The sequence below is a fragment of the Flavobacterium piscis genome (assembly GCF_031457575.1).
Lineage (GTDB): Bacteria > Bacteroidota > Bacteroidia > Flavobacteriales > Flavobacteriaceae > Flavobacterium > Flavobacterium piscis_A.
This window is the reverse complement of sequence record NZ_JAVDWQ010000008.1, coordinates 57672-115342: the sequence shown is the minus strand read 5'-3', so window position 1 is coordinate 115342 and position 57671 is coordinate 57672. Positions and strand designations below refer to the sequence as shown.

Genomic DNA, 57671 nt, shown 5'->3' with positions numbered 1-57671 from the left:
AAATACCTTTTACCAAGCGGATACAACTATCTCACAGTGGATATTCAATGGTATGAACCTGAATCAAAAAAACATGATTACAATCCGAAGGCGATACTTACCATGGATGAATATGGTCGTTTAACACCAGGTTTGAAAAAATTTCCTTCGGCTGCAGATGGAAAAGGTTTCAAACACCTTGCAGACTATGTGCACTCCAAAGGACTGAAATTCGGCATTCATATTATGCGCGGAATTCCCCGTCAGGCTGTCGAAAAAAATACTCCCGTACTCGGGACAAACGTAAAAGCTCAGGATATTGCCATTAAAAGCTCTACCTGTGGATGGAATCCTGATATGTACGGTGTTAATGCCAATAGCCCTGAAGGTCAGGCATACTATAATTCCATTGTGCAGATGTATGCCGACTGGGGAGTAGATTTTATCAAGTGTGACGATATTTCACGCCCTTACGATGATGTGCAAAAGGCCGAAATTGAGGCTCTTCGAAAAGCAATAGACAAAACCGGTCGGCCTATTCTGTTAAGTTTATCGCCGGGAGCAACGCCGGTTAAAATGGGTGGGCATGTCATGAATCATGCCAATATGTGGCGTATCACCGACGATTTTTGGGATCGCTGGGGATTATTGCAAGGCATGTTTGAGCGAATGGATGCGTGGACCCCTTTTCGTGGACCCGGACATTTCCCTGATGCCGATATGCTGCCTATTGGAATAGTTGAATTCAAACGCCCAACCAATTTCACTAAAAACGAACAATATACACTTATGAGCCTTTGGGCTATTGGTCGTTCGCCACTTATTTTTGGTGGAGATATGACCCAGCTCGACGATTTTACCAGGGAAATGCTCACCAATCCTGAAATGCTCAATGTAAATCAACACAGCATCAATAACCGTCAGGTGTCGCGCGAAAAGAATCTGATTGTGTGGACAGCCGATGTGCCTAATAGCAAAGACAAGTATGTAGCCCTTTTCAACGCGCAAACCAAGGGAGAAAATCTTGATTTAAACAATGCCGATTATGTCAGTCCAATAATCGCAGGCAAAGGAAGTTCGCAAAAGATAGAAGTATCGGTAAAAGAGGGTAAAAAACTTGTTCTCTTTGTGGAAGATGGCGGAAATACTAATGATTGGGATCATATCGTTTGGGTCGATCCGGTACTTCACGGTTCTAAAGGCGATTTAAAACTGACTAGCCTCAAATGGTTGGGCGCAACTTCGGGCTGGGGAGAAGTGAATGTCAATCGTACCTGCGACAATAACCCAATTATTATAAATAATGAAACACGAGAAGGAATTGGCGCTCATGCAGAGTCTGTGATAGTTTATGAATTGCCCGAAGGATATGATTCTTTTACAGCAACCGGCTACGTAACAACAGAAATAGGCTCAGTGAATTTTGGGGTTTTGGTTGATAAAGGAACATTAAATATGCCCGACAAGGCCAATGTAAAAGTAAACTTTGAAGATATTAATATAAAAGGCAAAGTAAAAGTGCGCGATTTGTGGAATCACAAAGATCTGGGAACTTTTGATGGGAGTTTTGAGCGTGAATTGCCACAACATGGGGCAGGACTGTATCGGATAACTCCTTTGCGATAAGATAATAATTCTCTGCAGAGTGTTGTAAAGCCTTTGTCATGATTACGCAATAGCAAATTGATGAATGAATACTCATATTCAATAATACAAATTATAAATATAAACACAACAAAATGAATAGCTTAAATTCATATAGGAGACAATATTTTGCAAAACGAATAGTATTCATATTTATACTATTTATAAGCTTTTTTCCAGCAATTGCACAAAATGGCATGGAAAGAAAACAGTTATTTGATTCTGACTGGAAATTCTTTTTAGGCGATGTCACTGAAGCCAAAACAAATGATTTCAATGATGCAGGCTGGCGTAAACTTGATCTGCCCCACGATTGGAGTATCGAAGGAAAAATTCATCCTAAGAATACTACTGGTGGAGGTGGAGGATATTTCCCGTCAGGAATTGGCTGGTATCGCAAAACCTTTGAGGTACCTAATGAATGGAAAACTAAAAAAACAGCTATTTATTTTGAAGGTGTTTATATGAATTCGGAAGTTTTTATCAACGGAAAATCGCTGGGTGTTTATCCTTATGGCTACTCATCATTCAGTTACGACCTTACCCCTTACTTGAATTTTGGAAAAGAAAATGTTATTGCGGTAAAAGTCGACAATTCACAACAGATGAACAGCCGCTGGTACAGTGGCTCGGGAATCTACCGTCATGTTTGGATGATGACTTCAGATCCTGTACATGTTACTGATTGGGGTGTTGGGATTTCAACTCCTGAGGTATCTTCAAAAAAAGCAACAGTACTGGTGAAAACCAAGGTTAAAAATGAAACTGCATCCGCCCAGAGCGTTGTTGTAAAAACCTTTCTTTGGAACAAGAATTCTAAAAGTGCGGGAAATAGTCAGGTAAAAATTGAGGTTCCTGCCAATAGCGAGAAAGAAATAACCCAAACCATACAAGTGTCAAAACCTATGCTTTGGACGCCAGAAACACCGCATTTATATCAGGCCCAGGTTCAGGTAGTAAAGGATAAAAAAGTGCTGGACGATACAAAAACCAATTTTGGTATCCGTTCCATAAAATTTACTGCCGAAAATGGATTCCAGCTTAATGGAAAAACAATAAAAATAAATGGCGGTTGCGTACATCACGATAACGGCTGCCTGGGTGCTGCTGCTTTTGACCGTGCTGAAGAACGTAAAGTAGAATTGCTCAAAGCCGGTGGGTTCAATGCCGTGAGGACATCCCACAACCCGCCTTCTGAAGCATTTTTGGATGCCTGCGATAGATTGGGTTTGCTGGTAATGGACGAATCATTCGATTGCTGGAAAATTGGAAAAAACAGTAACGACTACGCAAAATATTTCGACCAATGGTGGAAAAAAGATTTGCAGGCCATGATTTTGAGGGATCGTAATCATCCATCTATCATTATGTGGAGCATAGGTAATGAAATTGCAGAGCGAGGAAAACCCGAGGCTGTTGAAACAGCTAAAATGCTTTTGCAGGAAGTAAAAAAAATAGATACAACAAGGCCTGTAACTTCTGCAGTTGTGAATTTCGACAAATGGGAGAACCTGGATCCTTTGATAAACGTACATGATGTTGCAGGTTATAATTACAACCTGCATACTGCTGCGGACGATCATAAAAGAGTGCCTTCGCGTATCATCGTTCAAACCGAATCCTATCCAAAAGACGCTTTTAACAATTGGAAACTGGTACAGGAAAACAATTATGTGATCGGGGATTTTGTTTGGACAGCCATGGATTATTTGGGTGAATCAGGTATCGGACGTTATTACTATTCGGGAGAAGTTCCCGGCCAGCACTGGGAAAATGATTTCTTCCCTTATCATGGTGCTTACTGCGGTGACATAGATTTGATTGGATGGAGAAAACCCATTTCACATTACCGAAGCCTGTTGTATAATACGAACGAGAAACTCTATATGGCAGTTCGTGAACCAGCCCCGGAACCTTTGGAAATCAAAGAAACCTGGTGGTCGGTTTATCCAACGTGGGAGAGCTGGACATGGCCGGGTTTTGAAGGAAAAACGGTTCAGGTTGAAGTGTATTTCAAATACCCGAAAGTAAGATTATACCTGAACGACAAACTGGTTGGTGAACAAAAAACGAGTAAAGAAGAGCAATTCAAGGCTACTTTTCCTATTCCATATGCTGCAGGTTTGCTTAAAGCTGTTGGAGTAGAAAATGATAAGGAAATGGAATCAACCATTCTGCAAACTGCAAGCGATGCAGCAAAAATAAAATTGACTGCCGACCGAAAAGAGATACTGGCCAACGGACAGGATTTATCATTCATAACTATTGAAATAACAGATAAGGATGGGATATTCCAACCCAACGCCACCAACCGCCTGAATTTTAAAATCGAAGGACCAAGTATCATTGCCGGAGTAGATAATGCTGATTTGAAAGACTTCGAACAATACGTGGGTAATACACGCAAAGCATGGAAAGGACGAGCACTGGTTGTGATAAAAAGCAATCATCAGGCAGGTGAAATTAAATTATCGGTATCATCAGATGGATTGGAAGGGAAAAGTATAATTATTACATCAACGCAAAATAATTAATACATGAGAATAGTAATGATAAAAAGAAAAATAAGCATTTTAGTAGTATTATTTACGCTGCTGTCTGTTAACGGATGGGCACAAGAGCCTGTTTACCTGGATACAAGCAAACCTATAGAAGTTCGTATAAAAGATGCCTTGTCACGAATGACATTAGAAGAAAAAGTGGCACTTTGCCATGCGCAGTCAAAATTCAGTTCAAGAGGAGTTCCCCGGCTGGGCATTCCGGATGTATGGTCTTCTGATGGATCGCATGGCGTGAGCGATGAGAAACTATGGGATGAGTGGAGCAGTGCCCAGTGGACCAATGATTCCTGCACCGCTTTTCCTGCATTAACCTGTCTTGCGGCAACATTCAACTCAGACATATCGCTGCTTTACGGTAAATCTATAGGAGAAGAAGCCCGATACCGAAACAAAACCATGTTGTTGGGACCAGGAGTCAATATTTATCGTACACCGCTCAATGGCCGGAATTTTGAATATATGGGAGAAGATCCTTTCTTGGCTTCACGCATGGTGGTTCCCTACATTCAGGGTGTACAGTCTAATGGAGTTGCTGCGTGCGTAAAGCACTTTGCGTTGAACAACCAGGAAATTTCCCGTGGCGAAATTAATGTAAATGTAAGTGACCGTGCGCTGCACGAGATTTATCTTCCTGCCTTTAAAGCTGCGGTTCAGGAAGGAAAAGTCTGGTCCATCATGGGGGCCTATAACAAAATATGGGGCATGCATAGCTGTCACAACGACATTTTGCTGAATAAAATCCTGAAAACTGATTGGAAGTTCGATGGCGTGGTGGTCAGCGACTGGGGCGGCGTACACAATACCGATGAAGCTGTCAATGGCGGACTTGATATTGAGATGGGCACCTATACCAACGGATTGACCACACAAGGACATTTTCCTTTTTCCAGCTATTATTTGGCCGATCCGTTCCTGCAAGGAATCAAATCGGGAGAATATGAAATGTCGAAACTTGATGATAAAGCAAGCCGAATCCTGCGGATGATTTTTCGCACGACCATGAGTGCCAATCGCCCATTTGGACGTTTTGTATCGCCCGAACATAGCTTGGCAGCACGACAAATAGCGCAAGAAGGTATTGTTCTTCTTAAAAATGACAAACAGTTTTTGCCTATTCCACAAGGCAAATACACAAAGATTGCCGTGATAGGCGAAAATGCTACACGCAGCCTGATTGTTGGGGGAGGTTCCACGTCGCTGAAAGCGGCTTATGAAATTACACCATTACAGGGATTAAAGAATAAATACGGCAAAGATCATATTGTTTACAGCATGGGATATGCTTCAGGCCGGCCACTATATGGATCGGAAGAACCTTCTAAATTAAATATAGACTCCTTGCAAACTGCGGCTATTGAAGTTGCCCGTCATGCCGATGTGGTTCTTTTTGTTGGGGGGTTGAATAAGAATTATTTTCAGGATTGCGAAAGTGGTGACCGTAAATCGCTTAGTTTGCCATTCGGACAAGATAAACTCATTGAAGCGATACAGAAAGTTAATAAAAATACTGCCGTGATTTTACTAAGCGGCAATGCGGTTTTGATGCCCTGGCTGGATAAAACACCAGCAGTTGTGCAGGGATGGTATCTTGGTTCTGAAGCCGGAAATGCTTTGGCCGATATTATTTCAGGTGAAGTAAACCCTTCAGGAAAACTGCCTGTCTCATTTCCTAAAAAACTGGAAGATGTCGGGGCGCATACCTTTGACAAATCCTGTTATCCGGGTGATGGCGTCAACGTGTATTACAAAGAGGATATTTTAGTTGGATACCGTTGGTTTGATACTAAAAAAATCCCAGTCCTTTTTCCATTCGGATATGGATTGAGTTATACCACATTCCAATACGGGAAACCCACAGTTTCTTCAAAATCAATTACAACAGCCGATTCATTAGTGGTGACAATTCCAATAAAAAACACAGGCAAAGTTGCGGGTAAAGAAGTGGTTCAATTGTATGTCAATGATGAAAAGTCAAGTTTGCTCCGTCCGCTTAAAGAATTAAAAGGGTTTGAGAAGATTTCGTTAGAACCGGGAGAGGAAAAAACGGTGAGTTTCACCTTGACAAAAGAAGACTTTTCTTATTACGATGACAAAAAAAATACATGGATTGCAGAACCCGGTAAATTCAAAATTATGATTGGAGCTTCGGCTACCGATATCAAGGGTACGGTTGACTTCATTCTGAAATAGGGTTTAATAATTGATTAAAAAAAATTACATGAAAAAAATAATTATTCTTTTAGTTTGCATTTTGGGGCTTTCTCACTACTCAAATGCTCAGGGATATAAAAACCCTGTCATTTCTGGTTTTCATCCAGACCCAAGTGTGTGCAGGGTAGGTGATGATTATTATCTGGTAACCAGTAGTTTTGAATATTTTCCGGGCGTTCCGGTCTTTCATAGCAAAGACTTAATTAACTGGACAAAGATAGGGCATTGCCTGACCCGTCCTTCCCAGCTCAAATTAGACAAATGCCCGCCTTCTGCAGGAATCTATGCGCCTACAATCCGTTATCACGAAGGTCTTTTTTATATGGTGACCACAAATGTATCCAGTGGAAATTTTTATGTATACACAGATAATCCTGCCGGCGAATGGTCTGAACCCGTTTACGTGGATCAGGGCGGTATTGATCCTACGTTATATTTTGAAGACGGTAAATGCTACTTTATCTCAAACGGCAAAGGCATCACCATTTCTGAAATAGATGTTAAAACAGGAAAAAGACTTACCGAAAGTAGGATTGTATGGAATGGTACAGGAGGACGTTATCCTGAATCGCCGCATATTTATAAAAAAGATGGATTTTATTATTTACTGATTTCTGAAGGTGGTACTGAATACGGACATAAAATGACAATTGCACGCAGTAAAGATCTCTATGGACCTTATCAGTCGAATCCAGCTAATCCGATTTTTACGCACATAAATGAAAATGCACAAAACAACCCAATTCAAGGTACTGGGCATGGCGATTTTGTTCAGGCACATGATGGTTCCTGGTGGATTGTCTTTCTGGGGTTTCGTCCGCAGAGTTTATTGCATCACGTATTGGGACGTGAAACCTTTTTAGCTCCGGTAAGATGGGATGCCAATGCCTGGCCTGTAATAAATGGCAACGGTACAGTTGATATTGACATGAATGTACCTACTTTGCCTTTAAAACCTGTAAAGCAACATGACCTTTCTACCGATTTTGATGAAGCGAAGTTAGGTGTTGATTGGAACTACCTCCGAAACCCGTTTATGAATAATTATTCCCTGACTGAAAAGAAAGGTTCATTGAGGCTGAAAGCAAGCCCAGTTTCTTTGGATGATAATGATTCGCCTACTTTTGTTGGTCGCAGACAGGAGCATATTGATTTTTCGGCTACCACTGTGCTTTCTTTAAATGATGCAAAAGAAGGTGACCAGGCGGGAATGACAATTTACTACTCACCCCAGGCGCATTATGACATCTTTTTAAAAAAATCGGAAAAAGGGAAGCGTAAACTGGTAGTACGTTATAAAATGGGAGTGCTGAACCACACCGCATACGAGATGGAGATTCCCGGCGATAAAATTTATTTGAAAGTAAAAGGGGATAAAGATTTTTACTCATTTTATTATTCCCTTGATGGCAACCAGTTTAATTTTTTAAACAAGATCAACGTCTGGTATCTGAGTTCTGAAACCAATGGAGGTTTTACAGGAGTTGTTATTGGATTATATGCCGCATCCGAAAGTAAAAATACTAAAGGGTATGCCGATTTTGACAAGTTTATGTATAAGCCAGGTAATTTAGAATAATATGAATGTAGTGGTATTTCACCTAGGCGATGTGATTTAGAAAAAAAAAACAAAAGTAAGATGAATAAAAAAACAAAAAAAATAGTGTTTAAAAAAGAGATGTTGGTTGCTCTGATCATTTTTCTATGGGGTAATTATTTATATGCCCAAACAGCAATGATGAATGTTCAATCTCGAAGTTTGACAAGTTTAAATGGTGAATGGCAGGTAATTTTAGATCCATTAGGCGCAGGGGATTGGAAACAGGTCTGGCAGGAAAAAAAGCCTCAAAAAAAGACGGACTTTGTTGAGTATTCTTTTGATGGAGGCCCAATGTTAAAAGTACCTGGCGATTTTAACTCGCAACTAAGCGAACTCACTTATCTGGAAGGTATTGTTTGGTACAAAAAAGTATTCAATTATAAGTCTGACGAAGAAAAAAGATTATTTCTCCATTTTGGAGCTGTAAATTATTTGGCAGATGTGTATCTGAATGGTGAAAAAATTGGAAGCCATGAAGGAGGATTTACTCCTTTTCAATTCGAAATTACGGATAAAGTAAAAAATGGAGATAATGTTGTAATCGTTAAAGTAGATAATAAACGTTTGAATAATGGTTTACCAAGTGCAGGATATGACTGGTTTAATTTTGGAGGTATTACCCGCGATGTCAATTTGATTAAAACCAACAAAACTTTTATAGAAGATTATTTCATTCAACTAAAAAAAGGGAGCTTAAACAACGTATTGGGATGGGTAAAATTAAATGGAACAAGTGCAAAACAAAAAGTTACAATTAAAATTCCTGAACTTAATAAGGTATATAAAACAAAAGCAAACGATGATGGTTATGCCAGAGTTGAGTTTGCTTCGAATTTTAGTCTTTGGTCTCCACAAAATCCCAAGTTATATAAAGTCATCATTGAAAGTGAAACAGATGTGGTTGTTGATAGCATTGGTTTTAGGAGTATTGAAGTTCAGGGCAGCAAGATATTACTGAACAAAAAAGACGTTTTTTTAAAAGCAGTAAATATCCACGAGGAAAATCCATATAAAGGCACTAGAGCACAGTCGAAAGAAGATGCCTTGATACTATTGAATGCTGCCAAAGAATTAGGATGCAACCTTGTTCGCCTGGCTCATTATCCACATAATGAAAACATGGTCAGGGAAGCTGAAAAAATGGGACTAATGGTGTGGAGTGAACTTCCCATATACCAGTTTATTCAATTTTCGGATAGCCTTCTTCCAAAAAAAATGGAGACGATGTTGAAAGAAATGATTCGCAGGGATAAAAATCGTTCTGGAGTTGTTGTCTGGAGTCTTTCGAATGAGACTTATCCGGATATTCCAAACCGAAATGAGGCGCTTATTGAATTAACCCAAAAATGCAGGGTAATAGATTCAACACGGTTGATAACCCATGTTATAAATACGCAAGGCTATACAAACAACTCATTTAATGTTTGGGACCCACTTTATAAACATTCCGATTTGGTTGCCATTAACGAATATATAGGATGGTATGTTCCGTGGCAAGGTAAGCCATCGGATGTAAAATGGCAGTTCGCTTTTCCTGATAAACCCGTATTTATTTCAGAGTTTGGAGGAGAAGCCATATATGGAAGTAATGATCGACCAACAGATGAAGCCGCCAATTGGACCGAAGTATATCAGGAACAAATTTATAAGGACCAAATAGAACTGTTTAAAACAATTCCAAATTTATGTGGAACCTCACCCTGGCTGTTATTTGATTACAAATCATTGGGAAGGATGAATCAGGTTTATCAGAAAGGCTACAACAGAAAAGGATTGTTGTCTGAAAAAGGAGAAAAGAAGAAAGCTTGGTATATCATGAACGAATATTATAATAAAAATTAAAAGCATGAAACAAATAGTATTGACTTTTTTCTTTTTGATAGTAGTTAATGGTAATCTTTTTGGACAAAGCAAGGTAATTGAAATTTGGAATGGAAAAGTTCCCGGTTCAATTCAAAATCCTGATTATAAACAAATTGTTGATTCTACATATTACATAAAACTAAGAAATATTTCACAACCCACTATTGAAGTTTATCTTGCATCTGCCGATAATAATTCTGGAACGGCTATGGTGGTATGTCCTGGAGGAGGTTACTATGGTATTTCATTTTTAAGTGAAGGAGTTGAAATAGCAAAATGGTTAAATCAGTTGGGTATTACGGCTGTTGTTTTACATTACCGTTTGCCTGATGACGCTATTATGAAAAACAAATCCATCGCCCCGTTGCAGGACGGGCAAGAAGCCATACGTATAGTACGCCGTAACGCAAAAGAATGGGGTATTGATCCACAAAAGATCGGGATAATAGGCTTTTCGGCCGGAGGTCATTTGGCATCTACGGTTTCAACTCATTTCAATGAGAAAGTGTATGAATCTAAAGATACAACCAGTGCCCGTCCGGACTTTTCTTTACTGATCTACCCTGTAATATCAATGGAAGAAAGTATAACACACAAAGGATCACAAGTAAATTTACTGGGAAGCAATCCATCTTCAGAACAAATAAAACATTTTTCAAATGAATTACAGGTAAACGGAGAAACTCCTCCGGCTTTCTTGGTTCATTCCATAGACGATGGAGCTGTTCCGGTACAAAATAGCATTGAATATGCATTGGCTATGCAAAAATACCATGTTCCCTGTGAACTCCACATTTATCAAACAGGAGGTCATGGATATGGACTTGGAAGGTCGAAAAACACAGAATCTTCATGGCCTGAAGCCTGCCGAAAATGGCTTGAGGCAAGGGAGTATATAAGCGAGAAAAGAACGCCCAAAAATGATATTGAAAAACCGGTTAAACTTAGTTCTGACGACAGGCCTGCATTCAATGATCCTCCAACTGGGTTCAGGGAGAAGCGGGAGAATATAGCACATGGTGTTATTACGAATGTTCAGTATGACTCTAAAACGCTTTCCACACGAAGGGAGATGTTAGTTTATACGCCTCCTGGCTATTCCCCTGATAAAAAGTATCCAGTCATTTATTTACTGCACGGTCTCAATTCAGGTGCTGGACAATGGCCGTACTGGGTTCGTGCCGATTATGTGATTGACAACCTGATTGCCGAAGGCAAGATCAAACCAGCGATTATGGTTTTCCCGAATTGTAATACAAACTTAACTGTAAACAATCCCAAACCTGATGAACAGGAAGAGCGAAAAGGCGGCTATAAAGGCTATGGTGTGTCTTTCGAGAACGACTTTCTTAAGGATATCATCCCTTATGTAGAGTCACACTATTCTGTTTATACTAATCGTAAACATCGTGCACTTGTGGGCTTGTCTATGGGGGGTGGACAATCTCTGAATATTGGACTTTCTCATATCGATACCTTTGCATATATTGGTGGATTTTCATCAGCTCCGAATACCAATGAATTTGGCGGGCTATCTGATTCCAAGTTGTTGCCTAATTTGATTGCCGCCAAGAAGAAATTAAAGTTATTGTGGCTTGCTTGTGGCAACAAGGATGGACTTATAGATGTTAGTCAACGTGTACATCAGTATTTTAAAGAACAAGAGATACCACACATTTGGCATGTGGATGGCAACGGTCATGATGATACCGAATGGGCCAATAATTTGTATCATTTTGCTCAGCATATTTTCAAATAAAGGCAAAAGGGTTTACACCAAAACAAAATAGAATGACAACAAAAGATTCTTCAAGAAGAGGTTTTATTAAACTTATGTCGGTAGCGGGCTTGGTGGCAACAGGATTGCCTACCGCCTGTTCAAATGCAAAAGCAGCAATTGCAAAACCTGAAAAAGAGAACTTGGTATTCTTGTTTCAAGGCGACTCCATAACTGATGGCAACCGGGATAGAAGTGAAGATCCGAATCATATTTTGGGACATGGTTATTGTTTTTCTGTTTCCAGCAGGATTGGTGCTGATTTTCCACAATATGGATATAAATTTTTTAACCGGGGCATAAGTGGAAATTCGCTTGACGATCTTGAAAAAAGGTGGCAAGCCGATACCTTGGATTTGAAACCCGATGTATTAAGTTTATTAGTTGGTATAAACGATGTGAATGCGTTAATAGATGGGAAGAAAGAGGCATTGGATGCAAAAATGTTTGAAAGCACTTACCGTAAGCTGCTGACTTCATGTGTCAAACAAAATCCAAATCTTTTGATAGTACTGGGATTACCGTTCTTTTTTGCTTCCGGCTGGCGTAAAGACCAATATCAAAAGTGGCATCCATTGACAGTCGAAAGAGCAGATATTGTAAAACGGATTGCTGCCGATTTTAATGCTGTTTTAGTTGATTATCCAAAGGTTTTTGAAGAGGCGCAACAACTAGCTACAATTGATTATTGGATTTGGGATGGTGTGCATCCAACTGCATTTGGTCATGAACTGATGGCTCGTGAGTGGATTAAGCAAGTTAGTAAGCGTTTGAGTTTTTTAAAATTATATACCGAATAAGATGAATAAAATTCAAAAAATAATTATAATCACTAGTTCTTTTGTGTTCAAAAGCTTTGTTTGCACAGACCAGTTACTATGGTGATTTAATTAGTTATGGAAACTCATTTTATCGTTTTCCTGAAAGAGTTCAGGATTGTGTCCAGGACGTGTTTGCAGATGTTTGGTTATATCGTGAATCTTTGCAAGAACCAAATGCGGTAAAGGCTTATTTATTGTCAAGTGTACGAAAGAGAATTGCACGTTTGTATGAACGGGATCATATTTTCAGAAAAACTACAACTACAGATTCAATTGAATTTCTTTTTGATTTTTCGGTGGAGCATGAACTTGTCAAGGGCTGGGCGTAGAAGAGATTGCAGAAATGTTATATGTCAATTATCAATCGGCAAAGAATCTTTTGCATCGCGGATTACTTACTCTTCGTAAGGAATGGACAGGGAGTTTTTCGATTATTGCATTGCTGTCTTCAGGTGTTTTTAAATTTATTTAAAAGAAAATATAAAAAAATATAAATAGGTGAGTACTTAATTAATAAGTTGTCCTCTGTGTTTTTGTAACCTCATTTATTCATCCGAAAAACATGGTCAAATTATCTGCTATAAAACTATTGTTGAATAAAATTTAAACAGGCTCTAATTCTTTATTACTTGGAAAAAAAAAGAGAAAAATTTGTAAAAAAAAAATAAGCATAATATTTTAAATTTAGGCTTTCATTTTAGTGTCACTTTTAGGTCTTTAATTTGCTCAACAGCACGATTGGGAGAATAGGAAAAGTAATCGGGATGAAAAGCAAATTAACACAATTATTAATCAAATTAACTTTTATGAATTAAATTTTATCAATTAACTATTAACCATTAAACCATTTTATTATTATGAAAAAAAAAACAATTACTTTCATGCCTCAATTTAGGAGAGGTATTCGTTTGGCAATTTTTGCTATCGTACTTTTAATGTTCACGAATGGGTGGGCACAGTCAGCCACCATAACGGTGGATGCCACCAAAAACAAGCGCTTGATATCGCCGAATATCTATGGAAAAAATGACTTCTTTGACCGCACCGACCAATTTTATAAAGATGCAGGCTTGAAGTTTGCCCGTCTGAATGGAGGTAATAATGCATCATCCTATAACTGGCAGGCAAAACTTACTGTTCATCCCGACTGGTATAACAACGTTTATGCTACTGATTGGAATGTAGCAGCACAAAAAATCAATACCAGTTTTCCCGGTATGCAGGGTATGTTTGCCTTTCAGTTACTGGGTAGGGTTGCATCCAACACCAATAACAATTTCGATGACTGGGCATTCAACCAGGCAAAGCAGTGGTCTGGTACTAAGCAGGACTTAGCCGGTGGAGGAGTTGTTAACACCGCTGGCGGTCATAATGCCCTGGTTGACGGTAACCCTGAGTTATTCAGTAAGCCATGGACGGCAGACTCTTCTGTGGGAATTCTAAAGGATTGGTTTGGAGCCGGTGGTAAAGGGTTTAACAAAGACCAGTTTGTATACTGGAATATGGACAATGAGGTAGATATATGGCATAGCACACATAAATGGGCTATGCCAAAGCCGCTGTCGGCTGCCGCTTTTATGGATCGTTACATCGAGTTGGCAAAGAAAGCGAAAGCGATCTATCCCGGTATTAAGCTTTGCGGGCCTGTTAACACCTCTGAATGGTATTGGTACAACTGGCCAGAAGAAAATATACGGATAAATGGCAGATCTTATACATGGATGGAATATTTCATCAAACGTCTTGGGGATGAGTACAAGGCAACTGGTATGAAACTGGTTGATGTAGTAGATATTCACAATTATCCTGAGTATAAGACTAATAATGCTGATGCTGATGCACTGCAGGGGCATCGAATTTATTATGATGAAAATTATGATTACCCGAGTTCAAATGGTATTAGCACAATTAACGGGGGATGGGATACCTCAATTAAAAAACAATATATTTTCAAGCGCATTGATGGCTGGTTAAACGAACATTTTGGAGCAAATCATGGCATAACAACTGGTATAAGCGAATGGGGCACCGGGTCAAGCAGCAATCCAAGTCTGGAATCGGTTATATATGCTTCACATCTTGGTACGTTTGCCAACAATGGCGTTGAACTTTTTTCTCCATGGAACTGGTCTGTTGGTATGTGGGAAACCTTGCACTTGTTTAGCAAGAACGCAAAAAAATATAGTGTTTCAAGTGTTTCGACAGCAGAAAATACAGTTTCTGCCTATTCCTCTATAAGTGACGCCGCAGATCAGATGACGGTAATAATTGTGAACAAAGACATGAACTCTGCCCAAAATGTGACAGTTAATCTTAACGGATTTCAGGTAGCCAATGGAAATTATAAGACTTTGCAATTATCATCTCTGCCTGCCAACGAAACTTTTGTATCGGAGACACAAAATGCACTTAAAACAAGTCAGGTCGGAGTGAATTCAAATTCGTTAACCATATCTGTGCCAAAACTTTCGACTACTGCAATACTTTTGACAAAAACGACAACACCTTCTGTTACCTACGTTACTTTAGCCAATAGGGGTACTGGTTTGCTGATGGATGGTATGTACAGATCCGACAATGGTTCCAATGCAGGGCAATATGCTAACAGCGGCGCCACTGCACAACAATGGTCAATTGAAACGGTTGGAAACTATGTGATGCTGAAAAATCGTGCTACAAACTTATACCTTGATGGTATGTACAGATCCTCCAATGGTTCCGTTACAGGACAATATAGTTATAGTGGCAGTGATGCACAATATTGGACACGCGAAACCGCAGGAAGCTATGTTAAGTTTAAGAATAAAGCCACAGGTCTGTATATTGATGGAATAGGTAATAAGACCAATGGTGCTGATTTAGCGCAATGGAGCTCAAGTAGCCATTTTAATCAGCAATGGTCAATAAATACAGTATCCTCTGCAAAAATGAGTTCAATATCCGAACAAAATAGTACGGAAGAATCAAGTTTACCGATAGTGTTGTACCCAAATCCATTCTCGTCAGCCATCACTCTTAAAGTTGATGAACCAAATAAAATAAATGATATTTCAATTTTTGACATGACTGGTAAACTGGTTGAAAGTATACCACATTCTGAAATTACAAGTTCCATGTCTATAGGTTCTTCCCTAACACCCAATATCTATATCGTTAAGGTTTCTGCGGCAGATGGGGTAAAAACTTTTAAAATTGTTAAGAAATAATGATGATAATTAATAAACAGCGCTGGATCGCTAAATATTGATTTTTAAAGTTATTTAAAACTCTGCAAGATTTTCAAAGTCTTAGAGGTATGAGTTTCCAAAAAATATAATGCCCATAAGGACAAAAAAGACCTTGCAGAAAAACAAACAAAATAATAATTTACAAAACTATTCTGGTTTTTGAATTTTAAAAACCAGAATAGTTTAAAAAAATATAATTATATAAATAATCATTAACAACAAGTTGGTGAAAGAACAGGCAGGTCACCTTGATCTTACTATAAAACGTAACCTTTGAGGCTTTTACGAGAAAGACTTCCTTTTTTTCTGGAAAGCAAAAAAATATTCAATTTTGATTTTGATAACTTTGGCATTTTTTACAACCATAACATGCTCCATTTAATTGAAGGCAAAAATTAATCTACTAATTGATGGTATCGAAATTAATGATATAAAATGAAAGAGTTAAAATCTAAATGTTCTGTTGCGGGAATCGTCTTGTTTGCCTATTTATTGCTTCCGTTGTTTGTATTGGCTCAAAAAAAGAAGGTATCTTGTATAGGGGATAGTATTACCTATGGTTATGATTTTTCTGATCCTTATAATCAAAGTTATCCGGGACAGTTGCGTGCATTGTTGGGTACAACCGATTGGGAAACAGCAAATTTTGGAGATAGTGGACGCTCCATGCTGAAAGGCGGTGGTTATTCTTATTGGGATTCCTCTTTGTACAGGAATGCCCTTGCTTCTAATCCAAATTATGTAATACTCAAATTGGGAACCAACGATTCAAAACGCTGGCTATGGAATTCGTTAGGCGCAGATTATAAAAAAGAGTACAAGGCAATGCTGCAATCGTTTCAAAACTTGCCATCGAAGCCCGAAATATGGATTTGCATGATTATCCCTGGAGAAAATGTGAGTTGGGAGATTTTTAAATCCGATATTAAAGATAAGGTAAATCCAAAAATAAAAGAAATTGCATTGGAAATGGGTTTAAACCTGATTGACCTGTATACTGAGTTGGATATGAATAAGCCTGAATGGTATCTTGCCGACGGCGTGCATCCTTCGGTAACAGGAGCCGGAGTAATTGCCCGGAAAGTCAAGGAGATGCTTCTGATGCCAAAACCTGAGATAAGCTATGCAAACGGAATAATGATATCCCCTGCCGGAGATGACTATCAATGGTATAGAGACGGTGTGCCTATAGCTATGGGAGATGGTGGAAATTTAAAGAAATTAACTATGACTAAAACAGGTGTTTATAAGGTATCAATCAAATTAGCTGCTGGTAACGAAACGCGTATCATATCCAAGGAATTGATCGTATCTGCACTAATGTTAAACGAAAAAATAAATCATAGATAACAGTCAGAGAAACTAAGGTTTTACCCTAATTCTGTTTTTGACGTTGTGAATGTTCATCTCACACAGAATAAATTAATAATATTAAGATTATGAAGAAGTATTTAATGGTATTAATGTTAATAATGATTTCCGGAACGACCGTGAAATCGCAATCAGGAAGCAAGACAAATAGCGTTGTATTCAAATCCATCAACATCAACCTTCAATCTTAAAGTTGAGGATTCCGCCACAATTGATAAAATTTTAATTTTCAATTTATCAGGAAGGCAGGTTGAAGAGATAGAACATTCTGAAATTACAAACCTGATGGCTATTGGATCTTCTCTTAAACCCAATATGTACATTGTTCAGGTTTTTGGAAAGAAGGGGTAAAATCCTTAAAATGATGAAGAAATAAAATACGATTGAGAATTGGCGAAAGTAACATTTTGTACGAAACTTAGATGATAATGAAATAAAATTACAAAATGCAGAGAACAACATTGAAACTTTATTTTTTTTAAGTTATGTTGCCAGTTCGTAATTAGTAGTAACTATTCTAGTTTTAGATTGTTTTAAAACCAGAATAGTTTTTTGTGTTAAAAAAGTCGAAATACTCAGAGCATCAAATACTATTTATTAGTTACAAATTACACCAATTAGCACTAATTTTTGCAAAGTAAGCTAAGCTATTGTAGTGCTATTTGCGAATTATTGACGGAGATAGGAATTCAATATTGGGCTTAAATCAAAATGATGAATTTGCTGAGGAACGTTCAGAACAGGTTTGCGAATCAAAGCCTCGTTTGTTAAATAATAGTGTAAGCCATCAGTTGTGGTAATACCTTCAACCTGAAGAAAAGAAAAAGGAAGCGCAATTCGTCGCTTATTGCCTGATAAAAAAGCTTGGTTATTAAAATCATATAAAAGATATAAAAAGGGTTTTCCTTTTTTTGAATATCCACAAAGTACAATACGTCTTTTTGACTCCAGATAAGTAGCTCCTGTTACCAAACCTTTTGTATTGAATGTTTCTATGAATTTTGCTACATGATTACCGGATTGATTTGGTAAGGCATAAATAGCCGTTTTGGAAGTCTTCCATTGTTTAGTAAACAGATAAATACTGTCATGGGAAACAATAAAAGCTTCACAGTCAAAATTGGTTGTATGTTGTTTTTTTGAATTGTAATCAGTTTGATCTGAATACGAAAATGAAATAGTTTCTATAATCGGATTACCTTCTAAAAATGATTTTTTTTCAATTTTCAAAATATGCAAATCAGCCCTGTTTCCTGTAGCATTATTTCCAAAATCTCCAATATATAGATAAGAACTGTCCTGTGAAATTTCTTCCCAGTCATGATTTTTAACTTTATCCAGTATAATTTTTTTTTGAATTTTACCTAAGGTATCCAGCCCGTAAAGTGTGGTGTCATGATCGTCATTGTGCGTCCATAACAAATTTTCAAACGAAATTAATCCCGAAGTTTCCTTGACAGAATCACTTAATTTAATAGAGTATACGGGTTTTATTTTTAAGTTGTCGTATACGCAGCTTCCATCGTTTATTATGGCGTCCTGATTAAAGTTTTTTGCAAGAGCATCTGTGCAACCGGAAATTTGGCTGTAGGCTGTCGTAATAAAAAAAAACACGCACAATAAATATCCTTTCATATAAAAAATACAATAAACTAAAATTTTAAAAGTTATGTTTTAACGGAAACTTGATTGCAATTTATAAAATAATATGCAAATGAAGGTTAAAATATATTCGGGTGTGATTTTTTAAAGTCAGAATTTTAACATCAAAAAAAATGATAATAATTTTATTTGTACTACAAAAATAAATTTAATTTATTTTTTTTATAAAATTTTAACCAAGAATATAATTCGTATTAAACAGGAACAATTGGTAGTAACATTACTAATTTTTTTTATTAAATTTAGTATTGTTAATGTATTGATTTTGAGTATAATATAAAAAAACATCAAAACATTTACAAATTTTTAATTTTTCTCTACTTCTCTAAAAATTGGGAGTTAGAATAGCGAAGCTGTGTTTAAAGGTGTGAATTTATAGCATAAATTACTTATTAAGTTATTAAATAATAGTGCTTAACAATATTAAAGAAACTTTATCATTAAAAAATACTTTAAATCTTATATGCGAGTCTGTTTTAAAATAAAAACTAACATTTTAAAGTTATTAATAACAACAATCGCTAAAACTATTTACTTATGAAAAAAATGTTTTTTGTACTGTTAATCACGTCCGTGGTGCAAGCACAATATTCCCCTAAGTATGATAAGCTTTTTATGGAAGCTGGAATTGGAATAGCCATACCTTTATCAGGTTATTCGCCTTCTGGTAATAATAGGCCTTTGTCTTTGTTTCATTTTCAGGGAGGATTACGTTACATGTTTAATGAAAATATAGGCGTATTAGGAACTGTATCTTTTGATCAGTTTAATTATGGAAATCAAAAAAATGATCAAAAACTGGCAGGCATAGAGCTCTGTTATAATTTAGGAAATCTTTTAAAATTATCAAGAAATACTGGAGGACAATTTGGATTATTAGTTCATGGCGGAGGTGCGGTTGGTGTGATGTCGAGTCAATATAACAATCGTGATTATATAGCCGCTCTTATGATTGGCGCAAAGCCATATGTAGCCATAAATGATAAAGTTTCTTTTTTTGCTGACTTTACCTATAAAGCTACATTAGAACAAAATCTTTATTTTAACGGATTCCCGACCAAATATCCAGGGCCTGGAGAGATAACAGCTGGTCAGTTAGGCCTCACTTTTGGTTTGATAGTCTCGTTAGGACATAATAAATTTCATGCTGATTCATTTTATTAATTCTAAAAAAAGAAGGAGTTACTATTTATTTTTTATTCTTTGAAATTTTTAATTAAGATTCTACAAGGAAAAAAGAATTAGATAAAACTCATGAAATTTTATTTTACATCTTTAATTACAATTAATAAATATCACATAGGAATTTAAAATATTCTGATTGCCATAATACAACATTTTTACATTTTAGAAAACTTTAAAATAGAAAATCATGAAAATAGGAATTACTTTTAGTGCTTTTGATTTGCTTCATGCAGGACACATCACTATGTTAGAAGAGGCTAAACGTCAGTGTGATTATTTAATTTGTGCATTACAGACAGATCCAACATTAGACCGTCCTGAAAAGAACAGGCCCACTCAAACTGTTGTTGAACGTTATATTCAATTAAAAGGATGTAAGTTCGTAGATGAAATTATTCCCTATGCCACAGAACAGGATTTAGAAGATATTTTGCGATCTTTAAAAATCGATGTTCGTATTATTGGAGATGAATACCGGGAAAAAAACTTTACTGGTCGCGAGTACTGCGAATTGAAAGGAATTGAATTATATTTTAATACCAGAGATCATCGTTTTTCAAGCAGTGGACTTAGAAAAGTAGTAGCTGAAAAAGAAGCATTAAGGTGATCTAAAGTTAATTGATTAATCGGTTATTAATGTTACTAATTTGTTTGTTTGAATAAAGTTTAACCAGGTTAATTATTAGAATAAAGTTACCAGGTAATCAATAAAAAAACAGTTAGTCAATTAATCAAAATTAAAATGATGAAACGTAATACAAAAATATATATCGCAGGTCATCGAGGGATGGTTGGAAGTGCGATTTGGAGGGCACTCGCTGATAAAGGGTTTACCAATATGACAGGGGCTTCCAGTAAGGAAATTGATCTTCGAAATCAACAATCCGTTAGTGATTTTATAGCTAAAGAAAAACCAGACGTTATTATAGATGCAGCCGCAAGAGTGGGTGGGATTTTGGCAAACAATAATTATCCATATCAGTTTATTATGGAGAATATGCAAATCCAGAACAATCTGATCGATTCGGCTTTAAAAAATAATGTCGAGAAGTTTGTTTTTCTGGGAAGTTCTTGCATTTATCCAAAATTAGCACCACAGCCTTTAAAGGAAGAATATTTATTAACCGATACTTTAGAGCCAACTAATGAATGGTATGCAATTGCCAAAATAACCGGTGTAAAAACATGTCAGGCTATTAGAAATCAATATGGAAAAGATTATGTGAGTTTAATGCCTACCAATTTATATGGTTACAACGATAATTTTGATTTAAATACATCTCATGTTTTGCCTGCGATGATTCGAAAATTTCACGAAGCTAAAGAAAATAAAAATGCTCCTGTAACACTTTGGGGAAGCGGAACGCCAATGCGTGAGTTTTTGTTTGTAGATGATATGGCCCAGGCAGTAGTTTTTGCTTTAGAAAATAAATTACCTGAGTATTTGTACAATGTTGGAACTGGTGAAGATTTAACCATTAAACGTTTGGCAGAAACCATTCAGAAAATTACGGGCCATCAGGGAGAAATTATTTGGGACGGCACTAAGCCGGATGGTACTCCAAGAAAATTAATGGATGTTACCAAAATGCATGATTTAGGATGGAAACACAAAATAGAACTGCACGAAGGAATACAAAAAACATACAATTGGTTTTTAGAAAATAATGAAGTTTTCAAGCAGGTAAAAATGTAATAAAAAATAAACTTTTTGAGAAAGTATTAATCACTTAATTGTTTTGGTAAGAATAACTATTAAAAAGATTAATTTTTGCAAGTGACTCTAATAATAATTACCTAACCGAATAAGCAATTTAAACAATTAGCCAGTTAACAAAAAAACATATGAGTACAAAAAAAATAGCCCTTGTAACAGGAATCACTGGTCAGGACGGATCATATTTAGCCGAATTATTATTAGAAAAGGGATATGAGGTACACGGAGTTAAAAGACGTGCATCCTCTTTTAATACACAGCGAATTGATCATATTTACCAGGATCAACACGAGGTTCATGTTAATTTTAAGTTGCATTATGGAGATTTAACTGATTCAACTAATATTATAAGAATAATTCAGGAAGTACAACCTGATGAGATTTATAATTTAGGAGCAATGTCTCATGTAAAAGTGTCGTTTGATTCTCCTGAATACGTGGCGAATGTAGATGGATTAGGAACCTTGAGAGTTTTAGAAGCAGTAAGGATACTGGGTTTAGAGAAAAAAACAAAAGTGTATCAGGCTTCAACTTCAGAGCTTTATGGAGGTTTGGCAGAAAATAAAAATGAAAAAGGGTTTTATGACGAAAACTCGCCATTTTATCCCCGCTCTCCTTACGGCGTTGCCAAAATTTATGGTTTTTGGATAACAAAAAATTACCGGGAAGCATATAATATGTTTGCATGTAATGGTATTTTGTTTAATCATGAGTCTCCAAGACGGGGTGAAACTTTTGTAACGCGAAAAATTAGTATGGCAACTGCTGCTATTGCAAAAGGAAAACAAGATTGTCTTTACCTGGGTAATCTCAACTCACAAAGAGACTGGGGACATGCAAAGGATTATGTAGAAGCTATGTGGAGAATTTTACAACAAGATGAACCTGAAGATTATGTAATAGCCACAGGTGTTACGACTTATATTAGAGATTTTGTGAGGATGTCCTTTGCAGAAATAGGAGTTGAGTTAACTTTTGAAGGAGAAAATGAAAATGAAGTGGCAAAAATAGCAGCATGTAATAATCCGTTATACCAATTAGAAATTGGGAAAGTAGTAGTACGTGTAGATCCGGAATATTACCGTCCTACTGAGGTTGATCTTTTAATAGGCGATCCTACGAAATCCAAAACTAAATTGGGTTGGAAGCCTCAATATGACTTGGCTGCTCTGGTAAAAGAGATGGTAGCAAGCGATTTGAAATTGTTTTAAAAACCAGTAATTGAAAGGCGTAAGTTGTGGAGATCATAAATTTAAAAATTAAAGAAGGAAGATGTATTACAGATGGTTTTATAATGTGGAAATTATTAATTATAAACTAGATATTATTTATAATATCTAATAAAAAGTGTTTAATGAATAGTAATGACAGGATAGTATTTAATACTATAGTTACTTATATTAGTTCAATAATTTCTATTTTCATTTTATTATATGTTACTAGAACTGTCTTAGAAAATTTAGGATCAAAAGATTTTGGTTTAAATAATGTTATTGCAGGTGTTGTTTCCATGCTATCTTTTTTAGGAGCAGCAATGGCAACTTCTACACAACGTTATATATCTCATGCGATAGGAGCTAAACAACAGGACAGAGTCAAAAGTATATATACCAACAGCTTTATAATTCATATTGTTATTGCCATAGCACTTGCAATAATTTTTGAAATAATTGGGTTGTATTTAGTGAACTATAAACTCAATATTGACAGTAATCGATTTTTTGCCGCGAACTGCTTATTACAGTTTACAATAATATCGACTTTTTTTACAATTATAGCAGTTCCCAATGATGCAGCAATTAATGCTAAGGAAAACTTGTCTTTTTTAGCAATATTGGGAATTTTTGAAGTGATTTTGAGATTGATCACAGCGGTATCATTAGCTTTCATTTCATGGGATAAGCTTATTTTTTTTGGTTTCTGTATGATGCTGATATCAATAGTATTAAGGGGAGTGAAATGGTGGCATGTAAAATCACATTATCATGAATTTGAAGTCAATATTAAGAAATATTATAATAAAATCCTTATTAAGGAAATGTATTCATTTGCAGGCTGGAATTTTTTTGGCGCTTTAAGCGTTGTAGGTAAAAATGAAGGATTTGCTATAGCAATAAATATTTTTTTCGGTACGGTAGTAAATGCTGCTTTTGCGGTATCCAATCAGGTGTCAGGACAATTATTGTTTTTTTCAAGGACATTATTAAAAGCAATCAATCCTCAAATAGTAAAAAACGAGGGTGCCGGGGATAGAAGTGCAATGGTAAAACTGGCTTATTCTGCCAGTAAATTTGGTTTTCTTTTGGTGGGTTTTGTAGCAGTTCCTTTCATGTTTGAAATGGAGAACATTTTGGATGTATGGCTAATAAATGTACCAGAGTATTCGACATTATTTTGTCAATTTATGGTGTTAAGTCTATTAATAGGTCAGTTAACGATAGGACTACAGACTGCAGTCCAGGCAACTGGATTTGTAAAGATTTATCAGCTTGTGGTTGGATCTATCCAGCTGTTAAATGTGCCTGTTTACTTTATTCTTTTTTATTTTGGATATCCTCCATATTGGGCAGTTATGGCTTATTGCTTTTTTGAGTTTATGGCATGTGTGGCAAGATTTATTATCTTAAGAAATCTTATTGAAATTAAGCTAATTGATTTTATTAACGATGTTACATTGCCTCAGTTAATCCCTACAATAATAAGTACCGTAGTTTGCATGATTATGGTTAATGTTTTTGATTTTCAGTATAGGTTTATTGTAACCCTTGCAATAGCTATTTCTATATTTATGTTTATCGCTTATAAATTTAGCCTCACAGCGAATGAAAGAAATTATATTAAAAAAACAGTAGATAAGTTAAAAAACAAAATGAAAACTTCATTAAATTAAATTTATGAATTTTATTAAGCTATATTTTTTTTTCAAAGATTCCCTAAAAAAAAAATACCACAGACAAAAGTGGCTAATGTATAATTATGGAGATACCAACAGACGTATAAAAAGAAAAAGAGTTAATGTTTATTACTTTAAGAGAGCAGGTGGAGTTGATAATGTAGGCGATTTACTATCTCTTGTAGTAGTAGATTTCATAAAAAAAAGGAATGGTTTAATAGATAAACCTCTCAATAAAACAGTTCGGTTATTTGCGATAGGATCTATTATGGATTTAGCGAGTTCAGATATGGTAGTTTGGGGAAGTGGGTTAAGAAATAATAATTCATCTCCTCCCAAAGTTAATTTTGATATACGGGCAGTACGTGGACCAAAGACTAGAAATAAATTATTAAATAATGGTTTTTCATGCCCGGAAATTTTTGGAGACCCGGCTTTACTACTGCCTCTATTCTATAATCCTGATATTGAAAAAAAGAATGACTACATAATCATTCCCCATTATTCCAAAGAATTGAGAGTTCCTCAAAAATATAAGAACCACATGGTAAGCACAATTACTTCTGATTGGAAAGGTTTTGTAGATGAAATTTTGGCTTCAAATTATGTAATAACGGGTTCATTGCATGGTTTAATTATTGCCGAAGCATATGGTATACCAGCAGTTTTGTTATCGTCTGATATTGATAACGATTTATTTAAGTATGAAGATTATTATCATAGTACAAATAGAATTAATTTTAAAGTTGGAAACTCATTGGAAGAAGTACTTAGCAATCGTATTTATAATACCCCAATTGAAAATTTAAAAGAACTACAAGATAATTTAATATCATCTTTCCCTGTAGATTTATGGTAAAATGAAAATTATGACAGAAGAACCCATATTATTTATTACAAGACATGATCCTTCACAATCTGGAGGTGGGTGCTACGCTACAAGAGCCTATTTAGAAGCATTGATTGAGTTATATCCTCAAAGGGTATGCCTGTTTGTTGGATCCTCATTTAATGAATATAAGATACATGGGTATGAAAATTTGCGCGAAATTATTAGAATTCCGGGAAGAAGTCTTTTACAATTTGCCAGAGGTATGATTAAAAATAGCTATACAAAGTTTGAGGATGCATTGGAAAAATGGTTAAAGAATAATAGACCGGAATTTGCAATTTTAGATGGAGGAATAATTGGAGGTTCATATGTTAAATGTTTGAAAGGATGTCAAGCAAAGGTCTATACTATTCATCATAATCAGGAAGTAGAATACAATAGGGATAATAAAACTATGGATACTTTAAGAGGTAAGTACATGGGGTGGGTAAAAGCTGTAGAAAAAAAAGCGTACTTATTATCAGACAAAAATCTTTTTATAACTAATGCAGATCTTCAGGCGTTTGAAATGGTGTATGGAAGCTCTGAAGGTAACTATACCTTAGGTTGCTTCGAGTTTTTTTCTGAAACTCCAGTTAAACATAAAGTTAGTATTTCTGAGAATTTAGAAAGAGACCTAAAACTTGTTGTGAGTGGAAGTTTGGAGGCAATCCAATCCACAGAAGGTATTTATTGGTTCATAAATAATATATATACCAAATTAAAAACCAAAGCTCCCCACATGAAATTGACTTTAACAGGCAGGAATCCTGGAGATGAGCTCATAGCTTTATGCAAGGAAAAAGAAATTGACATTATACCTTCACCTGATGACATTTTACTGATTTTATCACAAAACCATATCTACCTATGTCCGGTTAAACTAGGAGGTGGACTAAAGTTGAGAATAATGGATGCAATGAAAGTCGGATTACCTTGTTTAATACAAGAACGATCTTTGAGAGGGTATGAAGAGATGACTAAAACAGGATTTGTATCTAGTTTTAAAGACGAAAACGACTTTATAAAGCAATTTGAAAAACTCCTGGAAAAGATGAAAAGTAATTCCAGTTTTTCTGAAATAATAATTAGTGAATATCAAAAACATTTCTCATTTGCATCAGGAATTTTAAAGTTAAAAAGCATTATCGAAAATGGATTGGCTTAGTTCAGCGTTAAAGTCAATTGTATCGTGTTAATAGCAAAATTTGACAGAAACAAAATTAGTATATGCATCATATCAAAAAGTTTAAGTTTTATTATTTACTAGGGATTATTTTCTTTTTAGCTAGTTTTCGTGGAGATCCCGGTTCTGGTGAAGCCTTAACATATAAAGTTCCTGTTTATATAGCATTTGTTCAAAAAATTTCTATTTATGTAGTAATTCTAATAATGACAGCTTCATTATTTTTTTATAACACTAAGATTAAATTTCAAAACAATTATAACGATGCACTATACTTTTTTATCTTTTTTATAATATTAATATTAAGCGGTGATAAAGAGATTGATGAATTGTTTTACAGACTTATATTTTCTACAATAACTTTTTTATACTTTTTAAAAGTTGTTTCAAGGTTAGAGTTGAGGTATGTTGTTTTATTCGTATCATTATCTTCCTTTGCATTTAGTTTCGTCAATTTTTTGTCTTATTTTTTATTTCCTGAAACCATTTGGAATGGTAGGCTTTTTGGGGTAACCAGTCATCCTAATTTTACAGGTGTTGCCGCTTGTATTTCTTCCATCTTTTCTTTTTATTTTTTAATGAATGTTAGATGGAAATTTAAATATTATTATTTGTTTATGTTATGTATAGGAATTTCTGTTTGTATATTCTCAGGTTCCAGGAATTCAATAATCTCGTTTATCCTCTCCATTTTTGTCTATTTATTTATTAAAACTAAAGGGTTTGCACCAAAGGTTTTGCTGATATTAAGTTCTATATTATTTATACTATTATTATTAAATATAAACTTTTCAATGTCTAGTATAGATTACGAAGGCAGAGGTAATACAAGAGAAGAAACATGGAAAATAATGTTTGATGCAGCTTTAGATTTACCAATATTAGGTAATGGTAAAAGCGGATCATCATCAAATAGCTACTTGTTTGCAATAATATCTTCAGGAATGATAGGTTTTTTGTTTTTGATGAGAAGTATAGTAGGATATATACAAAGGCTGGTTACAAATAGTACAAAAAATAATAGGTATGTGATATTATTTTCTATGATAAGCGCATCATTATTTTTTGCAGCCCTTTTTGAAGGTTTTTTATTAGACCAGGTGAGCCTTCCTGTATTTACATATTGGCTGCTTTTAGTTGTTAAAACAGATTATATTGTTAAAGATGAAAAAAGATTTTTTAAAATGGGGTATTAGACTCGCCCGACCATGGTTTATATTCGGTTCATTAACCAGGCCTGTAATTCCATATCATGTAAACCTTATGTTTTTTGATGAAAAATTAGGACCAGATAAGCAACCTAATGTAGGCGACCTGTTATCTAAAGTAATTTTTGATTATTTACTAAAACACAAGGGGATAAAATCTTTACGTAGTCATCAAACATATAGAGTAAGCTTTTTGGGTTCAGTAATTCAATTTCTGACTGGTGACGCGATTGTATATGGTAGTGGTTTTCTTTATGAAAGTGTAGTTTCAAAATTTGCCTTAGAAAATGTAAAACTTGACATTAGGGCTGTACGGGGACCTAATACTAAACGTATGTTAGAAAGTATAGGGCATGTTGTGCCAGAAGTTTTTGGCGATCCTGCAATCTTATTGCCAATGTTTTACCAGCCTAAAATAGCTGCTGTAAAAAAAGATTATATAGTTATACCTCATTGGAAAAAAATACAGGATTATGATTTAAATAAATATCCCGTTTTGTCAACACTAACTAGTGACTGGGAATATTTTATTGATGAAATTGTTTCTTCGAAGTTAGTTGTGAGTGCATCATTACACGGCGTCATTATAGCAGAATCGTATGGCATACCGGCAATTCTGTTAGGGGATACAGAAAAAAATGACCTGTTTAAATATGAGGATTATTATTTAAGTACAGGCAGAACAAATTTTATGATAGCTAAAGATGTTGAGGAAGCATTAAAATTAGAAACTCAGGAAGTACCTGACATTAGAAAAATGCAACAGCAGTTTCTGGATGCATTTCCTCTTGATATTTTTAAAAATAAATAATATGCCACGACACAAAATTGCTTATCTGATACAGGCTCATGCAGATCCGGAAAATTTGCAAAGATTGATAAATGCTTTGGATGATGATAATGACTTCTTTATTCATATTGACAGGAAAAGTGAAATAAATTCTTTTTACCAGCTTCTGAAAGAAAAGAAAAATGTCTTTTTTATGGAAGGAACGGATCGCATAAAAGTTTATTGGGGAGGATTTTCCCAGGTTAAGGCAACTTTGAATTTGATTGAAAAATGTTTGTTGCAGAATTGCATAAATGATTCAGATTATTTAAAAATAATGCTTATCTCCGGAGCAGACTATCCAATAAAAAGCAATGAAGAGTTGAGAGACTATTTGTTGAAATTCAAAAAGGTAAATTTTATTAGAGGAATGAATGTCACAGAAGCTAATACAAAAAAATACAACTATTGTTTATGTAATTATTTGTTTTTTGATTTCTTCTTAATAAATAAAACAGTGACCAAATTTGTTCGCAAAATTTTGAACATATTAGGAAGTGCCTTCATAAAAAAGAATAATTATGTGGTGGATAATAATGGAAATAAAATTGATGTTTTTCATGGTTCCTCATGGTGGGCTTTAAATCTTGATGTTATAGAATACATCCATGCGTACTCTAAAAAAAATGATAATTTAAAAAATTATTTCAGGTATTCTTTGGCTGCTGATGAAAAATATTTTCACACTATTTTCTTTAATTCCAGTTTTTCTACAACCAATATTTCCAAAGGAAGTGAGCCCTATATTCCTGCTACATATGCTTTTTCAAACTTGCATATTATCGACCCTTCTTTAAGTAAATGGTTTGATGAAAAAGACTTTAATACCATTAAAGTTTCAGATAGGTTTTTCGTGAGAAAAGTGTCCACGAAAAATTCAAAAAAACTATTAGACTTAATTGATGATGAACTACTATGAATATATTAATAATACAGCCGTTTATACCTCATTATAGAGAAGAATTTTTCGAAGGCTTAAGTCAAAAAGCTTCTTTGGAAGTTTTTTGCTATGAAAAAAAAGCAAAAGTGCAATCTGACATGTTTAAAGAAAGTGTATTCAGGACTGAGTATTTGAAAAACCTTACACTTGGACCATTTTTGCTGTATGATTTTTTTAAGCTTTTTGATAAAAAACATGATGTATTGGTATTGATGTTGCATTTTGGTCATCTAAGTACATGGTTTTTGCTTATTACAAAAAAAATTCATGGTAAAAAAATTATTCTTTGGGGACAAGGTATTTCTGTGAAGAGATATTTAAAGGAAGAAAAGAAACCCAGTCTTTTATTAAAATTTATGATTTATTTTTCAGATGGTGCCTGGTTTTATACTGACAAGGAATTAATGCAATGGAAAAAAATATTTCCAAAAAAGAAAATGATTTCGTTAAATAATACCATTTCAGATATAAAATCAATTTTGGAACGAAATACAAGTCATAATAAAATTGAATTAAAAGCAAAACATAATATATCCCAGCAAAGGTGTTTGATATTCTGTGCCAGATTCACTAATCCGCATAGAAGGGTTGATCTTTTGTTATCAGCTATAAATTCTTTAGACGCTGACAAGTTTGCTTTTATAATAATTGGAGATGGCCAATTTAAACCTGATTTTTCAATTTATAAAAATGTATATGATTATGGTGCTGTTTACGATACACAGCTTAAAAATGAGCTTTTTGATATAGCAGATATTTATTTTCAACCTGGGTGGGTTGGTTTATCCATTGTAGAAGCAATGGCTTATGCTAAGCCAATTTTTACTTTTAAAAGAGCAGAGGATATACTGCAATGTGTTGAATACCATTATATAGAAAATGAAGTGAACGGATATATATTCAACTCATTAACTTCCTTTACAGATACAGTCAATTCTATATCAGCAATGAAAATAATAGAATTAGGAGAGAGTGCAAAAAATTATGTGACAGAAATACTTACTATGGATAATATGGTCCAGTCAGCATTTAATAATATTGCTCAAATCAAAAGAGCAACTAATTCAATTAAATAATGAAAATTCTACATGTTATTACGTCAATGAATCCTAAATTAGGAGGAGTTTGTCAGGTTTTACGAAATTTAAATCCACACCTTGTTGAAAAAGGAATAAATGTCGAAATTGTTTGTTTGGATGAGAAGGATGATGATTTTGGTATAAAAGATGATTTTGTAATTCATAAAACAGGACCTGGTAAGACGTCTTATAAATACCAGCCTAAATTAACTAAGTGGCTTATTAATAATGTTTTAAACTTCGATTGTGTAGTAGTTCATGGACTTTGGCAATACCATAATTTTGCTGTAAATAAATCGATTAGATTACTTAAAAAACAAAACATAAAAGTACCTAAAGTTGTTATAATGCCACATGGTATGTTAGATCCTTATTTTCAAAAAAGTATGGAACGCAGATGGAAAGCACACCGCAATGAAATGGTTTGGTTTTTCATAGAAAAACAATGTATCAATGATGCAGATGTTGTTTTTTATACTTGTGAAGAAGAAATGAGGCTGGCAGCAACTACTTTTAAGGAGTATAAACCTCAAAAAGTCGCTAATGTTGGTTTAGGTATTCAATCTCCACCCAGGAATATCGATGATTTTAAGCAAGCTTTTTATAATCAATGCACAGAAATTAGGGATAAAAAATATTTTCTTTTTTTGAGTCGTATTGATGAAAAAAAAGGAATTGATTTATTAATTAATGCATACAACGAGCTTTGTCACGAAAATCCAGATTTGCCAGATTTGGTAATTGCGGGCCCCCTGGAATCTCTTTTTGCTCAGAAAATGGTTGCGTTGGCTTCTCATAATCAATTTATACATTTTTCAGGAATGCTTTCTGGTGAAGCAAAATGGGGTGCATTTTATAATTGTGAAGCTTATTTATTGCCAAGCCATCAGGAGAATTTTGGTATTGCCATTGTTGAAGCTATGGCCTGTAAAAAACCAGTTTTAATTACTGAAAATGTAAATATCTGGAGAGAAATTCACGAAGGAGGAGGAGGATGGATTGTAAGTTTGAAAGAAAAAGATGGATTAAAAAAAGCTCTTTTAGAAATAATCAATCATCCACAGGAAAAGTTAGTAGCAAAAGGATTAAAAGCTTTTAAAACATACCAGAATAATTTTGATATCGAAATTTGTGCTAATAAGTTTATTCAGGAATTAAAGAATATTTATGGAAATACCAAAATATATAGACACGATACCCAAATCAGATAAGTTATATAGACTTCTCTGGCGTATTACATCATTGTTTTTATTTAAACCTTTTTCTCTGCCTTTTTTTAATGGATGGCGTATTTTTTTGTTAAAAACTTTTGGAGCTAAAATTGGTGAAAATTGTGTAATTCATTCTTCAATTGATTTGCCATCTCCTAAAAATTTGACAATAGGTTCCTATTCCGCATTAGGTCCTGAAGTGAAGCTGCATTTTGGAAAAACTATTATTGGCAACAAGGTTACTGTTTCGCAACGCACCTATTTATGTAGTGCAACACACGAGACAACATCAATAAATACACCATTTATATCAGGAACTATTATTATAAAAGACTATGCCTGGATTGCTGCTGAAGCCTTTATAATGACAAATATTACAATTGGAGAAGGAGCAATAGTAGGCGCGAGGGCTGCTGTTTTTAAAGATGTTGACGACTGGACAATAGTAGGTGGAAATCCTGCCAAATTTATTAAAAAAAGAATAGTATATGACAATGACAAGTGATGATTTTATCCCTGTACAGACCACACCCTTTGATAAAAAGACAAAAATCAAGATTCATCTCTGGAAGTTGGTCAATAAGACCATATTTAGAATTTTTCCTAATCAAATTAAGAAACCGAGAATTGTATTGTTGCGCTTATTTGGGGCTAAACTAGCCGATACAGTCAATATAAATCGAAAATCAAATATAGAATTGCCTTGGAATTTAAGTATGGGGCATCTGTCTAGTTTGGGCGAAAACTCCTGGATCTATTGTTTAGATAAAATAGAAATTGGTCAAAAATGTTGCATAGGCAAAGACGTGTACTTGATTACCGGAAGCCATTCTATAGAATCTATAAATTTTGATATGGTTACACGACCTATAATTATAAATGATGGATGTTGGGTAGCTACAGGAAGTTATGTACTTGCAGGAGTTACATTAGGAAAGTTTTCTGTAGTGGGGGCAAAATCGGTTGTAGTTAAAAATACTGAAGAATTTGATATAGTGGTTGGAAATCCAGCCAAGTATATAAAAAAAAGAGAATTTAAAAATATAATATAAGATGATTTCAATACTTATTCTTACTAAAAACGAAGAACAAGATCTGCCCGGATGTTTAGAATCAGTATCCTGGAGTGATGATATTCATGTATTTGATTCTTTTAGTGATGATAAAACTGTTGCTATTGCTGAAAATGCAGGAGCCACAATCACGCAACGTGTTTTTGATAATTGGTCGGCGCATCAAAACTGGGGTCTGGCAAATATCAAATTCAAATATCCTTGGGTACTCTATATTGATGCAGACGAAAGAGTTTCAGAATCGTTGTTGAATGCAATAAAAACACTTAAACCCGATGTAAACTCCGGGTTCGTTGCCTATGAACTCCAAAGAAGGGATTTTGCATGGAATGGCAGATGGCTAAAACATGCACAGATGTCTCCTTTTTATTTAAGATTGTTTCGTCCTGAAAAAATGCACTATGAAAGGTTAGTGAACCCGGTTTCTGTTCCTGATGGACCAGTTGGTAAAATAGAAGGTTTTTTAGATCATTACCCTTTTAGTAAAGGATTTAAATTTTGGATACAGCGCCATTTAAGTTATGCCGATATGGAAGCCTTGACAAGAGTAAAAGATCTGGATAACGGAGCTGTATTTTCTTTTAGAAAAGCGTTGTTTGGTAAAGATTTTACAGAAAAAAGGTTTCATCAAAAAGGATTGTTTTACAAGTTACCGGGGCGTCCTATGATAAAATGGTTTTACATGGTGATAGTAAGAAGAGCTTTCCTGGATGGAAGCGCAGGTGTAACATATGCTACTTTACAGTCTATTTACGAATATTTTATTGTTTTAAAAAGCAAAGAATTACTTAGTCAAAAAAAGAAATAATCCATACCCCTAATCTAATCACAATTTATGAAAGTTTCCGTTATTACTGTTTGTTACAACCGAAGAACAACTATTGAACAATCAATAAAAAGTGTTCTGGAACAGGATTATCCATATATAGAATATATAGTCATTGATGGCAATTCATCAGACGGAACAAAGGATGTTATTAATTCCTATTCGGATAAAATTACCCAATATATTTCAGAACCTGATAAAGGGATGTATGATGCCATTAATAAGGGCTTAAGTTTGGCTACCGGAGATATAATAGGATTAATGCATTCTGATGATGTTTTCTATGACAGCACTGTAGTCTCTAAAATAGTTCATGCATTCACAACATCTCCTGCTTCGGATGCGGTTTACGGAGATGGAATCTATGTAACAAATGATTCTAAAGAAAAAATAGTTCGCAACAGGATTGGAGGGCAGTATGATTTCAAAAAACTCAAATCAGGCTGGTTGCCTTTACATCCTACAGTTTATATTAAGAAAGCCATTATTGAAAAATATGGTTACTACAATTTAGATTTTAAAATTGCATCAGATACAGAATTTTTATTACGGTATCTATTTAAATACAAAATAAACATAACCTATCTCAATAATTATGTCGTAAAAATGAGGATGGGAGGTTTAAGCACCGATCACAAGAGGTTTCTTCAAGTTTTATCTGAAGATTATAAGATTTATAAATACCATAATTTGTATCCTTTTCAGGCTGTCTTTCTTAAGAAATTTTCAGCTTTATTACAATATTTAAAATAATAAAGAATATAAGAATCTCATAAAATGAAGACTTTAAATAAATTATCAAAATACAATTTTTCCAGGTATTTCAGGCTTTTTTTTGTGATCTGGGATATTGTGCTTCTAAATATTGCTGTTATTTTATCAGGATTACTTGCGTATGGCAATATAGAAAAGCTTTTTTTAACTCAAGTGCAAACTATTTCTTTATTGAGTAACCTTATTTGGATTATTTTACTTTTATATAATAATTCATTTACAGTTTTAAGAGTAGAACCTATTGAGTCTATACTAAAAAGGACCATAAAAAAGATGATTGTTCATGCGGCAATAATTGCAATTTTTGTGGTTTTCTTAAATTATACTGAAGTTTCAAGATGGTGCTTACTCTATTTTTATTATTTCTTTTTCTTACTATTAATGATTTCGAGATACTTATCCATCTCATTTTTAAAATACATAAGGGCCAAAGGATTTAATTATAGAAACTTTGTTATAGTAGGAGCAAATGATACTGGAGAAAGATTACGTAAAATATTAGCAAGTGATCTAACCTACGGATATCGTTTTCTAGGTTTCTTTGATGAGAAAGTAGATCCATTTGCATTTATTTCTGGTCCTGTAGTAGGTGCTTTTGATGATTTTGAAACATTTCTTCTCACTCACAAAGTACATGAGCTTTACGTTGCATTGCATATAGATAATGTTTCAGTTATTAATAAATTGATAAAGATTTGTGAGCATCATATGGTTCGAATTAAATTTATTCCGGATTTTCAGCTTTATACAAGATCCAGTAAAGTCGAACTTTCATTTTATGACAACACACCAATTCTCATGTTTCGGCGAGAACCTTTAGAATTTACAGTAAACAGAATATTAAAAAGAACATTTGATATTTGTTTTTCTCTGGCCGTAATTTTATTAATATTCCCCTGGTTATTTCTTATAGTGATGCTTATAATAAAGTTAGAATCTCCCGGGCCTACTTTTTTTGAACAAGAACGTTCCGGAAGAGATAATGACAGTTTTACATGCTTAAAATTTAGAAGCATGCACATAAATGCATCATCAGATAATAAACAGGCCGAAAAAGGAGATGTACGCATCACCAAATTTGGAGCTTTTATTCGTAAAACCAGCATTGATGAACTGCCTCAGTTTTTTAATGTTCTATGGGGTGAGATGTCTGTAGTAGGACCCAGACCTCACATGGTCAATCATACTAAACAATATACAGATTTAATTAATAATTATCTCGTTCGCCACTATGCAAAACCTGGTATAACTGGCTGGGCTCAGATTAATGGCTACAGGGGAGAAACCAGAGAACTTATAGATATGCAGAACAGAGTAGAATATGATATTTGGTATATAGAAAACTGGAGTATACTATTGGATATCAAAATTATTATAAAAACAGTCGTAAATGTATTTACAGGTGAGGAAAACGCCTATTAAAAAAAGGTTAACTTGTTATGAAAAGTTAATTGATTTTGCTCTCTTGTTTTAGAATACTTAAAATCGATTAACCATTCAATCAATTGGCCAAATGTTCTGTTAATCAAATAACTAATTTATAAATATAAAGCGAAACTTTTGACGCTTAACCAATTTCCTTATATTTGTTATAAACCCACAATTCAAATGAATATCAATTTTTTAAATTTTAAACAAACAGGCATATTCCTTATGCTGCCGTTTTTGTTTCTCTCTTGTGCATCCAAAAAAGATATTTTATACTATCAAAATATTGATGGAATAAACGACTCACAAAATACTGTTTCGTATGAAGTGAAAATTCAGCCTGACGATTTATTGATGATTATTGTTTCTGCTGAAGATCCTGAAATTGCACTTCCTTTTAACTTAATGTCGGTTACAATGCCAAATACAGCTAACTTACAGGCTGCAACAGGTCAGCAAACAAATCAATCTTATTTGGTGGATAGATCTGGGAATATTGAATTTCCTGTTTTAGGAAAATTACAGGTAGGGGGTCTAACCAGAACAGAGGTATTAGAGCTATTGAAAGATAAAATAGGAGTATATATTAAAAATCCAATGATTAACCTACGGATTATGAATTTTAAGGTTTCCTTACAAGGTGAAGTCAATATGCCCGGAACTTTTACAGTTTCTTCCGAGAGAATTACATTAATCGAGGCTATAAGTATGGCTAAGGATTTAACAATTTATGGAAAAAGGCATAATATTTTGGTAATTAGAGAAGTTAATGGCGCTAAATCATATAATAGAGTTGATATTACAAAAGCCGATTTCATTAATTCCCCTTTTTATTATCTGGCACAGAATGATGTGGTGTATGTAGAACCAAATAATGTAAAAGTAAATGCATCAGCAGTAGGACCTAATACCTCTGTTATCATTTCAGCAATTTCTATTTTAATAACTATTTCGGTACTACTTTTTAAATAAACTGAATAAACAGAAGACAAATGCAAGATTATAAGGAGAATGTAGAAGGGGAAATTAAAGAAGTAAATATTCGTGAACAGCTGGATAAATATATAATACACTGGAAATGGTTTGTTCTAAGTGTTTTAGTTTGTTTACTTTTGGCTTTTTTATATTTGCGATATACTACACCAAGCTATGAAGCCAGTACTTCTATATTGGTAAAAGATGAAAAAAAAGGAGGGATGCTTTCAGAGCTTTCAGCTTTTTCGGACCTGGGTATAGGTGGTAGTTATGTTAGTAATGTGGACAACGAAATAGAGGTTTTAAAATCGAGAACTTTAGTCGAAAGCACTGTAAAGAAGCTCAATTTAAATGTTTCTTTACTTGTAGAAGGAAATGTTGTGGATACTGATGTCTACGCAAAAGCACCAATAAATGTTTACTTTAATAATAAAACAGAAGCGTTTGACGAAGCCAATATAACTTTAAAATGTGATCTTTTGCCTAATGGTTCTTTCAGTTTAGAAAGTGCAATGAAAAATAATGTTACAGCTGAAAAATTTATTTTATCATCAGGAAAGCAGTTTAAATTTGGTGAAAAAATACCTACTCGCCTTGGAATATTAGTTATTGAGAAAACTGAATTTTATCAACAAAATTATGCTGGAAAAGATAAATCAATCCAAATATCAGTTAGACCGTTAGATAATATCACGGCAAATTTCAGAAACAAATTAAAAGTTGTACCCCAAAGTAAAACGAGTAGCGTAGTTAACATATCTATAACAGATCCTGTTCAGGAAAAAGCAGAAGACTTTTTGAATAATATGATTCAAATTTACAATCAGGATGCTGCCGAAGATAAAAATTTTATATCTGAAAACACATCCAAATTTATTGCCGATCGTCTGGCGTTAATAACCCGGGAGCTGGATGGTGTTGAACAGGATGTAGAAAGCTTTAAAAAAACAAACAGATTAACTGATATTGAGGCTGAAGCTAAACTTTTTATTGAAGGTTCAAATGAGTATGATAAAAAAGGCGTTGAAACGGAAATTCAATTAAATGTAGTGTCGTCATTGTTAGATTTTATTAAAAAAAGTACCAATGCCGATTTACTCCCAACTAATATTATAACAGATAACGGGGCTGCCGGAGGTTTGATTTCTTCTTATAACCAGTTAGTGTTAGATCGAAATCGTATTTTGAAATCAGCAACCACAGAAAATCCCTCTGTAATAAAATTAGATCAGCAAATTTCATCTTTGAAGGCAAATGTTGCCACAAGCCTAAAAAGGATGCAATCAAATTTACAGATTCAAAATCGTGATTTGAAAAGTGAGGAAGGTATTTTAAAAAGTAAAATTGGAAAAATTCCGATGCAGGAACGCCAATTCAGGGTAATTGCAAGACAACAAAAAGTAAAAGAAGAGCTGTATTTGTATTTATTGCAAAAACGTGAGGAAACGGCTATTTCTTTAGCAGCTACAGAACCCAATGCGCGTATAATTGATGCGGCAAAGGCAAATAAAATCGCGGTAAGTCCAAAGAAAAAAATCATCTATCTGGCCGGACTTTTGACAGGATTGCTCATTCCTTTCGGAATTATATATGGGCATGATTTGTTAGACACCAAAATCAAAAGCAGATTGGATTTGGAAGGAAAAACCAACATACCATTCATTGGAGATATTCCAACTTCGGATGAAGCTCATAAACTGATCAAAACAGAGAGCAGGACAAGTTCAGCAGAAGCAATAAGGATTGTCAGGACAAATCTTGAATTTATGTTGACAAATGTTCCGGAAAACAGGGCTAAAACCATTTTTGTAACCTCGACTTTTCCTGCCGAAGGCAAAACGCTGGTATCTGTAAATCTTGCCGCTACATTTGCTTTGTCAGGACGAAAAGTTTTGTTAATAGGTATGGACATTAGAAATCCAAAATTTACCGATTATTTTGCGATGCCAAATGTTGGTTTAACTAATTATTTATCTACAAACGATACGGATGTAAGTAAATACATTTTTAAGCACAATGACTATGAAAATTTCTATATATTGCCTTCCGGCATAATTCCTCCAAACCCCGCTGAACTGTTAATGAGTAAAAATGTCGATACGCTTTTCGAAACATTAAAAATAGAATACGATTATATTGTTGTAGATACCGCTCCTGTAAGTTTAGTGGCAGATACATTATTGGTAGCAAAAAATGCAGATACTTTTGTATATGTAATACGTGCGAATTTTTTAGAGAAACGTATGTTGGCGATTGCAAATACTTTTTATAAAGAAAAAAAACTGCCTAATATGTGTATAGTCCTTAACGACACCGATTCTACCAAAGGGTATGGTTACGGATATGGTTATGGAGTTAAAACAGAGAAAAAATCCTGGTTTAAAAAAAATCAAAGATAATTAATTAAGGAAAAATTTGAGAAAGAGTGGCTGTGCAGTATATTAAAAAAAACTGCAATCAGAATCTGAAAAACTGATTATTGCTTATGATATCTTTTAAAGCGTTTAGGCTGCTCACTTTTATTTTATGATCAAATGCAGCAATATGATTATCATGATGAACATCGGTACCTACAAAATCATACATTCCTTTCTTTAAAAGCTGCTCAGAAATTTTCGTAATCTCTTCACCATAATAGCCTACAACAGCTAACAAATTTAGCTGAAATAAACAACCGGCTTTCTTTAATTTCTCGTATTCTGAAAAGTTTTTATGATAAAATAAATACCGTTCGGGATGTGCTAATACTGCTTTGTAACCGGCAACCTGTAAATCAAACAATATTTTATATAATTGTATAGGGGCATTCATATAAGACATCTCTACCAATACATAATTATCCTTTAAGGGAAGTAGCTTTTCAGTTTTAAAATGTCTTTCAAACCAATCATCCATAAAATATTCTGCGCCTGTCTGAAAAGGCTTTTTGATATTGCTTTCAGATAGTAAAATAGTAGTTTTAGCATGATTGTCAAGAATGGCCTGCGGAGAATTATTCCAGACATAATGGCTGATGTGTGGTGTAGTTATAAATTGTGAGACACCTATCTTTTCAAAGGCATTTATTAATCTCAGGGTATCTGCTATGGTTTTTGCACCATCGTCAATACCAGGTAATAAATGAGAATGTATATCGATATAATCGCCGGCTAAAAGATCTTTTAAGTAAGGTTTTTGTACTAGGAATGATAACATAGATCAAAAATAACGAAATAGATATAAAAAATAGCTGTAATAAACTAAAAAAGATGGCTTAGTGTTTATCTTATGTATACAAATTCATTTTAAACAATATCCATTACGGTGATTTTAAGTAAAAAGTTAAGTTTCAGGTCACTTCGGACCGCTCAGTAGATCAGATTGAATTTACTGAGAAAAGCTATTGGTCTTACGATGCCTGATAAATTAGGAGGGACTCCATTGTTCTTTATATTACATCCATACTTTTTCAGAGATAAAGTTAATTTTTAAAGTCTAATAAATAAAATAAAATTAATTTTGGCACTTCAATGTTTGTTCTATAATTATATCAACAGAATTTACAAGCCAACAAAAGTTTGGCTTTTCTTTTTAACAGTTTTATATGCTATTATCAGTAATTATTCTCAATTATAATGTGCGTTACTTTTTGGAGCAATGTGTTTTGAGTGTTCAAAATGCAATTTCAGATATAGATGCTGAAATTATTGTAATTGATAATAATTCAGATGATGATAGTGTTTTGATGATGCAAAATCGGTTTCCGGATATAAAACTAATTATCAACATAGAGAACGTAGGTTTTCCAAAAGGAAATAATATAGGAGTTGCCCATGCAAGAGGAAAATATATTTGTATACTTAATCCGGATACAGTTGTAGCGGAAGATACTTTTTCTAAAATTCTGGCTTTCGCCGAAAAACAAACAGATTTAGGAATTGCAGGCTGTAAACTTATTGACGGAACCGGAAATTTTCTGCCAGAGAGTAAGCGCGGAGTGCCAACCCCATGGGTTGCTTTTACAAAGATTTTTGGTTTGTACAAACTTTTTCCGAACTCCAAATTTTTCAATCAATATTATGCCATGCATATACCGGAAAATAAAACCGGTAAAGTGTCAATTCTCGTTGGTGCATTTATGATAATGGAACGAAGTTTATATAATGAAGCTGGAGGTTTTGATGAAAATTGTTTTATGTATTCGGACGATATCGATTTGTCTTACACGGTTTTAAAAAAAGGAAGAGAAAATTATTACTTTCACGACACAACAGTTATTCATTATAAAGGAGAAAGCACTATAAAAGATGAAAAATACATGAAACGCTTTCAGGAAGCGATGGAGTTTTTCTATCAGAAACACTTTGAAAAATCATTATTTTTTTCTGTTTTCATCAAAATAGGAATATTCATATTCTCATTTGTAAAAATGTTTCAGGGAAAACAGAAATTAAAATCTGCCCCGGAAAAATATATTTTATACTCTTCAAATACTATTTTGTGCGATAAATTATCTTCTGTTTTAAAAAATAAAGTGGAGTTATACGATATCAAAAAAGAAAAAATAGTAAATTCGTCCCTTGTTTTTAAAGGTAAAAGAGTAGATGTTATTTTGGATAATCAGTATATTTCATTCAAAAAATGTATCAAAATCTTAGAAACTCTTAAAGATAAGAGTATTACTTTTAAAATTTTACCCAAAAACGCCAATTTTATTATCGGAAGTGATTCTAAAAATGACAGGGGTCAAGTTGTAGAAATTGAGTAATAAATTATGTTTTATGTAATTTATGTTTAAAATATTCAGTAATTTCGCAATCTGAAAATCGAAATCACCTTTTAGATTAACAATATGGCAAGATTTGAATTGAAACTTCCCAAAATGGGAGAGAGTGTAGCTGAAGCTACCATTACAAACTGGTTGAAAGAAGTTGGAGACAAAATTGAAGCTGATGAAGCTGTACTTGAAATAGCAACTGATAAGGTTGATAGCGAAGTACCAAGTGAAGTGTCGGGCATTTTGGTTGAACAATTATTTGGTAAGGATGATTTGGTCCAGGTTGGGCAAACAATTGCAATTATTGAAACCGAAGGTGATGCTCCAATTGCAAAAGAGACTGAAGAAGCACCTGTTCCAACAGAAGCTGTTGAAATTGAAAAAGCAATTGAAACAACGAAAGAAACGATTTCTTCACCGCTAAATTTATCTGCTGATTATTCTGAATCAGAGAGATTCTTTTCTCCGTTGGTTAAAAATATTGCAAAAGAAGAAGGTATTTCGGTAACTGAATTAGAAGGCATTTCAGGAACCGGAAAAGAAGGCAGGGTTACCAAAGAGGACATTCTGAAATATGTTGAAGACCGAAAATCAGGTGCAGTAACTCCAGAAACGGAAATAGTCGCTCCAAAAATCGTTGAGCCAGTAATTCAAAAAAGTAAACAAGCAGTTCCGGTTTCCGTAAACGGAGGAGATGAAATTATCGAAATGGACAGAATGCGAAAGCTAATTTCAGGATACATGGTCGCTTCGGTTCAGACTTCTGCACACGTACAATCGTTCATTGAGGTAGATGTGACCAATATCGTAAAGTGGAGGGATAGAGTTAAAGCCGAATTCGAAAAAAGAGAAGGTGAAAAACTGACTTTTACGCCAATTATGATGGAAGCGGTTGCAAAAGCTTTAAAAGATTTCCCTGGAATGAATATTTCTATTGACGGAGATTATATCATTAAAAAGAAAAATATAAATTTAGGAATGGCTGCTGCCTTGCCAAATGGCAATTTAATAGTTCCTGTTATTAAAAATGCAGATCAGTTAAACCTTGTCGGAATGGCAAAAGCGGTTAACGATTTAGGGAATCGTGCTAAAGCGGGAAAATTAAAACCGGATGATACACAAGGCGGAACGTATACGGTTACAAACGTAGGGACTTTTGGCAGTGTTTTTGGAACTCCAATCATCAATCAGCCACAAGTTGGTATTCTGGCTTTAGGAGCCATTCGTAAAGTACCGGCAGTAATCGAAACACCGGAGGGTGATTTTATCGGGATTCGTCAAAAAATGTTTTTATCACACTCTTATGATCATAGAGTGGTAGACGGAGCTCTGGGCGGAAGCTTTGTAAAGCGTGTAGCTGAATATTTGGAAGCTTTTGATATTGACAGGGATTTCTAGAATTTTATAATTAAAATATTAATCCGGCAAAATTTTAATTTTGTCGGATTTTTTGTTTTTTTAAATTGATGAATTTTAAAAAATAATAATTTTAACAAATGTAACAGCAAATAAATTTGTGATAATTCGGCTTTAAAAATTACATTTGTAACACTCAAAAACAAAAAAAATGGAACTCAAACTTAGCAGACCTATGTGCTTTTTCGATTTAGAAACCACAGGTATTGATATCGGAAAAGATCGTATTGTAGAAATCTCGATATTAAAAGTTTTTCCAAACGGAAATAAGGAAAGTAAAACGTGGTTAGTAAATCCTACTATTCCAATCCCTCCTCAAACAACAGCAGTTCACGGTATTACCGATGAAAAAGTAGCAAATGAACCTACTTTTGCAGAATTGGCACCGCAAGTTTATAATATGATAAAAGACAGCGATTTAGGCGGATTCAATTCTGATCGCTTTGATATCCCGCTACTGGCAGAAGAATTGCTTCGTGCCGGTGTCGATTTTGATATGAAAAATAAAGTTTCGGTAGATATTCAGACTATTTTTCACAAAATGGAAGAACGTACATTAAGTGCAGCTTTGAAATTTTACTGCGATAAAAGTCTAGAAAATGCACACTCTGCTGAAGCAGACACTATGGCAACCTACGAAATTTTAAAGGCTCAATTAGACCGTTATCCTGAATTGGAAAACGATATGAAGGTATTGTCTGAATTTACAACGCGAAAAAAAATAGCCGATTTTGCAGGCATGATAGCTTTTGATAAAGACAATGAAGAAATTTTTACCTTCGGAAAACACAAAGGGGCAAAAGTTGAAAAAGTGCTGGAAACAGAACCGGGATATTTCAGCTGGATTCAAAATGCTGATTTTCCTCTGTACACTAAAAAAGTGTTGACTGCTATAAAATTAAGAAGATTAAATACGAAATAAGTTTACAGTCGCAGTTTTCAGTTCGAAAGCAGTGACTGAAAACTGTGACTGAAAACGGAATACTACAAACATGAAGATTATTTGTATCGGTAGAAATTATACCAATCATATTGAAGAATTAAAAAACGAAAGACCAACGGAGCCAGTGGTGTTTATGAAGCCTGATTCGGCTGTTTTGCTGAAACAGCATCCGTTTGTAATTCCTGAATTTTCTGAGGATATTCATCATGAACTTGAGATAATTATAAAAATTAACAAAGTAGGAAAATATATTGAACCTAAATTTGCTCATAAATATTATGATGAAGTGAGTGTAGGAATCGACTTTACAGCACGAGACCTGCAAACTAAATTAAAAGAAAAAGGATTGCCATGGGAAAAAGCCAAAGCGTTTGATGGTTCGGCTGTTATTGGGGATTTTGTGCAAAAGACGCTTTTTTCTTCCATGGAAAACCTTAATTTTGAAATGACAAGTAATGGGCAAACAGTTCAAAAAGGCAATACAAGTTTAATGCTTTGGAAAATTGATGAACTTGTTTCTTTTGTATCGCAATATTTTACATTAAAAATAGGTGATATTATTTTTACAGGAACTCCGGCAGGAGTCGCAGCAGTTAAACCAAATGATGTTTTAGAAGGCTTTCTAGAAAATAAAAAATTATTCAGAATACAAGTAAAATAATGGCTTTAAAATACAACTTATCAAAAGTATACGCACTTTCAGACAATGATGCTGAGTTTGTTAACCAGATTCTAAGATTATTTGTTACAGAAATTCCCGAGGATTTACAACAAGTTAGGGAAGGTATCAAGAAAAAAGATCATAAACATGCCTATTCATATGCTCATAAAATCAAACCAACTTTAGATTTAATGGGACTGAATGTCGCTTTTGAAGAGATTCTTCAGGTAGAAGCCTGGGCGAAATCTGAAGGTAAGAAAAAAGAAATTATCGAAACTTTCAGAAGTATAAAAAAACAAGTAAACGATGCGGTCAAAGAAATCAATAAGGACTTTGATTTGTAATTTTTTGGGCATGTCCTGATTTTTGACCCAATTTAAAAGGGCAAAAATCAGGTCGGGTTATCCACTATATCTTTTGTTCCGGAAATTTTTGTTAAACGAGCCGTTTCTTTTTGTCACAAAAGGATGCCGTTGCTACCCCTCATGCAAACCGTTCCGATACAACTTTCCTCTTCTAAAACTAATTTATCAATGTATAAGTAAAAAGATAATTTACATGAAAGCAACTATTATTACCATTGGAGACGAAATTTTGATTGGACAGATTGTAGACACCAATTCCGGATTTATAGCCAAATCACTAGATCGGATCGGAATTGAAATTACCGAAATGATTTCGATCAGCGATGATAAAAAACATATTTTAGATACTTTTGAAAAGTTGCAGAATAAGGTTGATCTTGTTATTGTTACCGGAGGTTTAGGGCCAACCAAGGATGATGTTACCAAAAAAACATTTTGCGATTACTTTGAAGATGAATTAGTGGTAAACCCTCAGGTTTTAGCCCATGTAACGCAGTTGATTGAAGGCTATTTTAAGCGTCCCATTACCCAAATGAATAAAGATCAGGCACTGGTTCCGTCAACCTGTACGATTCTTAATAACCAATTTGGTACTGCACCGGGCATGTGGATGAAAAAAGAAAATACAGTTTTTATATCCCTTCCCGGAGTTCCTTTCGAAATGAAACATTTGATTGAAAATGAAATCATCCCAAAAATAGTTCGCGAATACAAACGACCGTATATTCTCCATAAAACTATTTTAACGTATGGGCAAGGCGAGAGCTTAGTCGCGGAACGTATCGAGGATTGGGAGAATAATTTGCCAGATTTTATCAAGCTGGCATATTTGCCAAGTCCGGGAAGAGTGCGTTTGCGCTTGTCGGCAAGAGGAATCAATAAAGAAGAATTAGAAGCAGCTATCGAAACTAATGTGCAATTGTTAGACAGGATTATTCATGATATTATTGTTGGTTTTGAGGATGATGAGACTATTGAGGTTGTATTAGGGAAAATACTTGCCAGACTAAATAAAACCATTTCAACAGCAGAAAGTTTTACAGGAGGAAGTATTGCATCAATTTTGTCAGCAGTTCCAGGGTCGTCAAAATATTTCAAGGGAAGTGTGGTTTCCTATGCGACAGAAGCAAAAGTGAATGTCCTTGGGGTCTCACAGGATATAATCGATCAATATTCTGTGGTAAGTGCACAAGTAGCTTCGGCTATGGCTTTGAATGTAAAAGAGATGCTAAAAACAGACTATGCAATTGCGACAACCGGGAACGCCGGACCCACAAAAGGTGATTCAGATGCAGAAATTGGCACTGTTTTTATCGCTTTGGCCACACCAACTGATGTAATTGTTGAAGAATTTAATTTTGGACAACCCCGTGAGAAAGTGATAGATAGAGCTACGATTAAGAGTCTGGAAATATTACAAAAAGAAATTTTAAAAAATGTGCATTAATTTTTTGCTACAATCGTTTATTTTTCTTTTCTTTGCACCCTGATTTTGAATAACGATAAAAGATAAGTATAATGTCAAGAGTTTGTGACCTTACAGGTAAAAGAGCGATGGTAGGAAATAACGTTTCTCACGCTATGAACAAAACTAAGAGAAAATTTTCTGTAAACTTAGTTAAAAAGCGTTTTTATCTTCCAGAAGAAGATAGATGGATTACTCTTAGAGTAGCAGCATCTACGATAAAAACAATTAATAAAAATGGAATTTCTGCAGTTTTGAAAAAAGCGCAGTCAGAAGGATTTATCAAATAATCTTTTCCTAAATAAATATATAGCAAGATGGCAAAGAAAGGTAATAGAATCCAGGTAATTTTAGAATGTACTGAGCACAAGACTACTGGTGTTGCAGGGACTTCAAGATACATCACAACAAAGAACAAAAAAAATACTCCGGACAGATTAGAGATTAAAAAATTTAATCCAATCCTGAAACGTGTAACTGTTCACAAAGAAATTAAGTAATAATTAGAGGTTTGATAAATCTCAGATGGTAACATTTGTTTTTTATTAATTTCAATAACATTTGAATCATGGCAAAGAAAACCGTAGCATCGTTACAAACAGCTTCTAAGAGATTATCAAAAGCCATCAAAATGGTAAAATCTCCTAAAACTGGTGCATATACATTTGTAGAGTCTATTATGGCTCCTGAAGAAGTTGATACTTTCTTGAAAAAGAAATAATAACAATCACATTATATAGAAAAGCTACTTTCACTCCGAAAGTAGCTTTTTTATTTTTATATTTGTCTAAAATTTAGAGAAGCACAACAATTGGCTTTTTTTAAACAGGATTCCCGCCATTCGCTATATCTTTGCCCGCCTAAAGACAGGCAAAGGATACCACTGTTGTCGGGGCTAGTTTAAAACAAGTGGTCTTCTTTTTAAGCTTTCAGGTTTCGGATTGTTTAAAAATCTAAGAAGCCTACAATCTAATTAATCTAAAAAAAATGAGTTTTTTTAAAAAATTATTTTCTACTGATAAAAAAGAGACTTTAGACAAAGGTCTTGAACAATCAAAAACTACTTTCTTTTCAAAATTAAGCAAAGCCGTTGCCGGAAAATCTAAAGTCGATGACGATGTTCTGGATAATCTGGAAGAAATTCTGGTAGCTTCAGATGTGGGAGTAAACACTACCTTAAAAATCATTACCCGAATTGAGAAACGTGTTGCTGAAGATAAATATTTAGGTACAGACGAATTAAACCAAATTCTTCGTGACGAGATTGGCGCATTATTATCTGAAACCAATAGAGGTGAAGCAACCGAATTTGAAATTCCGAAAGATAAAAAACCTTATGTTTTAATGGTTGTGGGAGTCAATGGTGTTGGAAAAACAACTACTATTGGTAAACTTGCTTATCAGTTTAAAAAAGCAGGTTATAAAGTGGTTTTGGGAGCTGCGGATACTTTTCGTGCTGCAGCAATCGATCAGTTACAGGTTTGGGCTGACCGGGTTGATGTGCCAATTGTAAGACAAAACATGGGAAGCGATCCCGCTTCTGTCGCTTTTGATACCTTGCAGTCTGCTGTTGCACAAGATGCAGATATCGTAATTATTGACACGGCAGGACGTTTGCATAATAAAATCAATTTGATGAACGAACTTACAAAAGTAAAACGCGTCATGCAGAAAGTTGTTGCCGATGCACCTCATGATGTACTTTTGGTTTTAGACGGTTCTACAGGGCAAAATGCTTTTGAACAGGCCAAACAATTTACTGCGGCTACTGAAGTAACGTCACTTGCTGTGACTAAATTAGATGGCACTGCAAAAGGCGGTGTTGTTATTGGTATTTCAGACCAGTTTCAGATTCCGGTGAAGTACATTGGTATTGGCGAAGGAATTGAAGATTTGCAGGTCTTTAATAAATATGAATTTGTAGATAGTTTCTTTAAATAAAATTAATAATGAGTTTTTCTTCTTTAAAAAATATATCGCCTCTTGCTTTTTATTTCGGTAGCGTTGTTTGTTTCGTTTTAGCTAATGTTTTAAGGGATAACAGCTTGTCTTTTTATTATATTTTACTAGTTCTGGGAGTCGTTCTCTTTTTTATGGGCATCCTGGCCAGATTGCGTACCAAAAGGTAATTGGTTTACAACAACTTTAAGTATTAATTTTCTATTTTCATGTTAAGATAAAATGAATCATAACTTTTTTATAAGAGATTATATTCTTGTATTAATTTTTATCTTAAGTTCTTGTACAAAAAAGAAAAATGAAAATAATAAAGAAAATCCAAACAAAGTTCAGAAGGTAATAGTTATTCAGCCATTAGGCGATTTTAAATTAACTCAGGCCAAAGAAGTTCTGTCTCAAATCAAGAGAGTCAATTCAGATGTTGTTTTAAGACAAAATATTTCCTTTCCGGAAAATTCATTCTACAAACCCAGAAATAGATCTCGAGCTGATAGTATTATAAAAAGCCTTCGTTATCATATTGGTTCTGACTCGGTAATTGTCGGGCTGTCGAATTATGACATAAGTACAACTAAGGATGGAATTAAAGATTGGGGTGTAATGGGTTTGGGATATAGACCAGGAACAGCTTGTGTCGTTTCGGATTTTAGGCTATCCACTAAAAATAAAAATGAGCAGTTTTATAAATTAGTTTCGCACGAACTGGGACATACTGCTGGTTTGTCTCATTGCAAAACAGAAGTCTGTTTGATGAGAGATGCAAAAGGAGGAAATCCTTTTAATCAGGAAAAAGAATTCTGTAGTCATTGTAATTTTTTTTTAAAAAGCAAAGGCTGGAAATTGATTTGAGTTTTATAAATTATACAAGTCATTAATTTTTTCCCATAAAACTTTATCAAAGTCTGATAATGCAAGATTAACATTGTCTGCTGCATCTCCCATTCTGATGACTACCATATTTTTGCTGGGAACAACATATATTTTTTGGTCATTTTTACCCAATGCCATAAACATATCATTTGGCGCTGTTGGAATAATGCTTCCAGGAAAAGTAAGTTGTGATTGTGGTAAATGAAAAGTTGATTTTCCGTTTAGCCACCACAAATAGCCGTATCCTAAATTAATGTTTTGTGAAGTGGTTGTGGCTTCAGTACAATAGGCTTCGTTTAAAATTTGAGTGTTTTCCCATTTCCCTTTATTGAGTATTAATAATCCAAAGCGAGCCATGCTTCTGGAAGTACTGGTGTAAACACTGTTATTGCCAATTTGTACCCAGTTGCCATTCATGCCAGTTTTGTCTCTTAATTTGGTATTGAAATAATTATTCCAGGTTTGTCCGCTTACTTGGGCTACTACATCCTGAAGTTTTACATACACATTATGATACGCCCAACGTGTTCCGGCATCGGCTTTGTAAATTAAGCTGGCAGGGTCAACATCATCGGTGGTATCATCAAGTCCGGATGTCATGGTCAGCAAATGTCTGCAGGTAATCAGGTTTTCTTTTGCCAGGGGTTCGCTTGTCCAGCCAGTACCTATGTATTGCGAGACTTTGTTATTGATGTTTAGCAGATTTTCCTGTTGAGCAATGCCAGTAATCGTTGCTGTTAATGTTTTGCCGGCACTTGCCCAATACCAGTTCGTAGATGCAGCATGTCCGTTGAAGTAATTTTCTAAAACTATTCGGCCATTGATCAATATGATGAAAGATTTAGAATGTTTAAGTTCCAGATAATCTAAAAGAGGCTGTACTGCATCTTGGTTCCATTTTAAGTCATTTATAGATTGTGTTTCCCAAGTAGTTCCGGTTAATGGTGGAAAATACATAGTTGGTGTGGGAGCAGGCTTCGCGTTGTTGTCTTCTTTACTGCATCCAATACATAGTATGAGTATCAGTATTTTGCAAATTGTTTTGGTCACTTTTTTTGGTTTGGAGTTTGACCAAAAATAGATAAAATAGTTTAAAGGGTATTGTAAATTTTTATTTCTTATGAAATTTATAAGCTTAACTTTGTAGCTCACTAAATTTTCTTTTAAAAACTGGAATTCTAGCCCTGATAGAAGCGGCATCCTTTTTATCCGCTTTTTTGCGGATGAAAAGATATAGCGGATAGCAGGAGTCAGCTCCTTATAATACCGTTACTTATGAAAAAAACTTTTATGATTTTGGTTTTGTCGCTTTTGTTTGTAAGTTGTAAACAAGAAATAAAACCGGAGGATATTGCAAAATTGAATGGTTATTGGGAAATTGAAAAAGTGGTTTTTGATAAAGGAGAAGAGAAGGTGTACGGTATGAATGAAAACTTTGATTATTTTCAGATTAAGGGAACTAAAGGAACGCGAACTAAGGTGATGGCGCAGTTAGACGGGACCTTTTTGACGACAGATACTTTTGAGAATGTTTCAGTTAGATTTACGGATAAAGGAATTTTTCTGGATTATAAAACCGATTATGCGAAGTGGAGCGAGGAATTGATTTCAATTTCGGACGATGTGTTTACAGTTAAGAATGACCAAAATAAAGAATATCATTATAAAAAGGCAGGACCAATAAATTTATTAGAAGATGGCAAAAAGACTAAATAATCAAAGCACGATTGGGGCAGTTTTGCAACAGATAATTCAGGTGAATAAACTGCAGCCCGGAATGGATCAGATTGATGTAAAAGAGGCGTGGAGGCAATTGATGGGAAATGGAGTAAATACATATACCAAAAATGTAGTTTTAAAAGGTAGTACGCTGTACGTTGAACTTGGGTCGGCCGTTTTAAGAGAAGAATTGAGCCACGGAAGAACTAAAATTGTCAAGATGATTAATGAAGAATTAGGCAGAGAAGTGGTTAAGGATGTGGTCTTAAGATAGTGGTCAGTATTCAGTTTTCAGTCCCGATCTTAGTCGCAGTCTCAGTTTTCAGCCACAGTTTTTTAATCTAAGTCTAATCTATTTATAAGTAAAAAGTCCCGTTTCAATTGAAGCGGGACTTTTTTTGTGCGATACAGTTACTGAAAACTGAGACTGAGACTGAAAACTAACTAAAACTGCTCTCTTCCTGCAAAATGAAATGCACTTTCGATAGCTGCATTTTCATCACTATCAGAACCGTGAACTGCATTTTCTCCAATAGAAGTTGCGTATGCTTTACGAATAGTTCCTTCAGCTGCTTCAGCTGGATTTGTAGCTCCAATTAAAGTTCTGAAATCTTCTACTGCGTTTTCTTTTTCTAAAATTGCAGCAACAATTGGCCCGCGAGACATGAATTCAACTAATTCTCCGTAGAAAGGCCTTGCAGCGTGAACTGCGTAAAATGCCTGAGCATCTGCTACAGTTAATTGAGTTAATTTTAATGAAACGATTTTGAAACCTCCATTAGTAATCATTGCTAAAATATTCCCGATGTGCCCGTTTGCAACAGCATCCGGCTTAATCATTGTAAAAGTTCTATTTGTTGCCATTTTCTTGCGAATTTTAAATTTTTGTGCAAAAGTAGACTTTTTTATGGATTGATTTTAATAATTCCATAATTAAAACACGACAGAATGATGTTTTTGATTAAGAAAAATTTTTCTAAACCATATAAGTGATATAAGTTCATTAAATAGCTTTGCGTGAAAAATATTCCCGACAAATTATGCTGTTTTCTAAAATGAACTTATATCACTTATGTGGTGAAATATTTTTTATACTTTGAAGATCAATTTGTTTTTGTAGAATATCCATAAAATAAACGTCCAGATGCCAACATAAATCAAAGCTCCAGCCAATGAGGCTGTCATTGGATTGCTGAAAAATGGTGCAATTCCAAAGCTGTACAGGTAATCTAAAAGGTTGATGTGCTGTTCAGGATTTTGCGGGTTTTTAAACTGAATCATTACCAATGCCTGCGGAATAATCTGTGAAGTAAAAAATACAATCATTGGGTTTACTCCCCAGATTAAAAAAGGTTTAAAACCTTTTTTATAATCGGCAATATCGATAATGTAATATAAAATGGCTAAAGTAGCGGTAGCTAATCCAGTAGTGTATAAAACATAACTGCTTGTCCAGAGTGATTTGTTGATTGGGAAAATGATGTGCCAAAGTAACCCACCGATAATTAATGCTACTCCCACAATTGCTATTTTTTGTGCTTTTTTAGTTTTTGGGAAGTTTTGCTGTAATAGCTGACCAATCAATAGACCAATTATTCCGTTTACTATTGATGGAATTGTACTTAAAATGCCTTCCGGATCCCATGTTACGGTACCACTGTACATATGTCCTTCCAGCAAAATGCTGTCTAACCATGAAGCCAGATTAGTTCCTTTTTCAAGATTAGCAGCTTCAATTCCCGGAACAGGAATCAGGGTCATTAAAACCCAATATCCTAATAATAGAATAACTCCTGCGAGGATTTGTGTTTTTTGAGAAGTCTTTAAATACAATAAGGAAACCACAAAATACACAATAGCAATTCGTTGTAAAACTCCGGGAAGTCGTACATCCTGATATGCTTCGATACCACTATATGCTAAAAAAAGGTAGATGAACAGAATTGAAAAAGCCAGAATATTTTTGACTTTTGGGCTAAAACTCCCCATTAAGGCATATCCAACTGCTATGGTAATGGCTAATCTCCCAATAAGAAGCGGGATTCCGTCAAGGCCAAATAACTGAATTTTTCCAAAAAAATTGAAGAAAATTCCCAGACACAGCATTCGTAACGAGCGGACTAAAATTTTATTGAAAGTGGTATTGTCATAAAATTTATCCGGCATGGCAAGCGGAACGGCAACACCCATAATAAAAATAAAAAAAGGAAAGACTAAATCGGTTGGGGTGCATCCGTGCCAATCGGCGTGTAATAAGGGTGTATAAACATGGCCCCAGTCTCCCGGGTTGTTTACAATAGTCATCAATAAAATAGTGAGTCCTCTAAAGACATCCAATGAAATCAAGCGCTCTCTGGTCATAGTTTTGGTAAATAGGTTAATTTATTTTCTTAATTCTATTTGGTTTAGAGAGGCAATAATCCTGAGAAGGAAAGTGGTTATTTATTTCTCAGAATTACTACTTTAATATTTGTGTTTTAAATCGTTATTATATTAAAATTCATTTCTAATGGCTTTAGTTTCTGCAATAAAAGTGGCACTAACAGCTCTCCTTTTTCAAGATAAAATTCCGAAAAGTTGCTTTGACGTTCTTGTAAGCTTTTGTTCGGAAACAATTCACTTTGTAAATCTGTCACACGCTGTAATTGATCATGCAGTTTTCTTTTTTGTGCTTTCAATAAGCGTTTTTCTAAATTTTCAAGACCTTTTGTCTGTTTAATTTCCTGTGCTTTTACAGCTCCTGAAAAAGATTTATCTGTTTGATCTGCTAATTCGTAAAGATATTCAAATTGTGTTTTCAAAGCTTCTTTTTGAGGAGTTAAATCAATTTGAAAATCTGAAATCTTATGTGTTACAGTATTTATTAAATTTTCCTGTTTAGTAAAAAGGTCTTTCCAGGTTAAATTTAACTGCTTTGCTTTTTTGACTTGTTTCTCTGTTGCCAAAAGAACTGAATTACGAACCAGAAGCATTGGGAAAGTAATATTTACTTCTTGAAAAAAGGATTTTAATTCCAGCCAATACGCAATTTCCCCGCCTCCGCCAATGTAGCATAAATTGGGTAAAATAACTTCCTGATAAAGCGGCCGCATAATTACGTTGGGACTGAATTTCTCCGGATTACTTTCTAATAATTTTAGAATTTCTTCTTTTGAAAATGAGATTTTAGTGTTATTCACGAAATATTTATCGTTTTCAAAAAGGATTCGCTCTCGCAGATTATCTTCTATATAAAACAAATTGATTTCGCGTGGATTTACCTGAACGGTATAATCATTAAATTGTTCAATTGTTTTTTGAACAGCGTTATAGGAAGTCTGATTTTCAAGTTCCTCTTTTACAAACGGAATAAAAGCTCGCTTTAAATCCGCTTCATCTGCATCAATAATAACCAAACCGTAATTTTCAAATAAACTATTGGCTAAAAAGCGAGTCGCATCGGCAAGATTTTTATGTTTTAAATAAGCCTCATCAAATAGCTTTTTTAGAACACTGGCATTGGTACTTGAACCTAATTCTTTGGAATAGATTTCGAAAAATTCTTCTAAACCTTCTGTAGAAAGTCTTCCAACAGGACCATTACTTTCTTTATGCCATCTGAATTTTTTTCCTTTAAAATTAAAGTAATTTATCTCTTCAAAATCATGATCTTCCGTAGCCATCCAGTAAATTGGGACAAAATTATACGTTGGATATTTTGATTTTAATTCTTTGGCCAGGTTAATCGTGGAAATAATTTTATATAGAAAATACAATGGGCCGCTAAACAAGTTTAATTGATGCCCGGTTGTGATTGTAAAAGTGCATTCATGCGCTAAAAGCTCGATATTTTGTTTGACAGTATCTGAAACTTCAATATTTTGATATTGCTTTTTTAAAGTCTGAACCAATGGAATCCGGTTCGTATTATCAAAATTAGATTGTTTCTCAATGATTTGTTTTTCAAAGTTTTCCAGTGTTGGAAAATGATTGTACAGCGGTTTTAATTCTGGTATCTGATCTAAATAATCTTGTATTAATTTAGAGAAATATCCTGAGGTTTGATAGCTGATACAGTCTGTAGGCATAATTTATAATTTATTTTTGACAGCAGTAAATTTAATGAAAATATACAGTTAAAAACGGTTTTAACGATTGCTTATGATTTGATTTTTGTTTTTGTATTTAAAAACTTTATAATCAGCTTTTTAGTTTTATGAAGTTGTGTAACATTGAAAATTTATGAAATTTGTTAAAAAATATAAGTGTTATGAAACTAATCATTCTAAAGCTGAATTATTAATAATGAAATTCTATTTTTGCAGCTAAAAAGTTATAACTATATTTTACATGAAGACTAAATCGAATCAGGAGAATTCCTTAAAACATGTTCTTTTTGGCAGCTTAATTGGTACCACAATTGAATTTTTTGATTTTTACATTTATGCCAATGCGGCGGTATTGGTTTTTCCACAATTATTTTTTCCGGGAACAAGCAGTACCAATTCTACTTTGGAATCTTTGGCAACTTTTTCGATAGCTTTTCTATCAAGGCCTTTGGGTTCGGCTGTTTTTGGACATTATGGAGATAAAATAGGCCGTAAAGTTACTCTCGTAGTCGCCTTATTAACCATGGGAATATCAACTATAGCGATTGGTTTTTTACCGGGTTATGCAAGTATCGGGATTGCAGCACCAATTTTACTGATGCTCTGCCGATTTGGACAGGGAGTTGGTTTAGGAGGAGAATGGGGAGGCGCTGTTTTATTAGCAATTGAAAATGCCCCGCCTCATAAACGTGCCTGGTACGGAATGTTTCCGCAATTGGGCGCGCCCATAGGTTTGTTACTTTCAGGAGGTACTTTTTTGATTTTAACAGACACGATGACCAGCGAAGATTTTATGGATTATGGCTGGAGAATTCCGTTTATAGCGAGTTCACTTTTAGTACTTGTTGGATTTTATATTCGCCTAAAAATTGCCGAAACTCCGGCTTTCGAAAATTCTAAAATAGAACAGAAAGAAGTTAAAGTTCCGTTTTTTACCTTGCTGAAATCGTACAAAAATCAATTGATTTTTGGAACTCTGTCTGCCATTACCACCTTTTTAGTTTTTTATTTGATGACTGTTTTTACACTTAGCTGGGCTACTTCTGATTTAGGATTTACCAAAAGAGATGCTTTGTTGACCCAATTGTTATCGGTCTTGTTTTTTGGCATTTTTATTCCGATTTCCGCTTTGGTTGCCGATAAAATCGGGCGTCGAAAAATATTAATTATTACTACGGCTGCCATTGCTGTTTTCGGATTTTTCTTTTCCTATTTTCTTAATTCAGGAAACCCTGTTTTAGTTACTGCTTTTGTTTGTATCGGAATGTCTTTAATGGGTTTTACTTATGGTCCGTTGGGAACATTTTTATCAGAGCTGTTTCCAACCACTGTTCGTTATTCAGGTGCTTCATTAACTTTTAATCTGGCGGGAATTTTAGGCGCTGCGTTTGCACCTATGATTGCAATTTGGCTGGCAAGCACTTACGGATTAAATTATGTGGGTTTTTATCTGACTAGTGCTGCTGTTATTTCATTAGTTTCATTTTTAGTGATATCTAAAAAAGTACATCAGTTTTAATATTTAACAAGATGATTTATGAGGTAACGAACCATTCGTAGCCTCTTTTTTAATAATTTTTCAGATTACGTAATTTTAATTTCTGTTTTAAATTATTGATTTTAAGGTTGTTAATAATATTTTAAGAAAATTTTATGATTTAATTTGTTTATTAAAAAAATAATTCACAAAATTTGCATCAGAAAATAAATAATTAACTATTAACAACGAAGACAATGTTTGTATTAAACCTTACCTCTCAAAACATCGCATCAGGATCAGATTCTGTTGACATGTGTCTTCGTGGCTTTTCTCAATCATAGCAAATCAATTTTAGATATATGAATAAGCCCGAAGGAAACTAACTTTCGGGCTTTTTTTATTCTAGACACTTCAAAAATTCCCGATTACAAGAACTTTTATTTATCTGTTTCAGATAAAAATGCTATTGCCTTATATTTTCAATATTGGCACGAAGAAATTATTAATTTTTTAAAATGTACAATTATCTTTTAGATGATTGCATAAACTGTAGTCGTTTAAAATCCAAAAGAAAGAAAAAACAATTAGCTAAAAAAGATTTTGAAAAGGAATTAATTCAGTTATCTAAACTTGAAAAAGAACTTTGGAAAAAGCATCGTGCCTTACCATTATTGCCTTTAGTAACACCTTATCAAAAAGGTTGGGAACGTTATTTTGTTTTAAGAGAAGATGTAGCCAAATCAAACGATGCGGTATTTTACAATGTGTTGCTGGAAAAAATAAATACAATTCAATACGCTTCCGATAAATCTTTTAAAAATAAGAAAAGAAAGAAAGGGATGGATGTGTATAATGATAGAAGGCAAGCTGTAAAAGACTTTTTGGAATACGAATGGTTATGTCCAAAGCTAGAATTAACTGATAAGGAACAAACACATTTTTATAAAGTAGGGCGTTGGTCACCCAACGGGAAATCTTATAGAACTTATTATGTGTTTGAGGAGCCATGGCGTTTTGTTTTAAGGGTAAGACCAAATA

Annotated in this window: 51 protein-coding genes (2 of these 51 cut by a window edge); 45 read left to right on the top strand and 6 right to left on the bottom strand. The window is 34.3% G+C overall.

The genetic code is table 11. The features are described from left to right. From J2W48_RS12945 to J2W48_RS23120, 11 genes are all read left to right on the top strand, one after another. A protein-coding gene (locus J2W48_RS12945; protein WP_310281988.1) for an NPCBM/NEW2 domain-containing protein crosses the window boundary here: on the top strand, positions 1-1605 show its 3' portion. It extends 177 nt beyond the left edge of the window; the window shows 1605 of its 1782 coding nt (coding positions 178-1782); its start codon lies beyond the left edge, outside the window; the stop codon is at positions 1603-1605. A gap of 215 nt (positions 1606-1820) precedes the next feature. After that, positions 1821-4157 carry a glycoside hydrolase family 2 TIM barrel-domain containing protein gene (locus J2W48_RS12940; protein ID WP_310281986.1) on the top strand — a complete coding sequence of 779 codons (2337 nt, stop codon included), beginning with the start codon at positions 1821-1823 and terminating at the stop codon, positions 4155-4157. Between the two features lie 15 nt (positions 4158-4172). Further along, the gene (locus J2W48_RS12935) at positions 4173-6374 is read left to right on the top strand and encodes a glycoside hydrolase family 3 C-terminal domain-containing protein (RefSeq protein WP_310282149.1); all 2202 of its coding nucleotides are present in this window, start codon (positions 4173-4175) and stop codon (positions 6372-6374) included. 28 nt (positions 6375-6402) lie between these two features. Then, complete coding sequence (locus J2W48_RS12930) at positions 6403-7974, top strand: glycoside hydrolase family 43 protein (RefSeq protein WP_310281984.1); 1572 nt, start codon at positions 6403-6405, stop codon at positions 7972-7974. 60 nt (positions 7975-8034) lie between these two features. Then, complete coding sequence (locus J2W48_RS12925) at positions 8035-9837, top strand: glycoside hydrolase family 2 protein (RefSeq protein WP_310281982.1); 1803 nt, start codon at positions 8035-8037, stop codon at positions 9835-9837. Positions 9838-9841: 4 nt separating this feature from the next. Beyond that, positions 9842-11617: an alpha/beta hydrolase-fold protein gene (locus J2W48_RS12920; RefSeq protein ID WP_310281980.1), complete on the top strand. Its 1776-nt coding sequence runs from the start codon at positions 9842-9844 to the stop codon at positions 11615-11617. 32 nt (positions 11618-11649) lie between these two features. Beyond that, positions 11650-12435, top strand: coding sequence for an SGNH/GDSL hydrolase family protein (locus tag J2W48_RS12915; RefSeq protein WP_310281979.1), 786 nt, complete (start codon positions 11650-11652; stop codon positions 12433-12435). A gap of 56 nt (positions 12436-12491) precedes the next feature. Further along, positions 12492-12785, top strand: a complete 294-nt coding sequence (locus J2W48_RS12910) for a sigma factor (protein ID WP_310281977.1) — start codon at positions 12492-12494, stop codon at positions 12783-12785. Between the two features lie 528 nt (positions 12786-13313). Then, complete coding sequence (locus J2W48_RS12905; protein ID WP_310281975.1) at positions 13314-15662, top strand: glycoside hydrolase family 44 protein; 2349 nt, start codon at positions 13314-13316, stop codon at positions 15660-15662. A 456-nt stretch (positions 15663-16118) separates the two neighbouring features. Then, the gene (locus tag J2W48_RS12900; RefSeq protein WP_310281973.1) at positions 16119-17033 is read left to right on the top strand and encodes a GDSL-type esterase/lipase family protein; all 915 of its coding nucleotides are present in this window, start codon (positions 16119-16121) and stop codon (positions 17031-17033) included. A 174-nt stretch (positions 17034-17207) separates the two neighbouring features. Next, positions 17208-17405: a T9SS type A sorting domain-containing protein gene (locus J2W48_RS23120; RefSeq protein ID WP_409025178.1), complete on the top strand. Its 198-nt coding sequence runs from the start codon at positions 17208-17210 to the stop codon at positions 17403-17405. A 318-nt stretch (positions 17406-17723) separates the two neighbouring features. Here J2W48_RS23120 and J2W48_RS12890 read toward each other — a convergent pair whose 3' ends face one another. Then, positions 17724-18689: a T9SS C-terminal target domain-containing protein gene (locus J2W48_RS12890; protein WP_310281969.1), complete on the bottom strand. Its 966-nt coding sequence runs from the start codon at positions 18687-18689 to the stop codon at positions 17724-17726. A 564-nt stretch (positions 18690-19253) separates the two neighbouring features. Here J2W48_RS12890 and J2W48_RS12885 point away from each other — a divergent pair. From J2W48_RS12885 to J2W48_RS12795, 19 genes are all read left to right on the top strand, one after another. Next, positions 19254-19880: a hypothetical protein gene (locus tag J2W48_RS12885; protein ID WP_310281967.1), complete on the top strand. Its 627-nt coding sequence runs from the start codon at positions 19254-19256 to the stop codon at positions 19878-19880. Positions 19881-20088: 208 nt separating this feature from the next. Further along, complete coding sequence (locus J2W48_RS12880) at positions 20089-20508, top strand: adenylyltransferase/cytidyltransferase family protein (protein WP_310281965.1); 420 nt, start codon at positions 20089-20091, stop codon at positions 20506-20508. Between the two features lie 138 nt (positions 20509-20646). Continuing rightward, positions 20647-21597, top strand: a complete 951-nt coding sequence (locus tag J2W48_RS12875; protein ID WP_310281963.1) for a GDP-L-fucose synthase family protein — start codon at positions 20647-20649, stop codon at positions 21595-21597. A 149-nt stretch (positions 21598-21746) separates the two neighbouring features. After that, positions 21747-22829 carry a GDP-mannose 4,6-dehydratase gene (gene gmd, locus J2W48_RS12870; protein WP_310281960.1) on the top strand — a complete coding sequence of 361 codons (1083 nt, stop codon included), beginning with the start codon at positions 21747-21749 and terminating at the stop codon, positions 22827-22829. A gap of 143 nt (positions 22830-22972) precedes the next feature. Further along, positions 22973-24508 carry an MATE family efflux transporter gene (locus J2W48_RS12865; protein ID WP_310281958.1) on the top strand — a complete coding sequence of 512 codons (1536 nt, stop codon included), beginning with the start codon at positions 22973-22975 and terminating at the stop codon, positions 24506-24508. A 4-nt stretch (positions 24509-24512) separates the two neighbouring features. Further along, complete coding sequence (locus J2W48_RS12860; protein WP_310281956.1) at positions 24513-25370, top strand: polysaccharide pyruvyl transferase family protein; 858 nt, start codon at positions 24513-24515, stop codon at positions 25368-25370. Between the two features lie 10 nt (positions 25371-25380). Next, positions 25381-26550, top strand: coding sequence for a glycosyltransferase (locus tag J2W48_RS12855; protein ID WP_310281955.1), 1170 nt, complete (start codon positions 25381-25383; stop codon positions 26548-26550). Between the two features lie 62 nt (positions 26551-26612). After that, on the top strand, positions 26613-27764 hold the full coding sequence (locus J2W48_RS12850; protein WP_310281953.1) for a hypothetical protein: 1152 nt from the start codon (positions 26613-26615) through the stop codon (positions 27762-27764). After that, on the top strand, positions 27733-28587 hold the full coding sequence (locus J2W48_RS12845) for a polysaccharide pyruvyl transferase family protein (RefSeq protein ID WP_310281952.1): 855 nt from the start codon (positions 27733-27735) through the stop codon (positions 28585-28587). Before J2W48_RS12850 ends, J2W48_RS12845 begins: the two co-directional genes overlap by 32 nt. Before the next feature lies 1 nt (position 28588). Next, on the top strand, positions 28589-29524 hold the full coding sequence (locus J2W48_RS12840) for a beta-1,6-N-acetylglucosaminyltransferase (protein ID WP_310281950.1): 936 nt from the start codon (positions 28589-28591) through the stop codon (positions 29522-29524). After that, positions 29521-30621 (top strand): glycosyltransferase, encoded by a 1101-nt coding sequence (locus J2W48_RS12835; RefSeq protein WP_310281947.1) that lies wholly within the window; start codon positions 29521-29523, stop codon positions 30619-30621. Before J2W48_RS12840 ends, J2W48_RS12835 begins: the two co-directional genes overlap by 4 nt. Further along, positions 30621-31835 (top strand): glycosyltransferase, encoded by a 1215-nt coding sequence (locus J2W48_RS12830; RefSeq protein WP_310281945.1) that lies wholly within the window; start codon positions 30621-30623, stop codon positions 31833-31835. The genes J2W48_RS12835 and J2W48_RS12830 overlap by 1 nt, the downstream gene beginning before the upstream one ends. Further along, entirely contained in the window at positions 31792-32340 is a 549-nt protein-coding gene (locus tag J2W48_RS12825) for an LbetaH domain-containing protein (protein WP_310281943.1), read from the top strand. Before J2W48_RS12830 ends, J2W48_RS12825 begins: the two co-directional genes overlap by 44 nt. Continuing rightward, on the top strand, positions 32324-32887 hold the full coding sequence (locus J2W48_RS12820; protein ID WP_310281941.1) for an LbetaH domain-containing protein: 564 nt from the start codon (positions 32324-32326) through the stop codon (positions 32885-32887). Before J2W48_RS12825 ends, J2W48_RS12820 begins: the two co-directional genes overlap by 17 nt. A gap of 1 nt (position 32888) precedes the next feature. Then, a complete protein-coding gene (locus tag J2W48_RS12815; RefSeq protein ID WP_310281939.1) occupies positions 32889-33716 on the top strand; it encodes a glycosyltransferase family 2 protein in 828 nt (275 codons plus the stop codon). A 27-nt stretch (positions 33717-33743) separates the two neighbouring features. Further along, positions 33744-34487 (top strand): glycosyltransferase family 2 protein, encoded by a 744-nt coding sequence (locus J2W48_RS12810; protein ID WP_310281937.1) that lies wholly within the window; start codon positions 33744-33746, stop codon positions 34485-34487. 24 nt (positions 34488-34511) lie between these two features. Then, entirely contained in the window at positions 34512-35930 is a 1419-nt protein-coding gene (locus tag J2W48_RS12805; protein ID WP_310281935.1) for an undecaprenyl-phosphate glucose phosphotransferase, read from the top strand. A gap of 186 nt (positions 35931-36116) precedes the next feature. Continuing rightward, complete coding sequence (locus J2W48_RS12800; protein WP_310281933.1) at positions 36117-36908, top strand: polysaccharide biosynthesis/export family protein; 792 nt, start codon at positions 36117-36119, stop codon at positions 36906-36908. 20 nt (positions 36909-36928) lie between these two features. Further along, the gene (locus J2W48_RS12795; RefSeq protein ID WP_310281931.1) at positions 36929-39310 is read left to right on the top strand and encodes a GumC family protein; all 2382 of its coding nucleotides are present in this window, start codon (positions 36929-36931) and stop codon (positions 39308-39310) included. 58 nt (positions 39311-39368) lie between these two features. Here J2W48_RS12795 and J2W48_RS12790 read toward each other — a convergent pair whose 3' ends face one another. Beyond that, positions 39369-40106, bottom strand: a complete 738-nt coding sequence (locus J2W48_RS12790) for a tyrosine-protein phosphatase (RefSeq protein ID WP_310281929.1) — start codon at positions 40104-40106, stop codon at positions 39369-39371. A 388-nt stretch (positions 40107-40494) separates the two neighbouring features. Between J2W48_RS12790 and J2W48_RS12785 the strand changes: the two genes are divergently transcribed. The 11 genes from J2W48_RS12785 (at position 40495) to J2W48_RS12735 (ending at position 49325) form a co-directional block, all read left to right on the top strand. Further along, positions 40495-41658, top strand: coding sequence for a glycosyltransferase family 2 protein (locus tag J2W48_RS12785; protein WP_310281927.1), 1164 nt, complete (start codon positions 40495-40497; stop codon positions 41656-41658). 84 nt (positions 41659-41742) lie between these two features. Next, complete coding sequence (locus J2W48_RS12780; RefSeq protein ID WP_310281925.1) at positions 41743-43065, top strand: dihydrolipoamide acetyltransferase family protein; 1323 nt, start codon at positions 41743-41745, stop codon at positions 43063-43065. A 169-nt stretch (positions 43066-43234) separates the two neighbouring features. Then, positions 43235-44005 (top strand): exonuclease domain-containing protein, encoded by a 771-nt coding sequence (locus J2W48_RS12775; protein WP_310281923.1) that lies wholly within the window; start codon positions 43235-43237, stop codon positions 44003-44005. Positions 44006-44075: 70 nt separating this feature from the next. Next, on the top strand, positions 44076-44687 hold the full coding sequence (locus tag J2W48_RS12770; RefSeq protein ID WP_310281921.1) for a fumarylacetoacetate hydrolase family protein: 612 nt from the start codon (positions 44076-44078) through the stop codon (positions 44685-44687). Next, complete coding sequence (locus J2W48_RS12765; protein WP_310281920.1) at positions 44687-45031, top strand: Hpt domain-containing protein; 345 nt, start codon at positions 44687-44689, stop codon at positions 45029-45031. Before J2W48_RS12770 ends, J2W48_RS12765 begins: the two co-directional genes overlap by 1 nt. A 214-nt stretch (positions 45032-45245) precedes the next feature. Beyond that, on the top strand, positions 45246-46499 hold the full coding sequence (locus J2W48_RS12760) for a CinA family nicotinamide mononucleotide deamidase-related protein (protein ID WP_310281919.1): 1254 nt from the start codon (positions 45246-45248) through the stop codon (positions 46497-46499). 71 nt (positions 46500-46570) lie between these two features. After that, positions 46571-46807, top strand: a complete 237-nt coding sequence (gene rpmB, locus J2W48_RS12755) for a 50S ribosomal protein L28 (RefSeq protein ID WP_007805815.1) — start codon at positions 46571-46573, stop codon at positions 46805-46807. Between the two features lie 27 nt (positions 46808-46834). Then, positions 46835-47017 carry a 50S ribosomal protein L33 gene (gene rpmG / locus J2W48_RS12750; protein ID WP_007805817.1) on the top strand — a complete coding sequence of 61 codons (183 nt, stop codon included), beginning with the start codon at positions 46835-46837 and terminating at the stop codon, positions 47015-47017. Positions 47018-47085: 68 nt separating this feature from the next. Then, positions 47086-47238: a DUF4295 domain-containing protein gene (locus tag J2W48_RS12745; RefSeq protein WP_072961632.1), complete on the top strand. Its 153-nt coding sequence runs from the start codon at positions 47086-47088 to the stop codon at positions 47236-47238. A gap of 266 nt (positions 47239-47504) precedes the next feature. Next, positions 47505-48458, top strand: coding sequence for a signal recognition particle-docking protein FtsY (gene ftsY / locus J2W48_RS12740; RefSeq protein WP_310281912.1), 954 nt, complete (start codon positions 47505-47507; stop codon positions 48456-48458). 240 nt (positions 48459-48698) lie between these two features. Further along, positions 48699-49325 (top strand): zinc-dependent metalloprotease family protein, encoded by a 627-nt coding sequence (locus J2W48_RS12735; RefSeq protein WP_310281910.1) that lies wholly within the window; start codon positions 48699-48701, stop codon positions 49323-49325. Positions 49326-49328: 3 nt separating this feature from the next. Here the strand turns inward: J2W48_RS12735 and J2W48_RS12730 are convergent, their stop codons facing one another. Then, the gene (locus tag J2W48_RS12730; RefSeq protein ID WP_310281908.1) at positions 49329-50396 is read right to left on the bottom strand and encodes a serine hydrolase domain-containing protein; all 1068 of its coding nucleotides are present in this window, start codon (positions 50394-50396) and stop codon (positions 49329-49331) included. Positions 50397-50621: 225 nt separating this feature from the next. Between J2W48_RS12730 and J2W48_RS12725 the strand changes: the two genes are divergently transcribed. Together J2W48_RS12725 and J2W48_RS12720 are read left to right on the top strand one after the other, a co-directional pair. Continuing rightward, positions 50622-51062, top strand: a complete 441-nt coding sequence (locus tag J2W48_RS12725) for a hypothetical protein (RefSeq protein ID WP_310281906.1) — start codon at positions 50622-50624, stop codon at positions 51060-51062. Then, complete coding sequence (locus tag J2W48_RS12720) at positions 51043-51339, top strand: DciA family protein (protein WP_310281904.1); 297 nt, start codon at positions 51043-51045, stop codon at positions 51337-51339. The genes J2W48_RS12725 and J2W48_RS12720 overlap by 20 nt, the downstream gene beginning before the upstream one ends. Positions 51340-51509: 170 nt before the next feature. Here the strand turns inward: J2W48_RS12720 and J2W48_RS12715 are convergent, their stop codons facing one another. The 3 genes from J2W48_RS12715 to bshC all read right to left on the bottom strand — a co-directional run bounded on the left by J2W48_RS12715 (position 51510) and on the right by bshC (position 55132). Beyond that, the gene (locus J2W48_RS12715) at positions 51510-51929 is read right to left on the bottom strand and encodes a nucleoside-diphosphate kinase (protein WP_035640013.1); all 420 of its coding nucleotides are present in this window, start codon (positions 51927-51929) and stop codon (positions 51510-51512) included. A gap of 225 nt (positions 51930-52154) precedes the next feature. Continuing rightward, a complete protein-coding gene (locus J2W48_RS12710; protein ID WP_310281902.1) occupies positions 52155-53426 on the bottom strand; it encodes an acyltransferase family protein in 1272 nt (423 codons plus the stop codon). A gap of 116 nt (positions 53427-53542) precedes the next feature. After that, positions 53543-55132 carry a bacillithiol biosynthesis cysteine-adding enzyme BshC gene (bshC, locus tag J2W48_RS12705; protein ID WP_310281901.1) on the bottom strand — a complete coding sequence of 530 codons (1590 nt, stop codon included), beginning with the start codon at positions 55130-55132 and terminating at the stop codon, positions 53543-53545. Positions 55133-55394: 262 nt separating this feature from the next. Here bshC and J2W48_RS12700 point away from each other — a divergent pair, with 262 nt between their 5' ends. Continuing rightward, positions 55395-56672: an MFS transporter gene (locus J2W48_RS12700; protein ID WP_310281899.1), complete on the top strand. Its 1278-nt coding sequence runs from the start codon at positions 55395-55397 to the stop codon at positions 56670-56672. A 476-nt stretch (positions 56673-57148) separates the two neighbouring features. After that, a protein-coding gene (locus tag J2W48_RS12695) for a hypothetical protein (protein ID WP_310281897.1) crosses the window boundary here: on the top strand, positions 57149-57671 show its 5' portion. It continues 257 nt past the right edge of the window; 523 of the gene's 780 nt are visible here — the first part of the coding sequence; its start codon is at positions 57149-57151; the stop codon falls past the right edge of the window.

Excerpts from the sequence above, each read along its gene's own strand:
- J2W48_RS12720 (WP_310281904.1), top strand. The coding sequence starts at position 51,043 with ATGGCAAAAAGACTAAATAATCAAAGCACGATTGGGGCAGTTTTGCAA.
- J2W48_RS12885 (WP_310281967.1), top strand. The coding sequence starts at position 19,254 with ATGAAAAAAATGTTTTTTGTACTGTTAATCACGTCCGTGGTGCAAGCA.
- J2W48_RS12715 (WP_035640013.1), bottom strand. The coding sequence starts at position 51,929 with ATGGCAACAAATAGAACTTTTACAATGATTAAGCCGGATGCTGTTGCA.
- J2W48_RS12875 (WP_310281963.1), top strand. The coding sequence starts at position 20,647 with ATGAAACGTAATACAAAAATATATATCGCAGGTCATCGAGGGATGGTT.
- J2W48_RS12835 (WP_310281947.1), top strand. The coding sequence starts at position 29,521 with ATGAATATATTAATAATACAGCCGTTTATACCTCATTATAGAGAAGAA.
- J2W48_RS12765 (WP_310281920.1), top strand. The coding sequence starts at position 44,687 with ATGGCTTTAAAATACAACTTATCAAAAGTATACGCACTTTCAGACAAT.
- J2W48_RS12780 (WP_310281925.1), top strand. The coding sequence starts at position 41,743 with ATGGCAAGATTTGAATTGAAACTTCCCAAAATGGGAGAGAGTGTAGCT.
- J2W48_RS12855 (WP_310281955.1), top strand. The coding sequence starts at position 25,381 with ATGACAGAAGAACCCATATTATTTATTACAAGACATGATCCTTCACAA.
- J2W48_RS12930 (WP_310281984.1), top strand. The coding sequence starts at position 6,403 with ATGAAAAAAATAATTATTCTTTTAGTTTGCATTTTGGGGCTTTCTCAC.
- J2W48_RS12900 (WP_310281973.1), top strand. The coding sequence starts at position 16,119 with ATGAAAGAGTTAAAATCTAAATGTTCTGTTGCGGGAATCGTCTTGTTT.
- J2W48_RS12940 (WP_310281986.1), top strand. The coding sequence starts at position 1,821 with ATGGAAAGAAAACAGTTATTTGATTCTGACTGGAAATTCTTTTTAGGC.
- J2W48_RS12830 (WP_310281945.1), top strand. The coding sequence starts at position 30,621 with ATGAAAATTCTACATGTTATTACGTCAATGAATCCTAAATTAGGAGGA.
- J2W48_RS12725 (WP_310281906.1), top strand. The coding sequence starts at position 50,622 with ATGAAAAAAACTTTTATGATTTTGGTTTTGTCGCTTTTGTTTGTAAGT.
- J2W48_RS12745 (WP_072961632.1), top strand. The coding sequence starts at position 47,086 with ATGGCAAAGAAAACCGTAGCATCGTTACAAACAGCTTCTAAGAGATTA.
- gmd (WP_310281960.1), top strand. The coding sequence starts at position 21,747 with ATGAGTACAAAAAAAATAGCCCTTGTAACAGGAATCACTGGTCAGGAC.
- rpmG (WP_007805817.1), top strand. The coding sequence starts at position 46,835 with ATGGCAAAGAAAGGTAATAGAATCCAGGTAATTTTAGAATGTACTGAG.
- J2W48_RS12770 (WP_310281921.1), top strand. The coding sequence starts at position 44,076 with ATGAAGATTATTTGTATCGGTAGAAATTATACCAATCATATTGAAGAA.
- J2W48_RS12805 (WP_310281935.1), top strand. The coding sequence starts at position 34,512 with ATGAAGACTTTAAATAAATTATCAAAATACAATTTTTCCAGGTATTTC.
- J2W48_RS12785 (WP_310281927.1), top strand. The coding sequence starts at position 40,495 with ATGCTATTATCAGTAATTATTCTCAATTATAATGTGCGTTACTTTTTG.
- J2W48_RS12905 (WP_310281975.1), top strand. The coding sequence starts at position 13,314 with ATGAAAAAAAAAACAATTACTTTCATGCCTCAATTTAGGAGAGGTATT.
- J2W48_RS12810 (WP_310281937.1), top strand. The coding sequence starts at position 33,744 with ATGAAAGTTTCCGTTATTACTGTTTGTTACAACCGAAGAACAACTATT.
- J2W48_RS12760 (WP_310281919.1), top strand. The coding sequence starts at position 45,246 with ATGAAAGCAACTATTATTACCATTGGAGACGAAATTTTGATTGGACAG.
- J2W48_RS12935 (WP_310282149.1), top strand. The coding sequence starts at position 4,173 with ATGATAAAAAGAAAAATAAGCATTTTAGTAGTATTATTTACGCTGCTG.
- J2W48_RS12890 (WP_310281969.1), bottom strand. The coding sequence starts at position 18,689 with ATGAAAGGATATTTATTGTGCGTGTTTTTTTTTATTACGACAGCCTAC.
- J2W48_RS12710 (WP_310281902.1), bottom strand. The coding sequence starts at position 53,426 with ATGACCAGAGAGCGCTTGATTTCATTGGATGTCTTTAGAGGACTCACT.
- bshC (WP_310281901.1), bottom strand. The coding sequence starts at position 55,132 with ATGCCTACAGACTGTATCAGCTATCAAACCTCAGGATATTTCTCTAAA.
- J2W48_RS12820 (WP_310281941.1), top strand. The coding sequence starts at position 32,324 with ATGACAATGACAAGTGATGATTTTATCCCTGTACAGACCACACCCTTT.
- J2W48_RS12925 (WP_310281982.1), top strand. The coding sequence starts at position 8,035 with ATGAATAAAAAAACAAAAAAAATAGTGTTTAAAAAAGAGATGTTGGTT.
- J2W48_RS12825 (WP_310281943.1), top strand. The coding sequence starts at position 31,792 with ATGGAAATACCAAAATATATAGACACGATACCCAAATCAGATAAGTTA.
- J2W48_RS12865 (WP_310281958.1), top strand. The coding sequence starts at position 22,973 with ATGAATAGTAATGACAGGATAGTATTTAATACTATAGTTACTTATATT.
- J2W48_RS12840 (WP_310281950.1), top strand. The coding sequence starts at position 28,589 with ATGCCACGACACAAAATTGCTTATCTGATACAGGCTCATGCAGATCCG.
- J2W48_RS12860 (WP_310281956.1), top strand. The coding sequence starts at position 24,513 with ATGAATTTTATTAAGCTATATTTTTTTTTCAAAGATTCCCTAAAAAAA.
- J2W48_RS12850 (WP_310281953.1), top strand. The coding sequence starts at position 26,613 with ATGCATCATATCAAAAAGTTTAAGTTTTATTATTTACTAGGGATTATT.
- J2W48_RS12845 (WP_310281952.1), top strand. The coding sequence starts at position 27,733 with ATGAAAAAAGATTTTTTAAAATGGGGTATTAGACTCGCCCGACCATGG.
- J2W48_RS12800 (WP_310281933.1), top strand. The coding sequence starts at position 36,117 with ATGAATATCAATTTTTTAAATTTTAAACAAACAGGCATATTCCTTATG.
- J2W48_RS12920 (WP_310281980.1), top strand. The coding sequence starts at position 9,842 with ATGAAACAAATAGTATTGACTTTTTTCTTTTTGATAGTAGTTAATGGT.
- J2W48_RS12775 (WP_310281923.1), top strand. The coding sequence starts at position 43,235 with ATGGAACTCAAACTTAGCAGACCTATGTGCTTTTTCGATTTAGAAACC.
- J2W48_RS12700 (WP_310281899.1), top strand. The coding sequence starts at position 55,395 with ATGAAGACTAAATCGAATCAGGAGAATTCCTTAAAACATGTTCTTTTT.
- J2W48_RS12880 (WP_310281965.1), top strand. The coding sequence starts at position 20,089 with ATGAAAATAGGAATTACTTTTAGTGCTTTTGATTTGCTTCATGCAGGA.
- ftsY (WP_310281912.1), top strand. The coding sequence starts at position 47,505 with ATGAGTTTTTTTAAAAAATTATTTTCTACTGATAAAAAAGAGACTTTA.
- J2W48_RS12790 (WP_310281929.1), bottom strand. The coding sequence starts at position 40,106 with ATGTTATCATTCCTAGTACAAAAACCTTACTTAAAAGATCTTTTAGCC.
- rpmB (WP_007805815.1), top strand. The coding sequence starts at position 46,571 with ATGTCAAGAGTTTGTGACCTTACAGGTAAAAGAGCGATGGTAGGAAAT.
- J2W48_RS12795 (WP_310281931.1), top strand. The coding sequence starts at position 36,929 with ATGCAAGATTATAAGGAGAATGTAGAAGGGGAAATTAAAGAAGTAAAT.
- J2W48_RS12735 (WP_310281910.1), top strand. The coding sequence starts at position 48,699 with ATGAATCATAACTTTTTTATAAGAGATTATATTCTTGTATTAATTTTT.
- J2W48_RS12915 (WP_310281979.1), top strand. The coding sequence starts at position 11,650 with ATGACAACAAAAGATTCTTCAAGAAGAGGTTTTATTAAACTTATGTCG.
- J2W48_RS12815 (WP_310281939.1), top strand. The coding sequence starts at position 32,889 with ATGATTTCAATACTTATTCTTACTAAAAACGAAGAACAAGATCTGCCC.